37 protein-coding genes and 7 pseudogenes are annotated in these 47,280 nt (G+C 30.2%); 28 read left to right on the forward strand and 16 right to left on the reverse strand.

From position 1 onward, the window contains the following. Positions 1-124 precede the first annotated feature (124 nt). On the forward strand, positions 125-658 hold the full coding sequence (locus bpuSUM_RS09075) for a hypothetical protein (RefSeq protein WP_247067671.1): 534 nt from the start codon (positions 125-127) through the stop codon (positions 656-658). A gap of 57 nt (positions 659-715) precedes the next feature. On the opposite strand, the gene bpuSUM_RS09080 is transcribed toward bpuSUM_RS09075, so the two are convergent. The 7 genes from bpuSUM_RS09080 to bpuSUM_RS09105 all read right to left on the reverse strand — a co-directional run bounded on the left by bpuSUM_RS09080 (position 716) and on the right by bpuSUM_RS09105 (position 10,081). Beyond that, on the reverse strand, positions 716-1,783 hold the full coding sequence (locus bpuSUM_RS09080) for a glycoside hydrolase family 3 N-terminal domain-containing protein (RefSeq protein ID WP_430644666.1): 1,068 nt from the start codon (positions 1,781-1,783) through the stop codon (positions 716-718). Next, entirely contained in the window at positions 1,746-3,200 is a 1,455-nt protein-coding gene (locus bpuSUM_RS09085; protein ID WP_247068138.1) for a UTP--glucose-1-phosphate uridylyltransferase, read from the reverse strand. Before bpuSUM_RS09085 ends, bpuSUM_RS09080 begins: the two co-directional genes overlap by 38 nt. Before the next feature lie 228 nt (positions 3,201-3,428). Further along, on the reverse strand, positions 3,429-3,557 hold the full coding sequence (locus bpuSUM_RS09930; protein ID WP_283848873.1) for a hypothetical protein: 129 nt from the start codon (positions 3,555-3,557) through the stop codon (positions 3,429-3,431). Between the two features lie 13 nt (positions 3,558-3,570). Next, a complete protein-coding gene (locus tag bpuSUM_RS09090; RefSeq protein ID WP_247068139.1) occupies positions 3,571-4,440 on the reverse strand; it encodes a BTA121 domain-containing protein surface lipoprotein in 870 nt (289 codons plus the stop codon). 1,500 nt (positions 4,441-5,940) lie between these two features. Next, positions 5,941-7,398, reverse strand: a complete 1,458-nt coding sequence (gene guaB, locus bpuSUM_RS09095; protein ID WP_247068141.1) for an IMP dehydrogenase — start codon at positions 7,396-7,398, stop codon at positions 5,941-5,943. 19 nt (positions 7,399-7,417) lie between these two features. Further along, a complete protein-coding gene (gene guaA / locus bpuSUM_RS09100; protein WP_247068143.1) occupies positions 7,418-8,956 on the reverse strand; it encodes a glutamine-hydrolyzing GMP synthase in 1,539 nt (512 codons plus the stop codon). 321 nt (positions 8,957-9,277) lie between these two features. Then, positions 9,278-10,081: a 5'-methylthioadenosine/adenosylhomocysteine nucleosidase gene (locus tag bpuSUM_RS09105; protein ID WP_247068145.1), complete on the reverse strand. Its 804-nt coding sequence runs from the start codon at positions 10,079-10,081 to the stop codon at positions 9,278-9,280. Between the two features lie 292 nt (positions 10,082-10,373). Here bpuSUM_RS09105 and ade point away from each other — a divergent pair, with 292 nt between their 5' ends. Continuing rightward, positions 10,374-12,020, forward strand: a complete 1,647-nt coding sequence (ade, locus tag bpuSUM_RS09110) for an adenine deaminase (protein WP_247068147.1) — start codon at positions 10,374-10,376, stop codon at positions 12,018-12,020. 245 nt (positions 12,021-12,265) lie between these two features. Here ade and bpuSUM_RS09115 read toward each other — a convergent pair whose 3' ends face one another. The 4 genes from bpuSUM_RS09115 to bpuSUM_RS09130 form a co-directional block, all read right to left on the reverse strand. After that, entirely contained in the window at positions 12,266-13,093 is an 828-nt protein-coding gene (locus bpuSUM_RS09115) for a virulence associated lipoprotein (RefSeq protein ID WP_247068149.1), read from the reverse strand. A 700-nt stretch (positions 13,094-13,793) separates the two neighbouring features. Further along, positions 13,794-15,149, reverse strand: coding sequence for an NCS2 family permease (locus bpuSUM_RS09120; protein ID WP_247068151.1), 1,356 nt, complete (start codon positions 15,147-15,149; stop codon positions 13,794-13,796). A gap of 193 nt (positions 15,150-15,342) precedes the next feature. After that, positions 15,343-15,744, reverse strand: coding sequence for a hypothetical protein (locus tag bpuSUM_RS09125; RefSeq protein WP_247068153.1), 402 nt, complete (start codon positions 15,742-15,744; stop codon positions 15,343-15,345). Positions 15,745-15,832: 88 nt separating this feature from the next. After that, positions 15,833-16,339: a hypothetical protein gene (locus tag bpuSUM_RS09130; protein WP_247068154.1), complete on the reverse strand. Its 507-nt coding sequence runs from the start codon at positions 16,337-16,339 to the stop codon at positions 15,833-15,835. A 46-nt stretch (positions 16,340-16,385) separates the two neighbouring features. Between bpuSUM_RS09130 and bpuSUM_RS09135 the strand changes: the two genes are divergently transcribed. Beyond that, complete coding sequence (locus bpuSUM_RS09135) at positions 16,386-17,078, forward strand: ImmA/IrrE family metallo-endopeptidase (RefSeq protein WP_247068182.1); 693 nt, start codon at positions 16,386-16,388, stop codon at positions 17,076-17,078. A 5-nt stretch (positions 17,079-17,083) separates the two neighbouring features. Here the strand turns inward: bpuSUM_RS09135 and bpuSUM_RS09140 are convergent, their stop codons facing one another. After that, on the reverse strand, positions 17,084-17,578 hold the full coding sequence (locus tag bpuSUM_RS09140) for a hypothetical protein (protein ID WP_247068184.1): 495 nt from the start codon (positions 17,576-17,578) through the stop codon (positions 17,084-17,086). Between the two features lie 195 nt (positions 17,579-17,773). On the opposite strand from bpuSUM_RS09140, the gene bpuSUM_RS09145 reads away from it, so the two are divergent. From bpuSUM_RS09145 to bpuSUM_RS09160, 4 genes are all read left to right on the forward strand, one after another. After that, positions 17,774-18,991, forward strand: coding sequence for an ankyrin repeat domain-containing protein (locus bpuSUM_RS09145; protein WP_247068185.1), 1,218 nt, complete (start codon positions 17,774-17,776; stop codon positions 18,989-18,991). 130 nt (positions 18,992-19,121) lie between these two features. Further along, positions 19,122-20,774: a PTS transporter subunit EIIC gene (locus bpuSUM_RS09150; protein ID WP_247068194.1), complete on the forward strand. Its 1,653-nt coding sequence runs from the start codon at positions 19,122-19,124 to the stop codon at positions 20,772-20,774. A 156-nt stretch (positions 20,775-20,930) separates the two neighbouring features. Continuing rightward, positions 20,931-22,559: a PTS transporter subunit EIIC gene (locus bpuSUM_RS09155; protein WP_247068196.1), complete on the forward strand. Its 1,629-nt coding sequence runs from the start codon at positions 20,931-20,933 to the stop codon at positions 22,557-22,559. Between the two features lie 85 nt (positions 22,560-22,644). Next, positions 22,645-22,926 (forward strand): acylphosphatase, encoded by a 282-nt coding sequence (locus tag bpuSUM_RS09160; RefSeq protein ID WP_247068204.1) that lies wholly within the window; start codon positions 22,645-22,647, stop codon positions 22,924-22,926. On the opposite strand, the gene bpuSUM_RS09165 is transcribed toward bpuSUM_RS09160, so the two are convergent. From bpuSUM_RS09165 to bpuSUM_RS09175, 3 genes are all read right to left on the reverse strand, one after another. Beyond that, the gene (locus bpuSUM_RS09165) at positions 22,901-23,248 is read right to left on the reverse strand and encodes a hypothetical protein (protein WP_247068205.1); all 348 of its coding nucleotides are present in this window, start codon (positions 23,246-23,248) and stop codon (positions 22,901-22,903) included. The genes bpuSUM_RS09160 and bpuSUM_RS09165 overlap by 26 nt on opposite strands. A 207-nt stretch (positions 23,249-23,455) precedes the next feature. Next, complete coding sequence (locus bpuSUM_RS09170) at positions 23,456-24,805, reverse strand: protelomerase family protein (RefSeq protein ID WP_247068207.1); 1,350 nt, start codon at positions 24,803-24,805, stop codon at positions 23,456-23,458. Positions 24,806-24,944: 139 nt separating this feature from the next. Continuing rightward, the gene (locus tag bpuSUM_RS09175) at positions 24,945-25,472 is read right to left on the reverse strand and encodes a hypothetical protein (RefSeq protein ID WP_247068209.1); all 528 of its coding nucleotides are present in this window, start codon (positions 25,470-25,472) and stop codon (positions 24,945-24,947) included. A 364-nt stretch (positions 25,473-25,836) separates the two neighbouring features. On the opposite strand from bpuSUM_RS09175, the gene bpuSUM_RS09180 reads away from it, so the two are divergent. The 4 genes from bpuSUM_RS09180 to bpuSUM_RS09195 are packed head-to-tail and all read left to right on the forward strand — an operon-like array spanning position 25,837 to position 28,710. Then, the gene (locus bpuSUM_RS09180; RefSeq protein WP_247068211.1) at positions 25,837-26,778 is read left to right on the forward strand and encodes a plasmid maintenance protein; all 942 of its coding nucleotides are present in this window, start codon (positions 25,837-25,839) and stop codon (positions 26,776-26,778) included. A gap of 6 nt (positions 26,779-26,784) precedes the next feature. Then, on the forward strand, positions 26,785-27,360 hold the full coding sequence (locus bpuSUM_RS09185; protein ID WP_247068213.1) for a DUF226 domain-containing protein: 576 nt from the start codon (positions 26,785-26,787) through the stop codon (positions 27,358-27,360). Further along, a complete protein-coding gene (locus tag bpuSUM_RS09190) occupies positions 27,336-28,097 on the forward strand; it encodes a ParA family protein (RefSeq protein ID WP_247068216.1) in 762 nt (253 codons plus the stop codon). The genes bpuSUM_RS09185 and bpuSUM_RS09190 overlap by 25 nt, the downstream gene beginning before the upstream one ends. Before the next feature lie 58 nt (positions 28,098-28,155). After that, a complete protein-coding gene (locus tag bpuSUM_RS09195) occupies positions 28,156-28,710 on the forward strand; it encodes a chromosome replication/partitioning protein (protein ID WP_247068218.1) in 555 nt (184 codons plus the stop codon). Positions 28,711-29,206: 496 nt separating this feature from the next. On the opposite strand, the gene bpuSUM_RS09200 is transcribed toward bpuSUM_RS09195, so the two are convergent. After that, complete coding sequence (locus bpuSUM_RS09200; protein WP_247068221.1) at positions 29,207-29,734, reverse strand: oligopeptide permease-like protein; 528 nt, start codon at positions 29,732-29,734, stop codon at positions 29,207-29,209. A gap of 419 nt (positions 29,735-30,153) precedes the next feature. Between bpuSUM_RS09200 and bpuSUM_RS09205 the strand changes: the two genes are divergently transcribed. The 17 genes and pseudogenes from bpuSUM_RS09205 (at position 30,154) to bpuSUM_RS10020 (ending at position 47,215) form a co-directional block, all read left to right on the forward strand. Next, positions 30,154-30,771, forward strand: coding sequence for a Vsp/OspC family lipoprotein (locus bpuSUM_RS09205; protein ID WP_347343316.1), 618 nt, complete (start codon positions 30,154-30,156; stop codon positions 30,769-30,771). A 170-nt stretch (positions 30,772-30,941) separates the two neighbouring features. Next, positions 30,942-31,994, forward strand: a pseudogene (locus bpuSUM_RS09210) (variable large family protein); the annotation flags it as partial. 98 nt (positions 31,995-32,092) lie between these two features. Then, positions 32,093-33,097 (forward strand): annotated as a pseudogene (locus bpuSUM_RS09215) (variable large family protein); the annotation flags it as partial. Between the two features lie 120 nt (positions 33,098-33,217). Continuing rightward, positions 33,218-33,843, forward strand: a pseudogene (locus tag bpuSUM_RS09220) (Vsp/OspC family lipoprotein). A 124-nt stretch (positions 33,844-33,967) separates the two neighbouring features. After that, positions 33,968-35,020: pseudogene (locus tag bpuSUM_RS09225) on the forward strand (variable large family protein). 125 nt (positions 35,021-35,145) lie between these two features. Then, positions 35,146-36,189, forward strand: coding sequence for a variable large family protein (locus tag bpuSUM_RS09230; protein ID WP_430644686.1), 1,044 nt, complete (start codon positions 35,146-35,148; stop codon positions 36,187-36,189). 152 nt (positions 36,190-36,341) lie between these two features. Next, positions 36,342-36,943 (forward strand): annotated as a pseudogene (locus bpuSUM_RS09235) (Vsp/OspC family lipoprotein). Between the two features lie 187 nt (positions 36,944-37,130). Beyond that, positions 37,131-38,228, forward strand: coding sequence for a variable large family protein (locus bpuSUM_RS09240; protein WP_430644691.1), 1,098 nt, complete (start codon positions 37,131-37,133; stop codon positions 38,226-38,228). A gap of 122 nt (positions 38,229-38,350) precedes the next feature. Continuing rightward, entirely contained in the window at positions 38,351-39,409 is a 1,059-nt protein-coding gene (locus bpuSUM_RS09245; protein WP_430644685.1) for a variable large family protein, read from the forward strand. A gap of 124 nt (positions 39,410-39,533) precedes the next feature. Beyond that, on the forward strand, positions 39,534-40,169 hold the full coding sequence (locus bpuSUM_RS09250) for a Vsp/OspC family lipoprotein (RefSeq protein WP_430644684.1): 636 nt from the start codon (positions 39,534-39,536) through the stop codon (positions 40,167-40,169). Between the two features lie 130 nt (positions 40,170-40,299). Beyond that, positions 40,300-41,337 carry a variable large family protein gene (locus bpuSUM_RS09255; protein WP_247068111.1) on the forward strand — a complete coding sequence of 346 codons (1,038 nt, stop codon included), beginning with the start codon at positions 40,300-40,302 and terminating at the stop codon, positions 41,335-41,337. Between the two features lie 129 nt (positions 41,338-41,466). Continuing rightward, entirely contained in the window at positions 41,467-42,522 is a 1,056-nt protein-coding gene (locus bpuSUM_RS09260) for a variable large family protein (RefSeq protein WP_247067998.1), read from the forward strand. Between the two features lie 124 nt (positions 42,523-42,646). After that, positions 42,647-43,715: pseudogene (locus bpuSUM_RS09265) on the forward strand (variable large family protein). 1,010 nt (positions 43,716-44,725) lie between these two features. Then, positions 44,726-45,552: pseudogene (locus bpuSUM_RS09270) on the forward strand (P12 family lipoprotein). A gap of 160 nt (positions 45,553-45,712) precedes the next feature. Continuing rightward, complete coding sequence (gene thyX, locus bpuSUM_RS09275; RefSeq protein ID WP_247068007.1) at positions 45,713-46,537, forward strand: FAD-dependent thymidylate synthase; 825 nt, start codon at positions 45,713-45,715, stop codon at positions 46,535-46,537. A gap of 88 nt (positions 46,538-46,625) precedes the next feature. Further along, positions 46,626-46,832, forward strand: a complete 207-nt coding sequence (locus bpuSUM_RS10015; RefSeq protein WP_247068078.1) for a hypothetical protein — start codon at positions 46,626-46,628, stop codon at positions 46,830-46,832. Positions 46,833-47,089: 257 nt separating this feature from the next. Then, complete coding sequence (locus tag bpuSUM_RS10020; RefSeq protein ID WP_347343318.1) at positions 47,090-47,215, forward strand: hypothetical protein; 126 nt, start codon at positions 47,090-47,092, stop codon at positions 47,213-47,215. Positions 47,216-47,280 lie beyond the last annotated feature (65 nt).

Genomic DNA, 47,280 nt, shown 5'->3' on the forward strand with positions numbered 1-47,280 from the left:
ATTTAATTTTTATTAGTATAACATATATTGTTATTATTACCTCCTTCCCCCATCTCATACAATACAAACAAGTAAAAACCATTTTTTATTCCTTAAGAACATGTTACAATTTCTTACACACACAATGAAAAATTCAATTCTTATATCACTACACTTATTAATAATATATACCCATGCATGGAGTGAAAAATTTAATAATGAAAATATAAAACCACTACAAATAGGTATCGTTCAACACAATTATATAAATTTAACTCCTTATAATCAACATCACAAATATTACGCTTTCATTGGAATAACCATGACTTACAATGAATGGATTGATTTCAATATCATCCCCATTCACTTTTATCCCCACGATCCAACTTTATTCTCAAGTGTCTATTTTACTCTATCTATTTCTCTTTATATACTGAAATATCAAATACACATATATTCTTTTATTATCAATATCTTAGTAGGTACTCAATTACCTATAGCTCTTAGAGCTTCCATTATTACTGGTAACAATATTTCTGCTTTCCTTTTCCCTGCATTGCCTTTTGTCTCTATTAAACTTAGCATTCCAATTACTAATTTATTCTCTATCCTCTCTATATTTTCTTCTTCTCTACGTGAGTATTTTTTAGTCGATATAGCTATTACATTTCCTATCTAATTATAACAATACTGACCATTTTTAATAAGCATTTCCTTTTAACAAAACTAAGAATATTCATTCTTCTAAATTAAGTTTCTTAAACCCTTCTGGAATAAGCACAACATCAATACCTGAATTTAATGATTTCTTAATCGCATGCCTCAAACTAAAATTATTTACAATTGCCCCCATATCATACGCATCTGTCATGATAATACTAAAGATATTCAGATTATGTCTTATAATATCTACAATATCTTTTGACATACTACTTACATCTCCAGAAATCTTAGGAACAAGTACATGCCCAAGCATAATAAATTTTGCTTCCTTTCCAAAAAGAAATGGTATAAAATTATTTACCATTAAAAAATTTTTACTATAAGGTAATAAGGCCAAATCTTTATGGGTATCTACTTTTGTGCCTCCAAGTCCAGGAAAGTGTTTAACTACAGCAAAAACACCTTCCCTTTGTATCCCATCAATAAATGCCTCTACCATAAGACCAATATTATAAGATAAATACCCAAAAGTTCTGCTACCTAAGGGGCTATTTGGAGCAAATTTAGCATCTGCTACAGGTGCCATATTTACATTGATACCAAGTCGTCTAAGCTGTTTACCAAGAATTTCTCCAATCTTATATGCAAGCTGAGAATCTCCAGTCTTCCCAACAGATTCCATAGCAGGAAAATTATAAACTCCCAATTTTTTATTCTCACTAGCTCTACTAACCAGTCCTCCTTCTTCATCAACAGCAATCAATATATCAGAACCAAGATGTCTCTGTATCTCTTTAATCAACTCTTTGGTTTGTTGTGCATCCTTAAAATTCTCTCTAAATAAAATAATTCCTACTGGATTTATCTCTCTTATTTTATCAAGTTCTTCTTTACTTAGTGCTTGCACAGCACTAGGATTAGCAACATTCCTAATGCCAATAAAAAAACAACGTTCCCTCAAAAAGTTCTTAACATTAACTCTTCCTAAAAATTCATCAATATCTACAAGATCAAATTTATCATTTTCAAAATAATCATAATCTATATCAGGAATGGACCCTAGTAAAATCAAACTAGACAATAAAAGGCCAAATAACACAAATTTAAACATCCCACTTACCTCTCCTAAATACCAAATCATATTTATTCTTCAATGAATTATTAAGAGCATTATTTAAATATCTAGCAATATCAGAAATATTGCCCATAAATTTATCATTCATGTAATTACTCATAATAAGAGTATCAATAAATAATTTTGCGGGCAAAAACCTCTCTTCTCTATTGACCTCAAAAATTAATGGGTTATTTACTATTCTTATAGCTTCCCAAGTTATTTGCTCAATTGCAGTATATCTACCAAACTCTTTATCCTGTTCAATAATTCTCATAGGCATATCTGATATTATTCTATCTATATTTTCTATCAAATATTCTAAATTAAAAAGACCTGTAGCACAATTAAACAAAATCCTATCACCTCTACATTCAGCTTCAAAGACAGCTTCTTTAGAAATAACACTACCAATATCAACACAAGTTAAATGATTATCATCATCCAAGACTAAAACCCCACCTTTTGTATCTAGTGGTGTTTTAACACTAAATTCAAAACCAGAAGAACTATTAGTGATAGCCATTATTGCAAGAGTACATAAATTAACAGTAAAACCAATATTATCAACATTACCAATATACACAAATTTTTTTCCAAAATTATAAAGTTTAAAATAAATATCTCTTAAAACTTTAAAATTTTGTCCATGACCAGCGGGTAAAGCCAAAAAAGTTCTCTTGCCATTAGTACAATAGCTAAAATATTCATATTGACCATCATCTAATTTATTATAACAATACACCAAAGGCTGAATCGCTGTCAAAATATCTGAACTTTGCAAACCACAAGAATTTAAATCTTTAATCAAATTATCATCAAAAATATTATCTAAAAAATTAAAAATCGGTTTATAAGTCCTAAAACTTGTCATCTGAAAAATCGAAGGCTTAATACTCTCACCATAAAGCTCACAATATCTCTTAGAAAGAACTAAAAGATGTCGCATTTTTAATGCTAAAAATGAAAATCCATAACTACCATCACTATTAACATATGCAGGTGTTATTCCCTTTGGCAAATGCCCAAACAACCTCCTAGCTTCAAATATTTTATCTGCATATAAAGAATACAATTCCTCATTAAAATCGTTATTTTTCAGTATATCAAAATAACTAGTCGCAGAACCACCATTTAAAATACCAAATGAGAGATAAGGATAAAGCAATAATCCTAGTCTCTCCAGATCATCACCAGTAAAAACATAAAAATTATTTTCTGATGATCCTGAAAATTTTGTAAAATCATCAATATATTTTTTCAAATTATGTTCAACAAGTTCCTTCTTAAACTTTAATTTAACAGAATTATTAGAAATACTTAAAATACTACCATGACTCTCATCGGGAAAATTATTAACAGATATGCTTAAAGTTTTAAGTTTGCCCATATTAAGCATATCAAGCATTTTTTTAGAAAAAACTTCATCGATTACTTCACACATAACAAAACCTCATTTAAGACAAGGTAAACAACAATTAACATATTATAAGAAGAGCAATAAATAATGTCTATTGTAATAGAATATGTTACTATAATCATAGTACTACAAATAAAGACAAATATTAAATAAAATATACTAATGAAAATGATTAATATTTTACATGTCTAAATTAAAATTAAATAAATTAAAAACCAAAGCCTTAGATTTTAACCTAAGGCTTACCTATTATTAAGGATTTGCAGGAACAGTTGCCTCATTTTTAATAAGATTAAACTCAGCATCGTAATTAACATTTACAATAGCTGCTCTATAAATATTATCAAGAGAAGACTTACTAAACGCCTCTTTAATATGCAATGAGTAAGCAGCATTAAAAGTATCGAATTTTTTTTTGTACCTGCTGTTTTAAATGTTTATATCTAATAACATCTATAGCATCTATAGCATCTAAAGCTTCTGATTGTGCCTTAACAGAATTTAAATGAACTCCTGCAATTTGTTTAAGCTTATCAAAACCTAACTTACCTAACAAGAGAAAAATTTCCTCAGGACTCTCATAAGTCTTGTAACCTTCTCTCTTACCAATCACAGGATTCGTCACTGCAGCTGATATATACCGCATTACTGACGATTCATCCATAGGAACACCTTCTTTATCTGCTAAAAACTTTGCAATCTCTTTAAGGGATTTAGCATCATCTATAACCTCAATAAACTTAGTAACATAATCATCACCTATAACATTAACATACACATCATTATGAATTAACTCATTAAATAACCCTTTTAAATGCACCTGATAGTCTTTTTTGTAATTATCTAACCTCACTAGAAGATTCCCTGAAAATGGATCCACATGAATATCCTTGACAGATACCACAGCCTCTTCTTGCTTTTTTTGAATCTCTAAATAAACTGTTATCATTTCCTCAACCTTAGCAATACCTAAATTATTTAACAAACTAGAAAACTCAGAATCAGTATACGTCCTGTAATTTTTACCACTACCAATATTAGGATTAGTGACTATACTTCGTATAGTCCGCACTGCTGCTTGTTCTTTACTCAATATTCCAGATGGATTTAGCAATTCATCAAGACTATGCCTTGGTTTTATTCCAAAACCATTACCATGGATAGTTCCATGTAAATCCCCCTGGGGTTTGTCTAAAGATTTCAAACCACAACTTACAACTAGCAATAAAATTAATAAAACATTATGACATACTTCCTTAATCATTAAATATCTCCTTTTTAAGCTTAAATGAAATTATTACCATATAAAACCTAATATAATTATATTATATTAATACTATCTAATCTCCAAACGTTCACCACAAACTTACCTTAAAGATTAATTCTTAAATATTAATTTTTAACATTTTTTACCTACATAAATTAAAACAAGAAGCCCTAGAATTAACATCTAAGGCTTAATTACTCTTCTTAAGTATTAGTTTACTTAATCTGATAAAAGGATCTTAGCATCTTCTTGCACCGTCAATCTATCTCTCAATATTTGAAATTGCCTTTCTGAAATCTTTTCTACAGTAATTCAAGCATAATTTAGTACTTAAATATTTTTGCATGGAAAGTCTATAATCTTTCTAAGTTTCTCACCAAACAATTTACTGAAAAAAGTTACAACTTTTTAATAGAATACGTCTTGTAACCTTCATCAAAACCAATCAATAGTTATATAATAAATATATATTGTAAAACAATTATTGTACCATAATAGAACCTCACACCTACACACATTAAAACTTAATTAAAAAGCAATCCTTCTATCAATGCTATCTTCATTACACCGGATACTGCAATAAATTCTATGATGAATTCGATCATTGTTCCCGGAACCGTTTCCTCATCAGTTACTATCATCCCATCTCAAGCCATAAATCTATAATAAATATTGCTATATCATATTTTAGTTTTCTCTCATATCTGTAATAGGTTATGTCCAACCAATAAAAAGCCCTAATTTTTTAAGATCACAAAAAGAGATAAAAATTACCTAAAATCAAGAATGATACTTAAAAAAAATATGACTTCAATCTATACTCTTAAGACTTATCCCAAATTAAAGTAAATGTAAATCTTCATACATATAAAACGGTTATTCAATTAATTAATGTTATTGCTTATTAATTTTGATTAACATGTATACCCAAAATTAATAAATAAACTTTACACATATTTATCTAAATTAAAGGCAATATCAAAATGTTATATCAAATAATTACACAAAAACTATATTTCTTAAAAGAAATCAAACATATTAAATATCTATTTAACAAATCATATAAGTTCATCAATACTGCTAAAGATAAAAATGCAAACCAAACAGCATATCTAACACTTAAAAATCTTGTATTTCTTATTTAAGGAGAAAAACAATTTATATCAACACTAAGTATCATAGCTCGTTTAAATACTTTCAATATGATATTTACATATGCTTAACAATTGAATAAGTACTAATAATTAAACTTAAATATCATTCCAATTGCTAAACCTTAAAATCTTACATACTTACTAAAAATAGCAATTTATCATCCCAGTCAATAGCTATAAAAAATCTAATCCCATATCACAAAAAATTATTACAAAAATTGCAGCAGCTATAGGAATAAAATATCAAAATAAAGATGAACTTGAAAAACACTATCCTCTTCCTCTTAATACCAGAAATACCATAAAACTTTAGCATTCTTAACTTAAATATAATTAAACTATATTATTTGTTATTTTCAAAAACATCATGTGTATGAGATTCTCTTAAAGAAGCAGAGCTTATTTTTACAAATTTAGCGTTTGTCTTTAATTCTAATATTGTTCCTACTCCCAAGTAACCCATCCCAGACATTAAACCTCCCTTTAATTGAAATATAATGTCTTTTAATTTCCCAACATAAGGAACCATTCCTTCAATGCCTTCAGGAATCAATTTTCCAGGGGATTCTTTATTTTCAAATTGGAAATATCTTGATTTGGAGCCTCTAGCCATAGCAGAAAGAGATCCCATACCGACATAAACTTTAAATTTTTTTCCATTATAAATTATTTCCTCTGAAGGAGATTCATGAGCACCAGCAAAGAGATTTCCCATCATCACACTATCAGCTCCAGCTGCAATTGCTTTAACTATATCTCCTGAAAATCTAATTCCACCATCTGCTATAATACAAGTATTTGTATGTTTACAAGCCTCAAAAACATCATGAATTGCAGTTACCTGCGGTACTCCAACTCCTGCAACTATTCTTGTTGTACATATGCTTCCTGGACCTATTCCAACCTTCAAACAGTCTGCTCCTACATCAAGTAAATCAAGGGCTGCTTCCTTAGTTACTATATTACCTGCAATAACATCCAAATTTGGATACTTATTTTTAATTTTCCTTACAAGCTCAATTACTCTTGTAGAATGTCCATGTGCAGAATCAATAGCAATTACATCAACATCCGCTTTGACTAATTCTTCAACACGCTCTAAAGTATCAACATCAATAGAAACAGCTGCTCCTACTCTTAGCCTATTTTTCACATCTTTGCATGCATTAGGAAAATACTCTTGATGCTCCACATGATCTATGTCTTTACAGGTTATTAATCCCCTTAAATTGTTTGCCTCATCAACAATAAGTAGCTTTTCTATCTTATGTCTAAATAATATTTCTTTAGCTTCTGTTAACGTTATATCTTCTTTTGCTGTAATTAATTTTTTTGTCATTGCATTTATTACAGGAACATTATTATCTGTAATATATTTTATGTCCCTATTAGTTACTAGACCTAATATTTTACCTGTTTTATCTGTAACAGGCAATGCAGAGATCTTATGATTTGCAATCAATATCTTAGCTTCCTGTACATTTGCATTCTCATCAATAGTGATAGGATTTTTTATAATTCCGGTCCGGTGATAAACCTTTACTATTTCTACTTCTTTTCTTTGAGCTTCAATGGTGAGATTTTTATGTATAATTCCTATTCCACCCTCTTTAGCCATAGCTATTGCCATTCGGCTTTCTGTAACCGTATCCATGGCTGAGCTTAAAAAAGGTATATTTAAAGATATATTCTTTGTTAACTTTGTTTTTAAATCAACATCACTGGGTAATACAGATGATTTTCTAGGAATTAAAGAAACATCATCAAAAGTCAAAGCTTCTTTTACTATTTTCTCTATCAATCACTTCTCCTTATTTTTATTATTCCCACTCTATTGTCGCTGGGGGCTTAGAAGAAATGTCATAACAAACTCTATTTATACCTCTGACTTCATTAATTATTCTTGAAGAAACTTTTCTTAAAAAATCATAAGGTAATTCAACCCAATTAGCAGTCATAAAGTCTAAAGTATTAACACATCGAATAACAGCTGTATATTCATATGTTCTGTTATCCCCCATCACTCCAACAGATTTTACAGGCAACAAAACTACAAATGCTTGCCTTATCTTATAATATAAATTATTTGCCAAAAGCTCCTCTATTAAAATACTATCAGCTCCCTGAAGAATATTAATTTTTTCTTGAGAGATTTCACCAAGTATTCTTATTGCCAATCCTGGACCTGGAAATGGATGCCTATAAAGAGCATTCTCTTTAATCCCTAATTGAATTCCTAATTGGATTACTTCATCTTTAAAAAGCTCTCTTAACGGTTCTAAAAGTTTTAATCCAATTTTTTCTGGAAGTCCCCCTACATTATGATGTGATTTGATATGTGATGAAAAAACATTATTCCCCGATTCAGACTCAATTACATCTGAATAAATCGTTCCTTGTGCCAAAAATTCTACATCTTTGGCTTCTAAGGCTACCTTTTCAAAAATTTCTACAAATGTCTTTCCTATGATTTTTCTTTTCTCTTCAGGTTCATCTATATTTTCTAAATTTTTCAAAAATATTGAAGAAGAATCAACATATTTTATGTTTAAATTGTACTGTCTACCAAGTTCTAATATATCCCTAACTTCATTTTTGCGTAACAAACCAGTATCGATAAAAACACAGATTAAATTATTTTTTATTGCATTATTAATAAGTAATGCACATACTAAAGAATCTGTTCCACCAGAAAGTCCCAAAATTACTTTCTTATCATCTACTTGAAGTCTTATTTTTTTCACAAAATCATCTATGCTATTACTTAAATTCCAGTTCACCTGAGCTTGACAAATTTTAAAAACAAAATTTTTAAGTATTTGATTACCAACCTCTGAACAAGTTACCTCTGGATGAAATTGTAACCCATAAATTTTTTGCTCTTCATTAAATACAGAAGCAATACAAGTTTCAGTATAAGCTATTTGTTTAAAATTGCTTGGAACCTTTTCAATATTGTCTCCATGACTCATCATTACTTTTAACTTATTGGAAAGACCAAAAAATAAATTAGATTGATCATCTTCGACAAATAGTTCGGTATTACCAAATTCTTGCTTATCGCATTTGGCAATTACGCCCCCAAACAATTTAATGATTAGCTGCATTCCATAACATATTCCTAAAATTGGTACACCCAAGTTAAAAATATTAATGTCCACAGTAGGAGCTTCGTCAAGATAAACAGAAGCAGGTCCTCCGCTTAAAATTATCCCCACAGGATACATATCCTTAATCTCTTCTGCAGAAATAGAATATGCAATGATTATTGTATAAACACCCATCTCTCTAATTTTTCTTGCAATCAATTGACTATACTGAGAGCCAAAATCTAATACAATCACCGCATTATTATTCACTATAAATTCCTTAAAAATTTAGTTTTACTAATAAACTTAAAAAAAGATAATCTCATCAACTTTAACAATCAAACCAACTAACTATGCAATGTATTAACAAGACAAGACAAAATTTATATCTATAATTCTATAATCCTTAAACAAGGATAGCCAAGAACTCACTTGCCTTATCAATCTATTCCAAATATACAAGCCAATAAGCTCATTAACTATTAATTAGTATAAGATATCTTATACTAACATCCTGTTATAAACAACTCTATGTTAACTAACTTAGAAAGTTAAACTACTACTATTCATAACCATCAAATGACCTAATAATTAGAGTAATTTTAAGAGCTCCTGTACCATTTTAGCTGCATTCACTGTTGCCAACTTAAGAAATTCGTTGTATTCAACTTCATTGCCCTCATTGTTTACAATATCAGATATAGACCTAATAACTATAAAAGGAACATTAAAGACATGAGCAACATGTCCCAATGCGGCACCCTCCATCTCTACAGCTACAACATCCTCAAAGTTTGCCACAATCTTTGTCAAATAAACTGGATCAATAAATTGATCTCCTGTTAATATTAATCCTGAATATCCATTAACACCTTTAAGATTTGTTTTAATAGCTTTTAAAGCTTTCTCAAGCAAATTTCTATCACTACTAAATTTCTGAGGTAATTCTGGCACCTGTCCAACTCTATGTCCAAATTTAACCAAATCAAAATCATGATAAGCCACCTCTGAAGATACTACTATGTCTCCCACCTTAAGATTACTTACCTTAGGGTTAACAACACCACCAGCAACCCCACAATTAATTACATGAGTTATATTATATTTTGAGAAAAGATAACTGGTCCATAAACTTGTATTTACCTTTCCAATACCCACAACAGCAGAAATAACATTTCGATTAGATATCTTGCCTTTAACAATTTTTTTATTAAGCCCATAATCCTTCAATACTATCTCTTCTCTACGAGACATAAACTTATTTAGTTCAACAGCTTCAGCATCCATAGCAAACACTACTAAAATATTGCTATTTTTATTAGAAATAGCATATCCATTGAAACAAACTAATAAAAAAATTAATAATTTTAATACCAAATATTTATAATTACACATAAATGAAAAAATCCTCCATTACTATTACTTTACAAAAATCGCTGATAACTGTAATATTTAACACTATTTCTTAATTTTTCAATCAAAATTTTACCTTTTTTTTCAAAAATTGTCTTTAAAATAAGAATTACATTAAATACAATGCAAATCAATAAAGAAACTACAAACCTTATACTCTAGAAAGATATAAACTAAATATATCGGTATTAAAATTTTTTGAATTTAAATATATTATATATAGAGAATATTGCAGTAACATATTATAAAAAATAACTATCTTAAAGGACAAATAATGAATTTATTACTAATTAAAGCAAATTATATCGATATTTTAAATAAAGAAATTTACCCTTCTCATATAACAATAAAAAATGGCACCATTTTCAACATAGAAAGAACCAATGAATCTTTAAAAGACTATGTATTACCAGGATTTATTGATTCTCACATACATATAGAAAGTTCATTACTTATTCCATCACATTTTGCTCATTTAGTAGTTCAACATGGCACCGTATCTACGATAAGCGATCCCCATGAAATAGCAAATGTCAATGGTATTGATGGTATTAATTTCATGATAAACAACTCCAATAAAATTGATTTCAAAATTTTTTTTGGTGCACCCTCTTGTGTTCCAGCCTTGCCCTTAGAAATTGAAACCTCCGGTCACGTCTTGGATGATCAAGATGTAGATAAGCTACTGGAACTAGATAATATCTATTATCTAGCTGAAGTGATGAATTGCCCTGGTGTACTCAATAGAGACCTTAAAGTAATGAACAAAATTCACTCTGCTTTGAAGCGTAAAAAAGTTGTCGACGGACACGCACCCGGTTTATCACAGGAATCAGTTTTAAAGTACGCATCTGCAGGAATTAGTACCGATCATGAATGTTCAACAATAGAAGATGCACGATATAAGTTATCTTTAGGCATGAAAATCTTAATTAGAGAAGGCAGCGCTGCTAAAAATTTTGAAGCTTTACACCCTCTAATTAGTGAAGGTTCAGGAAAATACCTAGATCATTTAATGTTTTGTTATGATGACGCACATCCTGATATCCTGCTTAACGGGCATATAAACTTAATGGTTGCACGTGCCATAGAATATGGTCATGATTTTTTCGATGTTTTGAAAATAGCTTGTATTAACCCTGTTATGCACTATAAAATTCCAGTTGGATTACTACGAATTGGGGATCCTGCTGATTTTATTATCACTAAAGATCTAAAAACATTTAAAGTAGACAAAACTTATATAAATGGTAAATTAGTATTTAGTGATGATAAATCATATATCCCACTACTAAATGAAAACCCTATCAATAATTTCAACTGTAGCAAAAAGTCAATTGGAGACTTTAAATTTTTTACACAAAATAAAACTATACCAACAATTAATTGCATTAATAATCAAATTATCACTAATAAAACCATGACTGATAGTAATCTATTAGCACCAAACTTTGAATCAAACATCAGCAAAGACATTTTAAAAATAGCAGTAATAAATCGATACAATAATCACAACAAAATATCGACAGGTTTTATAAAAAATTTTGGACTCAAAAATGGAGCTATTGGAAGCACAGTCGCTCACGACTCTCACAATATCATAATTCTTGGTACTAGTGATGAATATTTATGCAAAGCAGCAAATCTTATTATTGAGAACAAAGGGGGTTTATGTGCTTTAAATAATCAAGATACCTTAATATTAAAACTGCCAATTGCGGGTTTGATGAGCATGAGCCCACCCAAGGAAGTTGCTTTAAAATATATTCAATTAAATAATTTTTGTAGGAATATTTTAGGTTCTAACTTAGATTTTCCGTTAATGACATTATCTTTCATGTCATTAACGGTAATTCCTCACTTAAAAATAAATGACAAAGGACTGTTTGATGTTGACTCTTTTTCATTTTTAAAATTCTAGACTAACCAAACAAAAAAACAATACTATAAAACAAGGAAAAGACTGTCATGAGAGCTAATAATCTCTACTCCTATAATATTAAGTTACCTAAATTGACAACTAAATCTCCCATTTATGGTTAAATTATCGAATAAACAATGTTTACAGCATCACTACAAACATTAGTAAATAATAAAGAATCAAAAACAACAACAAAAAAAACAAGTGAGGCATGCAATTTCTACATCAATCCTTGAAAAATAATTTTATAAATTCAACAAAAATCTATTATAATCAATCTCAACAGACATCAATTCCAAAAGCTCAGCAACCAACATTCTAACTTTTTCCATTTGTTCTATTAAAAACTTAAATTGTTGATTCATGAAATGATTAAACTCTTTTAACATAAACTCTGTTCCTTCAAAATGCCTATTAAAAAAATCAATAATTTCAAATACTCCAGCATTCCACATCTTCTTTAGAGACAAAATCCATTCAAGATTTGATTTAATATAATCTAAATCTCTAATAGACATAGACAGCAATATATCTCTTTTAAGATTTATATTTTCAATTAAATATTCAAGCTTTAATTGATATTCACAAGATACCACACTAAAAATGCAGTTTAAGAGATCAACAATTCCACTAAGATTTATTTTAGCAAAACATGCACCTAATTCTTCAAACTTACGCTCATCATAATCAAGTGATGCATAAAATCTTCTTCTATACATTCTGGTGCATTCCGAATCAGAACATACCAAAACAAATTCATCTTCCCTACAGATAATGTAACTAAAAGGTAAACCATAAAAATCATGAGGTTCACTCATGATTTTTAATTCAGAAAATTTGATCTTGTCAATTTCTCTAGACATCAAATCAAGTATTTCTAATCGCAAATTAAAGATTGTTTCATCTGAAGAAGTCTTTTTCTTCACTTTTACCTTAACAGTATTTTTAACAAGATTACTACTTCTAGTTTTTTTAACTCCAACGCTCTTTGAAACATACTTCCCATGTCCCTTAACATTACAAGCTATAAGTACAAAACCTACAATTGACAAGACAAACAAATATTCCTTCATAAAAATTCCCCTTGTCATTAAAGTGATAATATTACACCAAATACAAATTAATATTAATTAATAAATTATACAATATATCAAATTAGATTTAAATATAGAATAAAAACCTTCAAAATTGTTATAATAAAAAAGATCTAATAAATTAAAAAGAAAAACTTATAACCAGCTTTAAACAGTGACATTAACTTAATATACTATGCAAATCAAAAATTAACAAAATATATTTACTTATATACAAGTCAAAAAGACAACAAATATTCGGTCTATTGCAAATAATTTAATTTTTTATTCTAGTAATAATTTTTTATGCTCCTACTCAGAATAAATTAACGTTTTAATGTTAATTTGAAAAAATGTATCTATCAATGATAATAATCAAATCAATGAGATTATAAACCAGTAAACCTAAGAGAAAAGTAATAAAACTATAAACCATTGATATACCTATAAAATTATTAAATTCGACTCCATAAATCATGAGCTAGAAATAAAAGATAACAGATAAACACACTAAGAAATATTTGATCTCAGATATAATTAAGTTCTTTGAAAAATAGGAACACAATAATTTATAAATACAGTAAAATAAAAAACTCAATAAAGTAGCTAATACATATTCAATAATAGTCAATACAAATTGAAACCTATCTGAATAATAAACAAATTACCTTATTGGATTATAACAATAGGGGCAAACAATTTAATGAGAAAATACTAACTTTAAAATAAAAATACAAAATAATAAAAGTATGGTGGGAGCAATTTTTACACTTTCTTTGGTAAATAAACTATGCAATACATTTATAATAACATAAAAAATTATACCAATTCCTATTCCTGAAGCTATACTATAAGTCAAAGGAATCAAAAACAATATCAAAAAACTGGGAATAGCTTCTCTCATATTTGAAAAATCTATATTCTTTATTTCTTTACACATAAAAAATCCCACATATATTAAAGCAGCCGAAGTTGCACTAGAAGGAACAGCAATAAATAAAGGTGCAAAAAATACTGCCAATAAAAATAAAATACCTGTCACAACTGATGTCAAACCTGTTTTTCCACCCTCAGCTATACCTGTAGCACTCTCGACATAAGTAGTTACAGGAGAGACACCCATAACTGCTCCAAAAGTGGTCGAAATAGCATCAACTAGTAATATTTTACTAGCATTACGTATCTTACCAGTATTGTCAGTCAAATCTCCCTTTGAAGCAACACCTACCAAGGTTCCAACAGTATCAAATAGATCATTAAATAACAAAATAAATACTATAAAAACAAAATTCCAAAAATTTTCACCTAGAATATAAGAAAAGTTTAATTTATTAAATATAGGCGAAATTGATTCATATCTTAAAACACCATCCGGCAATCTAATTCCTATACTCACAGCAGCTTCTCTATCAAAAAGCGCATAACACCATGCCATTAAAGTAGTTATACAAATTGATAATAACATACTGCCCCTAATCATTTTAAGTTCAAAAATAACTATGGCAATAATACCTAACAAGGTAAATAAAACCTTTAAATTTATAAGATTTCCAAGACCAATTAATGTAGCTTCGTTCCTAACAATTATTTCACTATTTACAAAACCAATAAAGGCAATAAATAATCCTATCCCAACAGTGATAGCAGATCTTAAATTCACCGGCATAGCATTTACAATGCTCTCACGTGCCCTAGACAAAGATAAAATAATAAAAATAACACCTTCAACAAAAACCGCTCCCAAAGCTACTTCCCAAGGTATATTCATACCTTTAACAACAGAAAATGCAAAAAATGCATTAATGCCCATTCCAGAAGCCAATGCCAAAGGAGTATTAGTAAAAACCCCCATAAAAATAGTAGCAAACCCAGCCGTTAAACATGTCGCTGTTACTAATGCTCCCAAAGGCATACCTGCACTAGAAAGTATATAAGGATTAACAACTATTATATACGCCATGCTTAAAAATGTTGTAAGCCCAGCTATAAACTCTGTCTTATAATCAAGACTATTATTTTTAATCTGTGATATTAATGTCTCTCTACCTTTACTCAAAAAATAATACCTCCTTCCAGACAATTTTCATTGTATAAAAAACCCAAAATTAATACTATTATCACTAATAATTAGCACTAATATCATAAAAAACAAACGAAAATGACATCAAAAAAAAATATGCACAGATTTAAAATCTAAACTAACTAAATGAAATTACATTCCCTTAGAACTCGTATCCTCGTATCATACATTATGAGCTAATCTTATTATTTTGAAGTAAAATATCTTCACTATCTGGCCAATGTGAAAAAACAATGGTCTTAAGAACTTTACCAGAACTGTTTACGATAAAAAATTTTCCTGTTTTAATAAGCTCTAAGTACACTTTTAAAGAAACATCCTTACCAACACTAAAGAAAGTTTGAATATATTCATCTCCAATTCTTTTATAACGCCCAAGTAGAAACGAAGCCACTATGTCATTACCACATTGCAAAAACAGTGGTTCCTTATATCTTAAATTAAATTTGTCAGAAATAGTAAAATAATGCCTTAAAGAAACCTTATTTCCATCAAAAATTAATCTAACATATTTCGAATTTCTACCTAACCCATGAATGTCCTTAAACTCAATAGTTGTACAAGAAAACATTAAAAAAACAAAACAGTAAAATATAATATACCTATTAGAAAATTTTGTCATAAACCTACTATAAATTTTTACACAAGAACATAATTTACTACAAAATATTATTCTCAAGAGCATATCTTAGAGTATCTCGGGTACTCTCAAAGTCAACATCAATAAATTTAGCATCATATTCAAAAGTCCCTCTAGTCCACACTTGATAAGAATTATCATCTAAAACAAAAGATAAGCTTTTATAAGGCTTAAGAGCCCTTAAGATAAGATCAGCATTACTTTTATCAATATCAACATATAAGAACCTGAAATTCCCAATGCCAACCACCTTAGAAATATTAACATCACCAATATAGTTATCATCTTGAATTAATTTTAAATAACCACTATCAAAGTTTAACTTCGAATCCAAAACAACATTCAAAAACACAGAAAAATCATTAGTTAATTTATCCCTTTTTATATAGATTTGACTATTTGGATAAAAATAAAGGAAGTAATCAGCTCTCTCAATTTTGTCAAATTTTTCATCTAAAAAATCATGTACATTTAAGGTTTTACATGAAAAAAAAAACAAAACAAATAAGAAAAAACTATATCTCATAATTGAATTATATTATACAATATTAGAAGGAGAATGTTTATATTGAATGAAATCTAATAATTTTAGCTCGTATATTAAAGCCCCTTATGTTTATTCTGATTATATAATTTCAAAATATGCTGTATTACTAATCCCAGTACCAATCATAAAGATTGCCATAGGAGAAGGACTTAAAGTCTTTGAAATTTCATTTAAAGACAAATACAAAAATTTTGCCGGATACATTAAACCAAACAAAAAAACTATATATATAAACGAAACAATGAATCTACAAAATAAAAGATTTGCAATAGCACAACAACTCGGTCATTATTTAATGCATAAATATCAAGTTTTTAATCCATCAAAGAGAACAGATACAATTAATACTCAAAATAACCAAATGACAATAGAAGCCAACATATTTGCAGCAAACTTATTAATCCCAACTACTACTTTAAAACTAAAAGTATTTCAATACAAATCTATAAAATCTCCGCAAAAAGTAATGGCAAAAGAATTTCAAGTATCTGAAAATATAATACACTTTAAATTAAGCATGCTTAACGAGATTCACAGACTTGAGAAAGAAAACAAAATACAAAAGAAACTAAAAGTTAAGCAAATAGATAGAGCAAGGGCTAAAGAGCTTTTACTGCAAAATGTAGATAAGCTAAAAGAATCAATAGCTATAGATTTAGAAAAAAGAGAAAACACAAGAAAAGAAAGCATAAAAAAAATCTTCGAAGAACTAGAGTAAATAACTTATTGCTTGGAAAAGCTTTTAAGTATGTTTTCCAGCTTTCGTCTAGCAGAAATTAAAGCATTCTTATCTTGAATAAGTATATCTAAAAAATCTTTTCTAAGCACAATCCAAGATCTATTATCAATATCTATTTTATGATAAGGAAAATTTATTCTTAAAGGAAATTTTTCTTGAATATTATGATCATCTAAATACATCAAAACCTCGGATTTAAAAGATAAACCTTGAACCACACTATAAGCTAAGATAACTTTATATAATCTTTTATTATACAAATAAAGACTCTTAATATATGCAATATTATTATTATAACTAGACTCAGAAATATAAACTGAATCCTTTTGTTCACCTTTCAAAATATCAAAACTACACTTAGAATCATTAAAATTTGTATACCTACTTAGATCAGATTTTGAAATTCTAAGTTCAGGATACATCATCAAAGCTTTTAAAGTTAATAAATCTAAATTATCTCCCTCTCCAGATTCATCCATTAAAATTGTGGAACAACTTAGTAAAAATATAAAAATATAAAATACAAAAAAATTTAAAAATATACGCATATAATCAATCTGATTATACTTTTTCGCAAAAACAAAGTAAATAAAATAGATCTGTTTTGATATAATAATATAAAAAATTAACCTAAAGGAAATCAAATGAGTTACTATGCATTAAGCAAAATATTTATGTATCTTGGATATATTATTATAGGAATTACATCCTTTACCATCTTTAACAAAAATTTAAGAGTAAAGATAAAGAGTAAGATAAAAAAGTTTAATTCCCTATATTACTTAACGCTATTTATCCTTTTTATAACCTCTTCTAACTTGTCTCATTATTTCTCAGAAAAACAATTACTAGAAAATTTCCAAACATTTAAAGAAGATTTCCTTGCGGTACACAAAATTAATGCAACATTTTTACAAAAATATCTCTCAAAATTACAAGAACCAATAAAAATGGAATTAATGTCAAAACTAACACCAATAAACACCATATTTAATGCTAGTTTTGAAAAATATTCAAAAAATATAAACAAACCAACAGATGATATCATAAAAAATTATAATGCCTATATTAAAGCAATGAACACAGAAATTAAAGACAAGATTGCAAAATTAGAGGAAGAAACTCTGCCAATGTATAACAAATACAAACTGCCTAGTTTAGATAACAAAATATCAGACATAGGTGTTGATAAAGATGGAAATATTATTCCCGTAATTAAAGACTCAAAAGGTCAAATAACGGATTTATTATTTTACGATCAAAACTACAATTTAATTCCATTTAAAGAATATCAAAAACATAGGGTTAAATTCGAGATCATTAAAGATGATAACAATTACTTCAAAGAACTACTCAATGTCTACTATCTTGATTCAAATAATACTCAAATTATCATTGATTATTATAAAAATAATATTGATACAATTCCCTACTATATAGATTTAAAAGAGAATAAAGATAATTTTCTGAAGAGTATTAAACTTAAAAACGAATATAAAAAATACATCGAAGAAAAACGTAAACTCAAAGTATTAGTAAGTAATGATAATTTAGACGAATTTAAAGTCTTTTTAGAACAAAATCCAAACGCTTTTTCATTAAACACAATATTCTCCGATGGAACTCCTGTATTAATTCACGCAGTAAAATCAAAATCCAAGAATATAATAAATTATGCAATGTCAAAAAATTGCAATATCAACCTAACAGATCAGGAATCAAAAACCACCCTTCACAATGCCATAATTAACGGATACAACATAAATTTCATCAAATCTCTTATAGAAAAAGGAGCAAATCCCCATATAAGAGACTTAAATAAAAAGTTAGCATCAGATTATGCTTCCAAGAACGGAGAAATATATAAATATTTAAACAATATTACACAATAAATAACATTGTCAACTTGCCAAATATAATAAAAATAATTAATTATTAATTATTATAACTTTAAATATAGTATATTTTAATTAAATTAATTAAAATATACTATATTTAAAGTTAGCACGAGGAGAATTTATTATGATTACCACTTCAAACAAATTTGCTATTTTGCAAAAAATCGGTAAAGCTTTCATGTTACCAATAGCCCTTTTACCAGCAGCCGGACTTTTACTAGGAATTGGTGGTGCATTTACCAATGAAACAATGATTCAAGCTTATAGCCTTGAAAATACTTTGGGACAAGGAACCCTTTTAAACATTATTCTATCAGTCATGAGAGATACTGGTGGCGTGGTATTTGAAAATTTACCACTAATATTCTCATTAGGCATTGCAATTGGTCTTGCAAACGTAGAAAAAGGTTCCGCAGGCCTTGCTGGAGGAATTGGATTTTTAATTATGCACAAAGCTATAAACAGTACCCTTTCAATACAAGGAATAACTACCGAAACTGTTAATTCTGCATATTTAATAACAACAGGACTTAATGAAGCACAAGCTGTTGCAAAATCATTTGAATATACAAATGTACTTGGCATGCACACTCTTCAGATAGGAGTACTTGGGGGCATGATCTCAGGGTTCATTGCTGCATATCTTCACAACAAGTACTACGACATTAAACTACCTCAATTTTTAGCATTTTTTGGGGGAACAAGATTTGTCCCAATAGTTACAACCGGAACAATGTTAATTATTGGTATAATACTTGTATTTATTTGGCCTCCCATACAAAGCGTAATTGCCATGACAGGCAAAATTGTAGAACAATCTGGTTACTTTGGTTCATTTCTATTTGGCATAATTGAAAGAGCACTAGTTCCAACAGGCCTTCACCACATATTTTATATGCCATTCTGGCAAACACCATTAGGAGGAACAATGGAAATTAATGGAGAACTAGTCTCAGGTGCACAAAAAATATTTTTCGCACAACTTGCAGATCCAAACTTCTCGGGACACTTTGAAGTTACAAAAGGAACAAGGTTTTGGGTTGGAAAATGGCCAGGACACGCATTTGGACTTCCTGGAGCAGCACTTGCAATGTGGTGGGTAGCAAAACCTGAACGCAAAAAAGAAATGGCAGCATTCTTAGGTTCTGTAGCATTCACATCATTCTTAACAGGAATAACAGAACCCATTGAATTTACATTCCTTTTTGCAGCCCCCATTCTATTCTTTGGATTTAACGTCTTTATGTACGGCATGGGGTTTGTATTGATGCATCTTTTAAATGTTGGAGTAGGAGTAACATTTGCAGATGGATTTATTGATTACCTACTTTACGGAATACTTCAAGGAAATGAAAGAACAAGTTGGATAAACATACTCTACGTCGGAATACCTTATTTCTTTATATATTTCTTTGTCTTTAAATGGACTATAGTCAGATTTGACTTTAAAACTCCAGGCAGAGAAGACGACGGAGTAACTGCTACAAGGGCAAGCTCAAAAGAAATACTTGATAATCTAAGAGAAGTTACAACTAAAACCATCAAAGGCCTTGGGGGAATTGCTAACATTAAATACAACAGTGCCTGCATTACAAAACTCAGAATTGAAGTATATGACATCAATCTTGTTAAAGATAATGCTTACTTTAAATCACTTGGTGCTAAAGGAATTATAAGACAAGATAAAGGATTACAAATTATATTTGGTGTTGTATCAGATAATGTTAACACAGAAATAGAAAAAATTATTAAAGAACTACAAACATCTCAACAATGACAACTTAAAAGGAATGAATACCACTCATTCCTTAACAATAATTTTGTCCTTAACTTTATTTACAAGATTGACAAATATTGCTAATATTAATTATATAATATAATTAAAAATGTTAATTATATTAAATTTTAACAACAATTTAAGGGAGGGGATGTTATGTCAATATCACCAGGATCTATATTTACAACATTACAAAAGGTAGGAAAAGCTTTTATGTTACCAATAGCTCTCTTACCAATAGCTGGTCTTTTACTAGGAATTGGTGGGGCACTTACCAACAAAACAATGATTCAAACTTATGGAATTGAGGACATACTTGGAGAGGGAACTTTAACAAGTTCAATACTATCTTTAATGAAATATACAGGTGAAGTAATTTTCGCAAACTTACCTTTAATGTTTGCAGTGGCAATTCCAATTGGATTGGCAAAAGCTGAAAAAGGAACAGCTGCTCTTGCTGGAGTTGTAGGATTTTTAGTGATGCATCAAACTATAAATGGAATTTTATCTCTTCAAGGCATTAATGCTTCAACTGTAAATGTAGAAGCATTAATAGCAATTGGAACACCTGAAGCAGAGGCAATCGCAAAAAGCCAAGAATACACAAATGTACTTGGAATCTTTTCTCTTCAAATGAGCGTAATGGGAGGCATGATAGCGGGATTTATTGCAGTAATGCTTCATAACAGACTGCATAATATCCAGTTACCAGTATTTCTAGCATTTTTTGGAGGATCAAGATTCATTCCCATTATCACCACACTTGTAATGTTCATAGTAGGAATAATTTTAACATGCATTTGGCCAGTCATTCAAGGAATGATGATCTCATTTGGAAATATTATAGAACAATCTGGTTATTTTGGTTCATTCGCATATGGAGCAATAAAAAGGTCCTTAATACCTTTTGGTCTCCATCACATATTTTATATGCCATTCTGGCAAACATCTTTGGGTGGAACAATGGAAATTAATGGAGAACTGGTCTCAGGAGCACAAAATATCTTCTTCAAACAACTCTCAGATCCTAATACTGTACATTTTGAAGTTACAAGAGGAACACGATTTTTTAGTGGTGAATTTATAATAATGATCTTTGGATTACCTGGTGCTGCTCTTGCAATGTATCATACCGCAAAAAATGAGAACAAAAAAAACACAGCTTCTCTATTATTATCAGCTGGTTTCACATCCATGCTAACAGGAATAACAGAACCTCTTGAATTTGCATTCCTTTTTGCAGCTCCTGCCCTTTACTATCTTGTATATGTTCCTTTATTTGGATTGGCTCATCTATTAGCACATGTTTTCAATATTGGAGTTGGACTAACATTCTCTGGAGGATTTATCGACATGTTCCTATTTGGAATACTACAAGGCAATAGCAAAACAACTTGGATAATGATTCCTATTATTGGAATATTTTACTTCATTGGATTCTATTACATTTTCAAACTTGCAATAATAAAATTCAATCTAAAAACACCAGGCCGTGAAGAAGTAGAAGAAGTTACAACAACAAGTCCACAAAAAACAGCAATATCAGAAATTGCCAGAAAAGTACTAGAAGGACTTGGGGGTAGAGACAACATCACATATCTTGACGCATGTGCATCAAGACTAAGAATAAATGTCAATAAAATAGAACTAGTTAAATCCGTCACTTATTTTAAATCCATTGGAGCAAGCGGAATGCTTCAAAAAGGAAATGGCCTCCAAATTATATTTGGAGGATTATCTGACAACATAAGAATGGAAATAGATAAAACTTACATCAATTCTTAAGAAAGCTTTAAGAAAATAAACTAACAATAAGAGGGGTTTTATTTTAAAATAGCTCCTCTTATATTTTATAAAAAAGGATAAGAATATGCACAAATACCAATACCTCATTTCTGGAAAAGTACAAGGTGTAGGATTTAGGTTCTTTACAGAACAAATCGCAACTAAAATAGCAATCAAAGGATTTGTTAAGAACCTAGATGATGGAAAAGTTGAAATAGTAGCTTTTTTCGAAAATAAAGAACAAATTGAATTATTTGAAAACACCTTAAAAAAAGGCAACGGTTACTCAAAAATTGAAAACATAGAAAAAAAAATCTTAGATGAAAAATATCCCTTCGATTTTAAGAACTTTTGTTCCTACTACTAACATTTTTATTAATCTTACCCTTAATTACTTTCATTTTACCAATTTTTGCTTTAGTTCCACCCTTATTTGCAAAATTAAGGGACTTTGAACTAGATTGAAAGAAACGCTCAACCCTGAACTTCAAAAAGTCTAATGACTTTTTATCCTTACAAAAAATATTTAGATTACCATCCGAAAATTTAATGTCAAGCCCATAGTTAGTTTCTGTTCTTAAAAAATCACAAGAAATAAATTCTCCATTTAATTTATTTCTTTTAAAAAGGAAAAAATATTTCTTACCTCTCTTAGAGTCTCTAAAATCAATTTTCAACCAATCTTGCATCGGTTGAATTGAAACCAAACTATCATAAAGATAGGAAATATAAATCATTCTATTACCATCGACACTTAATGTCTTCTTAAAAAAATAAAGAAATCCTGTATCCATACAATTAACAAATATATTACAAATCAAAGTATTTTAAAAAAACTATAAATTAGTCAAAATAAATATTAAAAATCAAAATAAAATTGACTTTTTACAATACACCTAAACACCATATTCAAAAATCAAGGCTAAATACTCACCAAGTTTTGCATAATTATAATTATAACCATATTTTTGCTTAAAAGACTTACGAAGTTTAACATTAAGACCCCTTAGCATTTCCAATTTCTCTAAACCATCTTCGATCATCAGCTCTTTAATTACATGCAAAGTCTTGACATAATTTTCATCCATAACATGACACTCTTCCATCAAAACATCCAATCTTTGCATAGTAATAACAGAATATGTAGTCTTTCGCCTAACATACGTGTATATCCGTCTTTTAATCAATTTAAGCAAATCAATATCAGCATTATTATCTAAGTTCTCCAAGATATAACGATTGTAATGAAAAGCCGTTATTATATCATCATGCTCATGTCCTAAAACAGTGGTTATCCACAAATTGAGCTCCATATTTTTTGGAGCAAATGCAAGGTAAGAAAACCTACTATAAAGCCTTCGACAAAAATAAACCGACTCTTCAGGTTCAAATATATTTTCAAAGATCTTACGAAATAATCTATTATAACTATAAGCAAGATTTGAAGATATAATTTCTTTTGAAAGTTTTTCTGTCCTCTCCATATATCTTATCTCTTCTATTGAATCAATAATCAATTTAGAATCAGCAAAAGTGGGAAAAACAATTTCATGAATTAAATTATGCTCTTTTTTCTTTGCAATATGCTTCATGAAAATATGTTCACTATCTTCAACATAAAATTTAGATATTTTCATTATTTCAACAGGACGCCGTCCGGTTGCCATTAATACTCCATAAAACTTTAATCTGATATCTCTCTTTTGAGTCAATAAAATATTTATTATCTCAATATAAGTTTTTAAGTTTATCTTAACCGATATTTGCTCTCTTCTATAACTATTAATTTTTGAAATCTTATAATGATGGGAATAACTATTCAACCATTCAGGACTTTGAAACAAACTTAGGAAAGATTCAAAATAAACCTTCTTACCTAAAATATTATTAGAAACCATCAACTCCTCAATTTTACATAAATCTTTTATATCGATATTAGATAGTGCCTTTACTTTTTTAGGAATCCAAAAAAATAAAAGTTTATTTTTTTGTCTTATCTCCTCAATCACTGAAAGATTGATATATTCCTTTATTATTTTACGGGTTTTAGAAAGATTCAATATAATTGAAAGATTAGTAAACTTATCTTTCCTTAAGAGAATACTTCTATGTTTCTCAGCAAGCGTACTAAGACTCTTATTTAATTTAGAATATGAAATCTCACATTTCAAATACTTAACATATATTGCTTCCAAGTTTTTTCTAAAAAACTCAAGCTCTTTTTTTATATTAACTTTTAAAGACATACTAAACAAATTATAGCAAGAAAAAATAATAAGAACATCTATTTAAACTACTATCAACTTATAAAACAAAAACAATTTATTAAACATATAATTAAATAAAAGCTATAATAACAAAAAATTACCAATAAAGCTTCTATTATCACATAAATATCTCAATAGTCTTAAAAACATAGTAATAGAGAACAATATATGCCTCTCTTAAAGTAGAATATTTGGAACTTCCCACAAAATACATAAGTTCACTTGTACTTGAATTAATATCATCTTCATGATTTCTAATTTCAAATTCACAGTTAATCTTTTTTATATGCTCTAAACTAAAAGTATAAGTAGAAAATTGGCTATCATTAGCTATATCAAGCCCACTATTTAACACAATTTCTCTCTTAAATATTTTTTTAACTTGAAACTCAAATGAATTGGGAGGAATAGCATTAAAAAAATCAAACTTAAATCCAAAGTCAAAAATAAAACCAAATTTATAATCCAATAAACACGCAACTTTTGAATACAAAATTATCTGCATCTCAATATTTTTCATATCTTTATCCAATATAAAGTAATAAAAGTAACCATTAATATCCTTAACAGAATCAAAATACTCTTTAGAATGAACTCGTGTTTTAAATTTATTACCACCTAAATATTCATAACCGGCAATTTCCAATTTTATTGATTCTTCTAAAGGAAGGAAAAACCTTGATGCAGTATCAAAATTGCAAGAACAAAAGATGAAAATGAAAAGTAAAAAAATCTTATAAACTATTTTCAAAAAACCCTCATGATAAAAACTATCTATTATTAAAAAAGAATATCTGAATATCTGAATATCTGAATATCTGAATATCTACTTAATAATATATCAAACAATTCATAAATAAGAACAACATAATTTTACTATTATTAAAATAAAACAATATAAAACAAATTTAAGGTATGAATGTATTATCTAAAGACTTTACTTTTCTCCAACATTTAATTAAAATATCACTAACATTTTAAATATAAAGATCAAACGATAGGAGTTTAAAATGAGACAAGAAAAGATCAGCAAGATGCCATTTAACAAAGTAGTAGATCGAAGATTAAAGGTGTTTTGGGTAATTCAAAAATTGCAACATAATTATTTCACAAATAAGAGAAGGTATTCTTTAAGAAATGTTGTAATGATGGTAAATTCAATTTTAGAAAAAAAAGGATCTAAAACAGTAACAAAAAGGACTATACAAAGCGATATTAAAAACTTTGAAGAAATTGGTCTATTAAAAATCGACTTTAACCCACTTGGAAAAAACAATGGTAGTTTCACTTACTATATAATCAACAAAACTCTTGAAAAAATAGCTAATAAAGCAATAAGCAAAGCTTATTTCATTCAAAGGAAAAAAAACATAGATCACGCAAGAGATAATGCTATTAAAAAAGACAAACTGAAAGAACAAAACCAAAAATTCAAAGTTTCACATCAGATATTTTCACATCTTTTAAGTTATGTTAAAAGTAAATATAATAGATATAAGAATTCTAATTTGAAAGACATCGAAACCAAAGAGAAAAAATTAGAGAAAATAATACTACAAAAGTTTGTAAGAATAAACAATGCAGACCTAAGTGAAATGAAAAACATAGTAAAAACACAGATAAGCTATAAAAACACACTATGGAACCTAAAAGACTTCATGGAAGAATTAAGAGAATATAATGAAGATGATGCCGTAAGTTTCTTTAAAACCATACTCAGAAAAAAGAGAGATAAAATATGGTTTATGTCAAAAAGAAATATAAAGACGGATTTTAACATTATGATAGGAGAATTTAAAGACAAAAATAAAACCAAGTCACAAAAGTTGCATCAAGATCAAGAAAAAGCAAGAAAATCAAAGATGAACTATATAGACAATCCGAATGAAATAGTAAAGGCTAGCGAATTGATAACGGAAATTACGAAAACAGGATTACTGGTTTCTAATTAGGAAAATATGAAAAAAGTGGAAAAGGCAACACATGAGTTAAAAGCGAGATTGATGGCAAGAAAGTCAGAACTGGATCAGAAGTGTAATAATTTTTTCAAGAAAATAGAAGAAAAAAACTATAAAAAAATGTACCACACAAAGATTTTCAGTATGATAAATAATTTTGAAGCAAGACCAAATAAAGGTAAATTTTGGTTATGTTTTAGGAATGTTTTCGATCCTAATAAATATGAAAGTCTTCATTTATTTCATATGAGGCAAGGAGATAAATTTATAGGAATTTACTATGGATTTACAAAGTTACCAAAACCATTTATTATAAAGTACAAAGAAAATGAAGCAAAAAAGACATCCAGAATAATAAAAATTTATTACATTGAATTTAGATTTAAAAAGGGAAGTGTTTTTTGTTATTTGAGAAGTTTACATACATTGTTGAAAGCAAAAAATAAGGAAAGGATGTTTTACAATTCTTTGTTAGATAGAACTTTAAGATTGGAAAGAGAAGTCCACCAATTTTATGGAAAAGAATATCTTGAAGACAAAGGAATATTAGGATGGATAAAAGAAAACCAAAAATAATTACCATAGCCTCAATCAAGGGGGGTGTCGGGAAAAGTACAACCGCTTTGTTTTTGAGTAATATTCTTGCAAGTAAAAAATACAAAACACTATTAATTGATCTAGACCCACAAGCTAGTGGTACGAGTTTTTACATTAATCTTATAAAGAGTCAAAATGTAGATATAAAGAAAGTTAATATATACAGAGTGTTAAAAAAAGAATTGAATATTGAAAATTCAATTGTAAAGATCAATGAAAATCTTGATTTTATAGCAAGTCACTTGACCTTAAGTCAGTTTAATGAAGAGAGTATATCTTTGAAGGAAAGTCTACTTAAAATATTTTTAAGTTATATACAACACAGGTATAACTTTATCATTATGGATACAGCTCCGACTTTAGGAAGTTTACTAAATAATAGTTTAATAATCACTGATTATCTTATCATCCCTTTACCAACCGATCAATGGGCAATTGAGAGTGTAGATTTGATAACTAACAGATTGAGGGATATATTTAGAAGTGAATTACCAACATTTTATTTAGTAACTAATCTGATTGAAAGGCAGACAATAGATAAAGAATTAAAAGAATTTATTGAGAGTGAATATAAGGAAAATTTTTTGGGAAGTGTTCCAAAGAGAGATAATTTGAGAAAAACTATTTTTCACAGAGTTGATTTTAATCCAAACGAAGACTACTACAAAGCTTATAATGAAATATTAGAAACTTTTTTAAGTAGGATTAATAATTAATGATTAGTTCCATTTGGAACTAATCATTCCAAATGGAACAGGTTTGATGAGGTATACGATGAAGAAGAATAGAAAAATAGAGATAGTTAAAAGGATTGATTTAGAAACATTTAATTTTAAAGCTTTAAACAAAACAAGAGAAGAGAGATATTTAGAATTAAAGGATAAGCTTGAGATTTTAATAAAAGAAGAATCCTATAATAAAATAGAAACAGCTAGGATCTTGAAAGAAATTAATGAAAGTAAATACTATGCTCTTGATGGATATAAAAGTTTCACAGCTTTCATCAAGAGCTATAAAATAGCAAAAACTTCCATATATAGATATATTAAGCTAGTTATAGGAATTGATAGTGGTAAAATTGATTATGATTTAATTTTAAATAAAGGTGTAGATTATGCAATTAAAGTCTTGGAAAATAATAATGTCATTAGTGAAAATAATGTCAACCCTTTAAAACCTTTAAGGTTTCAGCTAGATGATGAAGAGAGTTTCTATTTTTATAAATCCAACACAAAATTTGCTAGTTTTTTACTTAAAGAAATATATAAAAATGAGAAAGATTTTTTTAATAAGATGTATGAGAAATATAATAGTTTGAAAGCACAGTAAACCCATTGTGTTTCAATTAGATCTTTATATTGTCTTAGTAAAATATAAAGTTTTTGATAATATTTTTTTTAAATAGCATAAAAACTTTTGAAAAAGACTTTACAAAAAGATAAAATAGTTTATAATTATTTTATAGACTGAGATTTAAAGTCTCACTCTTATTGTTTGATTAGAATAATAGGTTGGCTACAATAGGTAGCCTTTGTCATTTTATCTTAAATATATAGATTTTTTGTATAATTTGTTATTTTGTTTTACCTTGTATGTAAAGTTTTTAATTTTATATACAAGGTGGTTATATATCTTGTATGTTGATTGTTTGATTAACGGAATATTTTTTTTGTAAGAATTTGTTCTTAATTTTACGTTAATCTTACTTTGAAGGTCACTTTTTTTTAAGTCGGTTTTATATAAAATTTTATTAATTGATTATGATAATAAAAGAGCTTTAAAATTAACGATATATCTCTTAACGTTAGTTTTAAAGCTTTGATTATTATTTTTGAGTATTTTCTTTGTCAGGATGTCGTTTTTGGGTATATTGTTTTTCAGTTACGTTTAATTTTAATAGAAAATCTCTAATTTTAGCTTTATTGACTTGTAACGTTTCTAAACCAACTTGGATTTTAATATCTTCTTTGTTATATACATATTCATCTTCATTGAGAACTTTCTCTAGCATAGTCTTGTTTAAGCTGAAAGAGGAGGTGTTGACCCATTTTCCAAATGAAGATTTATTATCATATTCATAGCTTGTTTTACCTTCTATTTTGGTGCCATCCGGTAGTGTTAATGGAGTTTGTTTAATTATGCTATGGTTTCTTAATTTAGTATACAAGAATATTTGTGTTGTGTTGTTTTGATAGTCAACTACACCTTTTAATTCTAAGTTTTTACTTAAATATTGATATATTCTTATTGTTTTACTAATTTTGTCATGTTCGACTTGCAAGGAAGAACACGCTGTAAGTAAAAAAATTAATAAAATTTTTGTTAATTTTAGGTCTTTGAAAGAAAATAACACATTTCCCCCTTTTAGTATTGTATATGGTATATTGTTAGCTATTTACAAAAACTGTAAGTAGCAATTATTTTATATTTTAGTATTTAAATATTATACTTTAATAAATTTGAAAAACAAGGTAGTTAATTTTAAATTAAAACTTAATGAAACTTTTGTAAAGTTGTGACTTTGTTTAATTTGTGAAATAATTTTTTTTGTTTGAAAGCATGAAATTATCTGTACTTTTTTCTTGGAGAAAAGGTAAAATTCTAATTTTTTTAGCATTTAGCAAGCAATGAAGAGAGAACTTTTGTGTAGATATTAATGTTGGTCTTTGTTTTATTTTAAATTATTTAGGTATTTATAATATTTTTTTTAAAAAAAATTGAAAAATCAAATTTTTGAAATAAAATTTTAGGTTAATAAGGAGGCACGTGATAATGAAAAGAATTACTTTATGTGCGTTATTTTTGACTTTATTTTTGCTTATTTCTTGTAATACTTCAGGAAAGAATCTTACAGATGATGAAGTGGCTAAATCTGATGGCACTGTTATTGATTTAGCTAAAATAACTAAGAACATCAAAGACTCTGTTGCTTTTGCTAAGAGTGTTAAAGAAATTCATACTTTAGTTAAGTCCATTGATGAACTTGCTAAAGCTATTGACCAAAAAGTTGATAACGCAACTCATCAACTTGTGGATGGTGCTGGTGAAAAAAATCATAATGGATCTTTAATTGCGGGAGCATTTCAAGTAATATCAACCGTAAAAGTTGCATTAATAGCATTAGAAACAGAAGTTGGAATCCCTGATACACTTAAGAAAAAGCTTGGTGAAGCTAAGGCTAAAAGTAATGAATTTTTAAATAAGTTAGAGGAGTCAAAAGATCAGGCTGATGCAGCAAAAGCTATAGATATAATTAAGGGTGATGGCAGTAAAGGTGGTAATGAACTTAAGGCTCTCAACCAATTAGTTGGCGAGTTGTTAAAGACCGCTGAGGATGCAGTAGAATCTGCAATTAAGGAGCTTACAACTTCTGTTAAACCCTCTAACTAAAGATAAATTATTATTATAAGATTAGTTTTAATTAATGATAATTTTCTTATAAAATAAAGTCTATAAATAATAAGCTAAGAGTTTTCTTCTCTTAGCTTTTTTTGTTTCTTTTATTCTTCCTTTACTTCCTTTAGCATTGATTTTATCTTGTTTTATCATTTAGTGATAATTTATATTGCTTATTTTTACTTCTTAGCTGTGGCAGTGGACAACAATCTGTTGATGCTGCTAATGGTGGCGGGGCAGCTACAGGAGGGAGAACTTTAAGTTCAGTTCTAATGGATGTAGGACGAAGTGCTGAGAATGCTTTTTATTCATTTTTAGAATTACTCTCTGGTACATTAGGTTTAAGAGTAACTAAGGATACAACTAAGCAACAGGTAGGAAATTATTTTAACAGTCTAGGTGATAAGCTTGGACAAGCATCAGACGAATTAGAAGAGGTAGCAAAAAAATCAAAAACAGAGCTTGATAAAGGTGATCTAAACAAGGTAATTAAGGAAGCTGTTGATGAGGCTAAGACTACTTTAAACACATTGAAAACACATCTAGAGTCTTTAGGTCAAGTAGGCAATGAAGATGTAGTAGGTGAGGTACCAAGTGCTAACAAACAGGGAGCCTCAGTGAGTATAAATGAATTAAAAGCAGCATATAAAGCGTTAAAAGGAATAGTGGACACAGCAGATAAAGTAGGTGTTGGAGAGCTAAAAGAGGGTAATGTTCAAATGAATGCAGGAATAATAGGAGTAGATAATCCAGAACACGGAGCTAAGGTCTTAACAACAGGTGCTGCCGGAGCAGCTGTGGGAGATAAAGCAGCATTAATAGTAGCAGCAGTAAGTGGTGAGGAAATATTAGCATCAATAGTTAAGTCACAGGAAGGAGATGCGGATAAAACAATAGGAAATAATGCAGATGTCAACACAAGTGCATTAGAATTTGCAAAAGGAGGAAATAATTCAGCTCATTTGGCCCAAGGTGCAGTAAAGCCGAGTGCAGTGAGTGGAGGAATCGCATTACGTTCATTAGTTAAAGGTGGTAAATTAGCTTCACATAATGCAAATAATGACGAAAAAGCAGTACAAGCGGTAGGAGTTACTGCTGCAAATAAACTATTAGTAGCAGTAGAGGATATAATTAAGAAAACGGTAAGGAATGTTCTTGAGAAAGCAAAAACAAAAATAGATGAGGCAAGAGCTCCAAAAGAAGCAGCTCAGCAATAAAATAGATAATTAAATTATTAAGTAATTAGAGTAGAAGGCAATCTTAGAGATAACTTTAGGATGCCTTCTATATTATTTGTAATTAAACTTAAGAATTTAAATTGGCTGCTGAAAGTAAGAATACTTTCTTAGATTCATTAGTTAAGATAGGTCAAGGATTTCAAGAGATTTTTGGTATTTTTGGTAATACTATTGGGGATGCTTTGGGACTTACAGCAGTTAAATCAGGTGACAAGAAAAGTATAGTTGGTGAACACTTTAAGATTATAGGTGATGGACTTACAACTACTAAGAATAAGTTAAAAGAGTTATCAGGTGAAATATCTGGAGCAAAAAATGCTAATAGCAGCACAATTGAATTTGTTAAGAGTGTAATTAACAGTGCTAGTGATGTCTTTGAGCAACTAATTGCTGCTCTAACTAAACTTGCTGATACTGCTAAAGAGGCTGGTAATACTGATATTGGTGATACTGCTAATAATGCTACTGTAGTTGCTGCTGATAAACCTAGCGTTGAAGCTATTATTGCAGGGGTTAAAGATATTATTGGAGCAGCAGAGAAATCTGGAATAGAAATTAAATCTGGAAACGCTGGTAATGCAGTAAATGCTGATGCTAATACTGACGCACCTGCTGCGATTGCTGCCAATGCTGGTGCTGGTCAAGGAGCAATTGCAAAACTAGCAGCTGAAGTATCAAAAGCAGATCCGTGGGCAATTATTGATAAAATTAAGAATGCTAAAGCTGATAATGCTCAACTTAATGCTGCTACCAATTATGGTGCTGGGGAATTGGCAACTGGTACTCCTAATCAAGCTAATGGTTCTAAAGCAGCTACTAATGCTGACCTAGCATCTGCTGTTGTTCTTAAAGCTATAACTAAGGCTGGCAAATTTAGTGCTGCTGCTAATGAAGATGGAGCAGTTAAAGCTGCTGCTGTAACTGCTGTAAATAAGGTATTAGGAATACTTGACTTGATAATTAGGAAAACAGTATTAAGCAATCTAGATAAGATAAGAGAAGCTGTTAAGGGAATACAGTACTCTGAGATTACTACTGAATCCACTGAAACTAGTTCGATTCAACCTACTGTTGCTAAATAAATTATCTATTAAATAATCTAAATAAAGTCATTTGAGGAAAACTATTTCTCTATTCATGAGATTCGTTTTCCTTTTATCTATATATAAAACCTCCCTTAGTAAAAAATGAGGCACGTGATAATGAAAAGAATTACTTTATGTGCGTTATTTTTGACTTTATTTTTGCTTATTTCTTGTAATACTTCAGGAAAGAATCTTACAGATGATGAAGTGGCTAAATCTGATGGCACTGTTATTGATTTAGCTAAAATAACTAAGAACATCAAAGACTCTGTTGCTTTTGCTAAGAGTGTTAAAGAAATAGAAACCTTAGTTAAATCCATTGATGAACTTGCTAATGCTATTGGGAAAAAAATTAAAGACTCTGATACTGAACTTGCTGATAATAAAGACAAAAACACTTCATTGATAGCAGGAGCATTTAATATTGTGTTACATGTGAAGATTAAATTGACACAATTGGAGAAAAAGGAAGGAATCTCTGATGAGCTGAAAACAAAAGTTACTGCAGTTAAGACCGCAAGTACTGATTTATTAAATAAATTTAAAGACAAAATGCTGATCTTGGTAAGGCAGATGGTGCTGCTACTGATGCTCATGCAAAAGAAGCTATAGATAGAACCGATGCTTCTGCTACTGACCTTAAAAAATTAAATACAGCAATTGATGAGTTGTTAAAAGCCGCTAATGATGCAGTAACATCTGCAATTAATGAGCTTACAACTTCTGTTAAACCCTCTAACTAAAGATAAATTATTATTATAAGATTAGTTTTTAATCAATCGTTATTTTCTTATAAAATAAAGTCTATAAATAATAAGCTAAGAGTTTGCTTCTCTTAGCTTTTTTTGTTTCTTTAATTCTTTCTTTATTTGCTTTATTACTTTATTTTTACTTCTTAGCTGTAGTAGTGGGAGTACTAGTGCTGGGGATACTCAGAGTAGATTCTTAAAATCGGTTATTAGTTTAGGTAATGACTTTTTAAATGTTTTTACTTCCCTTTCTGATATGGTTGGAGGGGTTTTAGGTTTTAATACTACTACTAAAAAATCTGATGTTGGGAACTATTTTAAGACTATAGAAAAAAGCTTAACAACAACTAAGACATCCCTTGAGAAAATTATTGCTGATATGAAGACTGAGAATAATCCTAATGCTGCTACAGCTGAGACCGCTGTACAATCTCTAATTACTAATACTCTTGATAAAATAATTGAGGGTGCTAAGACCGCTAGTGAGGCCATTGGTACTACAGGTGATGAGCTGCTTGGTAATATTTCTGATAAGGGTGCTGGTGATAATACTTCTCATGGTGCTGGTGCGAGGTCTGATAGTGTTGAAAATTTAATTAGGGGAGTCAAATCAATTGTAAACGTGGTACTGGGAGATAAAGGAAATCCTGATGCTGGTACTGATAAAAAAGCTGAAGATGGCGGGCAAAGGTCTGAGGGCAATGCGGGTGATGGTTAAGCAACTAAATTATTTGTTGGTGCTGGTAATGCTGGGGATGCCGGTCAAACTAAGAAATCAGTAGCTGATGCCTCTAAGGCTGTTGGAGCAGTAACTGGTGCTGACATCTTGAAAGCCATGGTTAAGGATAATGTTGCTGCTGCTAAATTAGCTAAAAATAATGTTGCAGCTGTTAACGCTACTGGTAGACCTAAAGATGCAATCATTGCAGGAGGTATAGTACTGCGGGCAATGGCTAAGGATGGTAAATTTGCTAATGCTAGTGCTGATGATCAAGGGGCAGTTGCTTCTGAAATTAAAGGAACAGCATCAAGTGCAGTAACTAAAGCATTGGGTACTCTAACTATAGCAATAAGAAATACTATTGACAGGGGGCTTAAGACTGTTAAAGATGCTATGAAATTTAATCCTGATTCTACTACACCTGCAGACTCAACAGCTAGTGGACAATAATAAATAATTAATAACAAATACATAACTAAATAAAGTCATTTGAGGAAAACTTTTATCTCTTCATGAGATTCGTTTTCCTTTTAGTTATATCTTGCCTTCCTGAGGTAAAAAGGAGGCACGTGATAATGAAAAGAATTACTTTATGTGCGTTATTAATGACTTTATTTTTACTTCTTAGTTGTGGCAGTGGTAGTGCTAGTGCTGAGGATCCTAAAACCACATTCTTAAACTCTATTGCTAATTTAGGTAAAGGGTTCTTAGATATTTTTACTTCTCTTTCTGATATGATTACTGGGGCTTTGGGTATTAAGGCTGATACTAAAAAGAGCGATATAGGGAAATACTTTTCTGATATTGAAAAAACTATGACATCTGTTAAAGAGAAGTTACAAGATGAAGTTGAAAAAAATGGGAATTACGTAAAGCTTAAATCGGTTGTTGAGCACTTTATCACTAACACATTAGACAAGATCGCTGAAGGGGCTAGAGAAGCTGCTAAAGGGGCTGAAGGTAATGACCCAATTGCTAATGTTGCTGATCAAAATGCAGGTGCTGCTGGTGAAGAAGCTTCGGTTAAGTCTCTTAGTGAAGGAATTGGAAAGATTATAGGTGTAGTGCTTAGAGACAAAGGTAATCCTGAGGCTGGGACTGATAAAAAATCCGATGGTCTTACCGTAAGAACCGCTGCTGCTGGAGATGGTGAAGCAGGTAAATTATTTGCTGCTAATGCTGGCACTGCTGAGAATGCAAAGAAATCAGCGGCTGATGTAGCTAAGGCTGTTGGGGCTGTAACTGGTGCTGACATCTTACAAGCTATGATTAAGAATGATGGTGTTGCTGCTAAGTTAGCTAAGGGTAATGATGGTAATGCTGGAGCTGCTCCTAAAGATGGAACTATAGCAGGTGCTGTAGCTTTAAGGTCTGTGGCTAAGGGTGGTAAATTTGCTGGTCCTAGTGATAATGCTAATGCTGATGCGAAGAAAACAGTAGAGGATGCGGCTTTAAGCGCAGTAACTAAGGCATTGGGTACTTTAACTATAGCAATAAGAAATACTGTTGATAGTGGTTTAAAGACAATTAGTGAAGCACTAGCAGCAGTTAAACAAGAAGATAAATCTGTAGATTCTACTACACCTGTAGAAGCAGCAACTGGTGGACAGCAACAGTAAAGAATTAATAACAAATACATAACTAAATAAAGTCATTTGAGGAAAACTTTTCTCTCTTCATGAGATTCGTTTTCCTTTTAGTTGTATCTTGCCTTCCTGAGGTAAAAATGAAGCACGTAATAATGAAAAGAATTACTTTGTGTGCGTTATTAATGACTTTATTTTTACTTATTTCTTGTAATACTTCAGGGTCTGCTACTAAAGATGGGCAGGCTGCTAAATCTGATGGCACTCTTATTGATTTAAAATCAGCAAGTTCGAAAATAAAATCAGCGAATGATCTTGCAGTAAGTATTAAGGAAATAGAGGGATTAGTTAAGTCCATTGATGAGCTTGCTAAGGGTATTGGAAAGAAGGTTAAAAATACTGGAGAACTTGAAGATAATGCAACACATAAGGATAAGAATAGTGCGGTAGTTGCAGGAGCATATAGTATAATGTTACATATAAGCACTAAATTGACAGCATTGAAGTCAAAATTTGATTATGATGAACTGAAGGCCAAAATTGGTGCTGCTGAAAATTTAAGTACAGCATTTTTAGAAAAAGTAAAAAGGACAATGATCTTTGTAAAGATGACGCTACTGCAGAGCATACACAACAAACCATACTTAAAAATCATGGAACTAAAACTAAAGGAGCACAAGAGATTGATGATTTAAACACAGCAATTACTGATTTATCAAAGGCCGCTAAAGAGATTGTAGAATCTGCAATTAATGAGCTTACAAGTCCTGTTAAATCCTCTAACTAAAGATATATTATTATTATAAGATTAGTTTTTAATTAATAGTAATTTTCTTATAAAATAAAGTCTATAAATAATAAGCTAAGAGTTTGCTTCTCTTAGCTTTTTTTGTTATTTTATTTCTTTCTTTATTTCCTTTACTACTTTGTTATACTTCTTATGATACCTTTGATTACTTTTGTCTTTTAGACTTATATTTATATCTTGTTTTTATCTTGTTTTATCATTTAATGATAATTTAGATTGCTTATTTTTACTTCTTAGTTGTGGCAGTGGTACTACTAAGATGGAGGATCCTAAAGCCACATTTTTAACTTCTATTGCTAATTTGGGTAAAGGGTTCTTAGATGTTTTTACTTCCCTTTCTGATATGATTACTGGAGCTTTGGGTATTAAGGCTGAGACTAAGAAATCTGATATTGGTAAGTATTTTACTTCTATTGAAAAAACTATGACATCTGTTAAAAAGAAATTAAACATTGTAGTGGCAGAGAATGGTAACTATCCAAAATTAAAAGAAGTTGTTGATACTTTTATTACAGGCACATTAGACAAGATCGCTGAAGGAGCTAAGACAGCTGCTACTGGGGCTGCAGGTAATGCTATTAGTGAGGTTGTCAAATCTAATGCTGCTGGTGATGGTCCTGATGCAGAAAGTGTAAAGAACCTTGTTAAAGGGATTAAACAAATTGTTGATTTGGTAATAAAAGAAGGTAATGGACAAGCAGATAAAACTACCCCAGCTGATGATGATAAAAAGAATATTGGTAAGTTATTTGGAGCTGAAACTGCCGATGATAAGGGTGCTGAAGAGAAACATGTAGCGGCTGCTAGTGCATCAATAGGGGCGGTAACTGGGGCTGACATATTACAAGCTATTGCTGCTGCTAATGCTGATGCTACGAAGGGTGGTAAAGTTAAGGAAGTGAAAGATGCAGCAGGTTTGGCTTTAGCTAAGGGTACTTCTACTGCTAATGATGATCAACTTACTACTGCAGAATCCAAAAAAGATGCAGTGATTGCAGCAGGAATAGCATTAAGAGCTATGGCTAAAGATGGTAAATTTATTGTTAAGGATACTGCTGAAAAGAAGACTGAAGCTGAGTCTGCTAAAGGAGTTGCTGCTAGTGCTGTAGGCAAAGCATTAAGTACTCTTATTATTGCTATTAGGAATACTGTTGATACTGGTTTAAAGTCAATTAGTGATGCTCTAGCAGCTGTTAAACAAGGAGATAAGTCTGCAGATTTTACTACACCTGCAGAAGCAGCAACTACTGGACAACAACAATAAAGGATTAATAACAATATACATAACTAAATAAAGTCATTTGAGGAAAACTTTTATCTTTGTGAGAATTGTTTTCCTTTTGTTTGTATTTTTGCCCTTGTGATGTAATAAGGAGGCACGTGATAATGAAAAGAATTACTTTATGTGCGTTATTTTTGACTTTATTTTTACTTCTCAGTTGTGGTAGTGGCAGTACTAGTGCTGAGGATCCTAAAATCACATTCTTAAACTCTATTGCTAATTTGGGTAAAGGGTTCTTAGATGTTTTTACTTCTCTTTCTGATATGGTTACTGGGGCTTTTGGCATTAATGCTGAGACTAAGAAATCTGACATTGGTAACTATTTCACTTCTATTGAAACAACTATGACATCTGTTAAAAAGAAGTTACAAGATCAAGTTGCTAAGAATGGGAATTACTCAAAACTTAAAACAGTTGTTGATACCTTTATCACTAACACATTAGACAAGATCGCAGCAGGAGCAAAGGAAGCTGCTAAAGGGGCTACTGGTGATGTTATTGGTAATGCTACTGCAACTGGACATGGGGCTACTCCTGCTAGTAAGGATTCAGTTGTTTCTCTTGTTAAAGGGATTAAGACTATTGTTGAAGTGGTTCTAAAAAAGGATGAGGGGGATGCAGGAGCTAATAAAACAGGGGATGATAAAAAGGACGTTGGTAATCTTTTTATTAATGATGCTGGTAAAGATGGTTCAAAAGAAGAAAATATTGCAAAGGCATCAGCTAGCATTGGAGCTGTAACTGGTGCTGATATTTTACAAGCTATTGCTAACTCTAAAGAAGATCCTCAAGTTGATAATGCTAATGGAATTGAAAAAGCCAAAGATGCAGCTGAGATCGCTATTGTTCCTGCTGTTAACAAGACGGAAATTAAAGAAGATTCAGCAAAGAAAGACGCTGTTATTGCTGCAGGTATTGCACTGAGAGCTATGGCTAAGGATGGTAAATTTGCTGCTAAGAATGAAGAGAAATCTGCCAATGCAGTCAATGGAATAGCAGCTAATGCTGTTGGTAAGACTTTAAGGACTCTAATAATAGCAATAAGAAATACTGTTGATAGTGGTTTAAAGACAATTAGTGATGCTCTTGCTACAGTTACACAAGAAGATAAATCTTTAGATTCTACTACACCTGCAGACTCAGCAACCGGTAGCCAGCAATAATAAATAATTATTAAAATATACATAACTAAATAAAGTCATTTGAGGAAAACTTTTATCTTTGTGAGAATTGTTTTCCTTTTGTTTGTATTTTTGCCCTTGTGATGTAATAAGGAGGCACGTGATAATGAAAAGAATTACTTTATGTGCGTTATTAATGACTTTATTTTTACTCTTATCTTGTAATAATTCAGGAAAAAATCTTAAAGATGATGAAGTGGCTAAATCTGATGGTTCTGTTATTGACCTAGCTAAAATAACTAAGAACATTACAGATTCTGTTGCTTTTGCTAAAGATGTTAAAGAAGTTCATTCTTTAGTTAAGTCTATTGATGACCTTGCTAAAGCTATTGGAGCGAAAATTAAAGATTCTTATGAGCTTGATACTACCAATTCTGGTCATAATGGAGCGTTACTTGCTGGGGTGTTTCAAGTAATATTGACTGTAGAAACCAAGTTGAAATCATTAAAGCAGTCAGCTAAACTCCCTGAGTCACTTAAGGCAAAGGTTACTGCTGCTGAGCAATCAAGTAAAAAATTCTTAGACAAATTGAAAGGTGAGAATGCAGCTCTTGGTAAAGAAGATGCTTCTGATGCTGATGCAAAAAAAGCTATAGATAAAAATGATAATACTGGAGGTAAAGGTAAGGAAGAGCTCGGTGAACTAAACACAGCAATTGATGCATTGTTAACAGCTGCAGACGCTGCAGTAACAGCTTCAATTAATGAGCTTACAACTTCTTCTAAACCCGCTAACACCTAAGGGATAAACAAGTTAATTAACTATTATAATGATTACTTTTTAATCAATCGTTATTTTCTTATAAAATAAAGTCTATAAATAATAAGCTAGGAGTTTGCTTCTCTTAGCTTTTTTTGTTCCTTTATTCTCTATTTACTTCTTTTACTTCTTTATTATACTTCTTAGTTGTGGCAGTGGTACTACTAGTGCTGAGGATCCTAAAACCACATTCTTAAACTCTATTGCTAATTTAGGTAAAGGGTTCTTAGATGTTTTTACTTCTCTTTCTGATATGATTACTGGGGCTTTTGGTATTAAGGCTGAGACTAAGAAATCTGATATTGGTAACTATTTCACTTCTATTGAAAAAGCTATGAACACAGTTAAAGAGAAATTACAAGATCAAGTTGAAAAGAATGGTAACTATCTAAAGATAAAGGAAGTTGTTGATAACTTTATCACTAACACATTAGACAAGATCGCTGATGGGGCTAAGACTGCTGCTACTGGGGCTACTGGTAACGATGCTATTGGTAATGCTACTTCGGCTGGACATGGGGCTACTCCTGCTGACAAAGACTCTGTTATCTCCTTAGTTAAAGGAATTAAAACTATTGTTGATTTGGTTTTAAAAGATAAGGGTGATGCAGGTGCTACTAAAACAGGAGAGGATGATAAAAAGGATGTTGGTAATCTATTTGCTGATGCGAATGGTAAAGATGATGCTAAAGAAGAAAATATTGCAAAGGCATCAGCTAGTATTGGTTCAGTGACCGGGGCTGACATTTTGCAAGCTATTGCTAAATCCACAGAAAATCCTACTGCAAATAGTACTGATGGAATTGAAAAAGCTACAGATGCTGCTGAGATTGCTATTGCTCCGGCTGTTAACGGCAAAAAAGAAATTAAAGATGCTGCAAAGAAAGACGCTGTTATTGCTGCTGGTATTGCACTTCGGGCAATGGCTAAAGATGGTAAGTTTGCTGCTAAGAATGAAGCAAAATCTGCTCATGCAGTTAATGGGGCAACTGCTAGTGCTGTTGGTAAGACTTTAAGTACTCTAATAATAGCAATAAGAAATACTGTTGATAGTGGTTTAAAGACAATTAGTGATGCTCTTGCTACAGTTACACAAGAAGATAAATCTGTAGATTCTACTACACCCGCAGAAACAGCAATTGGTAGGTAATAATAAATAATTATCAATAAAACATACATAACTAAATAAAGTCATTTGAGGAAAACTCTTCTTTTTATAAGAATTGTTTTCCTTTTATTTATATCTTGACTTCCTGAGGTAATAAGGAGGCACGTGATAATGAAAAGAATTACTTTATGTGCGTTATTTTTGACTTTATTTTTACTTCTTGGCTGTGGCAGTGGTACTACTAAGATGGAAGATCCTCAGAGTAGGTTCTTAAAGTCTGTGATTAGTTTAGGTAATGATTTCTTAAATGTTTTTACTTCCCTTTCTGATATGGTTGGAGGGGTTTTAGGTTTTAATACTACTACTAAAAAATCTGATGTTGGGAACTATTTTAAGACTATGCATGATACTCTTTCATCTACTAAGACATCTCTTGAGAAAATTGTTGCTGACATGAAATCTGATAATAATCCTAATGCAGAGGCTACTGATACCGCTGTAAAATCTCTAATTACTAATACTCTTGATCAAATAATCCAGGGTGCTAAGACTGCTAGTGAGGCTATTGGTACTGATAGTAATGACCTGCTTGGTAATGTTGCTGCTCAGAATAACGGTGGTGCTGCTGGTAGTGAAGTCGATAAACTAGTAAAGGGTATTAAATCAATTGTAGATGTGGTACTTGGTGAAAAAAAAGGAAATTCCGATGCTGGGGATGATAAAAAGGCTAGTGATGGTTCTACTGCAAGAACCGCTGCTGCTGGGGATGGTGAATCAGGTAAATTATTTGCTACTGGTGCGGGAGCTGTTGGTGATGTTAACAATTCAAAAAAGGTTGCAGCTGATGCTGCTAAAGCTGTTGGGGCTGTAACTGGCGCTGACATTTTACAAGCTATGATTAAGGATGATGGTGATGCTGTTAAATTAGCTACTTCTCAGAATGCTGGAGCTGCCCCTAAAGATGCTACTATTGCAGGAGGTATAGCACTGCGAGCGATGGCTAAGAATGGTAAATTTGCTGGTCCTAGTGCTGCTGCTGATGATGCTGTTACTGCAGTTAAAGGTGCAGCAATAAGTGCAGTTACTAAAGCATTAGATACTTTAACAATAGCAATAAGAAATACTATTGACTCAGGCCTTAAAACTATTAAAGATGCTATGAATATTAATCCTACTGATACTACTTTAACTAATGATAATCAGGCTTCTGAAGCTAAGAAAAACTAGTTAGAATTTAATAACAATATACATAACTAAATAAAGTCATTTGAGGAAAACTTTTCTTTTCATAAGAATTGTTTTCCTTTTGTGTTTATATAGTCTTTCTGAGGTAAAAAGGAGGCACGTGATAATGAAAAGAATTACTTTATGTGCGTTATTTTTGACTTTATTTTTACTTCTTAGTTGTGGCAGTGGACAACAGTCGGTTGATTCGGCTAATGGTGGCGGGGCAGCTACAGGAGGGAGCAGTTTAAGTTCTGTTCTCATGGATGTAGGTAGAAGTGCTAAGAATGCTTTTTATGCATTTTTAGAGCTACTTTCTGGTACATTAGGTTTTACTGCTAAATCAACTACAAAGAAAGAGGATGTAGGAGGGTATTTTAACAGCTTAGGTGCTAAGCTTGGAGACGCATCAACAGAATTAGAAAAGATAGCAAAAAAGTCAGAGACAGAGCTTGATAAAGGTGAGCTAAACAAGATAATTAGAAGTGCAGTTGATTCTGCTAAGTCTATTTTAAACACATTAAAAACTCATTTGGACTCTTTAAAAGATATCGGTGATGCTAAACCAGTAGGTGAGGCTGCAAGTAATGCTCAAGGCACAGCACCAACTGATGTTGAATTAAAGAAAGTATATAATGCATTGAAAGGAATTGTAGAAGAAGCAGGTAAGGTAGGTGTTCCAAAGCCAGAAGCTGGAAATGTAGCAGTAAAAGTAGGTAATGCAGATAATAAAGATGGAGTAAAAGTCTTAGCTGCAGGTGCTAATGCAGGAGCAGCTGTGGGAGATAAAGCCGCAGCAATAGTAGCAGCAGTTAGTGGTGAAGAAATATTAGCTTCAATAGTTAAGTCACAAGAAAGTGATGCTGATGCAGCACTAGCAGTTGATGCAACTGCACAGACAAGTGCACTAAAGTTTGCAAGAGGAGGAAGTGATACAGGTCAGTTAGCAAAAGATGTAGCTAAAGCAGCAGCTGTAGCAGGAGGTATAGCATTACGTTCTTTAGTTAAGGATGGTAAATTAGCTGCGAATAATAATGATGATGACAAAGTAGTACAAGCAGTAGGAGTAAGTGCAGTAAATAAGTTATTGGTATCAATAGAGGATATAATTAAGAAGGCAGTAAAAGAATGTTCTTGAGAAAGCAAAAGAAAAAATAGATAAAGCTAGATCCCCAAAACCAGCAGCTCAGCAGTAAAATAGATAGTTAGATTCATTACTTAAAATTAAGATTAGAAGGCAAACTTATCTCTAAGTCTGCCTTCTATATTAGTTGTAATGAAATTAAAAAGTTGAATAGTTCGGTAGTAATGCAGAGAATCTTCAAACCGTATTTTAACCTCTTATAGTTAATTTAGTTTATTTGTTCCTGTAGCAATCTTGTTTAATGTTAAGAAAGGTTAAGATAAATCTGTTTATGCAGCTAATGGTGTTGTTATTAGTGCTAATTCTAAGACATTTAATCTATCGCAAGAACTGTTTTTAGTGCTTGTAAAGTAATTTCAACAGTATTTTTAATAGCAATTAGAAGATATACTAAACGATTAAATAATAAAATAAATCTTGAAATGCTATTACACCTGCAATTTTAACAGTTAACATAAATAACTAGTACAAAATAAATATATAACTAAATAAAGTCATTTGAGGAAAACTATTCTTTTTATAAGATTCGTTTTCCTCAAATGACTTTATTTATATAGATATTTGTACTAAAGATAAGACAGTAACTTTTATTCAGTTCCATATTAATTAGGTGTAAGTAAGTATTATGAGATTAGTTTTGATTAGTAAGTGAGTAAAATTATTCTGAAAGTAAAGGTAGGAACCAGGTTTCTTAGTTTTTGTTTTTATTGAATGATATGTTTACTTTAGTTAATTGTTTTTTGATTATTTATTTTTTTAAGTTTAAATTGGATGTGATTGATTACAAGTTTTAGATTAAGATTATATTTTTGTTCTTTATTGTATAAATTTACTTATTAAAATAATTTTGAATTACCTTTAATTATTACAGAATAGAATAATTGAGGTTTTATGGAATTTATTTTTGTTATTTAAAATAAAAGGGTGTACATTTGTCAGTAATTATTGTATTTCAATATCGAGATTCAATAATTAAATAATCTAATATCCCAGGAGGGAGATATGAAGAGAAATATTTTATCAGTATGTATGTTAGCATTATTATGTTTGTTATCATGTGATATGAATGCCCTTAATGATTTATTAAATGAAGTAAGGGAAAAGGTTTTAGATGAAAGCAAAGATAATAAATATTTAAACCATGAACAAGGAAATCAGGAACAAAAAGAAGTTGTTATAGATTCTCTTGAAGAAGGAGTAGAAATACAACAAGACATGGAAGTAAAACCTGTTAATGCGGGATTTGAGGTGTTTAGGCAAGAGTATCCATACTATCCTCAAGAAGAAGTAATAAAAATAGAAGAAAAAGATTTAGTTCCAAGTACTGAATCCGAAAAAGAAGCACAAGCAGAAATTGAAAAAGTAAAAGGTGCTCTTGGAGATTCTGGATTCCAGCAATTAATTAAGAATGCACTTGAGCTTAAAGATAGATGTGAGCGAGGAAGAGCTGATTTTTATGATATAATGGGAAAAATTCAGAGTGAAAGAATATCACTAACCAAAAAGCGTAAGGAAAATATAGAAAAGATAAGAAAGTTAACTCAATTGCAAAATAAGTTAAATGATGAAAGGTCTAATCTCGAGAGGCTTATGAATGAAGTTGAGGTTGGACTTAATGAAAGAAGTTCTGCAAAATATTTTTTGAAGATTCTGAAAAGATTTTAAAAGAAGCTATTACTGACAGATTAAGAAATAACAAACGTAGAAGTTACTGGTCAAGAAGAGGGAATGGTGATTTTCTAGCTAGAAAGGCACGAAGTAATGCGGAAAGTTCTTTAGAACAACTAGAATCTTCTTCTGTGAAGTTAATTGAAGCAATGGCAAAGATAAAAGAAATAGAAGAACTTATTAGTGAGGCAAAGTCTGCTCTAGGTAATCTTTCAAGATAGAGACTGAAAAATTTAAATATTTTATAATATTAGTATTTTCAAGAAGAGTTCCTTTATAAGGGACCTTCTTTAATTTTATTTAAATAAGTTTCTAAAAACTATATAATGATTTAAATTGAATAACTAGTGAATTATTTTAAGGTGTTGAGGTGTAATTGTTTTGAATACTGATATTGAGAGAGAAGATTTATTAAATAAGGAATATAAGGTTTTAGATAAAGGCTTTATCAAACTTGTTGATTATATGGGTAGTGAGGAGAGAATATTGAATGCAGCAAGGATTTCATATCGAGGTGAGAGAATTAGGAGGACAGATGCTGAACTTATAGATTATTTAGTTAGAAATGAGCACACAAGTCCATTTGAACAAGTGGTTTTTACATTTTATATTAAGGCTCCTATATTTGTTGCAAGGCAATGGATGAGACATAGAACAGCAAGGATTAATGAAGTATCTGGTTCATATAGTTTTCTTAGAGAAGAGTTTTATGTGCCTTTAGAGGAGGATCTAAAAATACAAAATATTGAGAGTAATCAAATTGAAGCTAATTTTGCAAAGAATGTGTTAAGTGATTTAAGAGAGAGTCAAAAAACTTGTTACAAGTTATATCAAGATATGATAAATAGTAATGTTTCAAAAGAAGTTTCTAGAATAGCTTTACCTTTAAGCTTGTATACTGAATGGTATTGGCAGATTGATTTAAATAATCTTTTTCATTTTATCAAATTAAGGTTGGCATTAAATGAATCGAAAGAGGTTAGTGAAAATTCATCAAAAGAGATGAGTGAATATGCCAAAATATTGCTTGATGTTATTGAAAAGCTTGTGCCTATTGCTACTAAAAGTTTTAAGAATCATATCTTAAAAGGGTGTAGGTTGTCTTATGAAGAGATAATAGCTATTTCTGGTGCATTAAATATTAGTAAACTCAAATTGGATGATAAGGCATTAAATAGATTAAAAGATAAGCTTAATATTAAATAATAAAAATAAAGTTTTTCTATTATTCTGTTGAATAACAGTAATAATGAGATATACTTTATAAAAAGTAAGTTGATGTTGGATTTTGTGTGTGAGAGAGAAGATAAATTTTATATATAGAATTGTATTTATATTTTGTATAATTTGTTTTGTAAGTTGTGAATTATTTAAAAATTCTGATAATAAAGGTGATTTATTTCAAAATCTAGGGCATGTTAATTTAAAGTCAGATTGGAGAGATAATCTTAAGCTTAATAAAGAAGAGTTTGATACATTAACTTTTTTGTTAATGCGTTAAAAAATGAATTACCTAAGGGTGGTTCAAGTCATTTTGATATTTATTTACAAGGAGATGTATCTAAAATAGAGGGATATATTAAAAGGTTTTTATTAAAACTGAATGATAAGGGAAAAGTTAAAGAATTACTTAAGCATATTAAATATGGCAAAGATAATCCACTTAATATAGAGGGTAGAGATGAAAAGCTTAATATAGATGCAAAAGATTATTATAAAATAGAGAAAAGACTCACTGATGTTTTTGATAATTATTTTATGTTTTTAAATCCTCCTAGTTCTCCTTCAGGACCACCTCCTCTTATTGAAAACGATCCTGAAGAGAAAGTATTTGAATCAATTAAAAAAGTGTGTTATGAGCATAGACATAGAAATAAAAACTAAATCGTACAGAATGAGATTTTTAAGATTAGCTTAACTAGTATTTTATACTATTAAAAACTAAACTA

The organism is Borrelia puertoricensis (genome assembly GCF_023035875.1).
Lineage (GTDB): Bacteria > Spirochaetota > Spirochaetia > Borreliales > Borreliaceae > Borrelia > Borrelia puertoricensis.

What these genes read in the sequence shown, in the direction of transcription:
- bpuSUM_RS09260 (WP_247067998.1), top strand. Translation starts at nt 41,467, where the DNA reads ATGAAAAGAATTACTTTATGTGCGTTATTTTTGACTTTATTTTTACTT.
- ade (WP_247068147.1), top strand. Translation starts at nt 10,374, where the DNA reads ATGAATTTATTACTAATTAAAGCAAATTATATCGATATTTTAAATAAA.
- bpuSUM_RS09085 (WP_247068138.1), bottom strand. Translation starts at nt 3,200, where the DNA reads ATGTGTGAAGTAATCGATGAAGTTTTTTCTAAAAAAATGCTTGATATG.
- bpuSUM_RS09135 (WP_247068182.1), top strand. Translation starts at nt 16,386, where the DNA reads ATGAAATCTAATAATTTTAGCTCGTATATTAAAGCCCCTTATGTTTAT.
- bpuSUM_RS09080 (WP_430644666.1), bottom strand. Translation starts at nt 1,783, where the DNA reads ATGATTTGGTATTTAGGAGAGGTAAGTGGGATGTTTAAATTTGTGTTA.
- bpuSUM_RS09245 (WP_430644685.1), top strand. Translation starts at nt 38,351, where the DNA reads ATGAAAAGAATTACTTTATGTGCGTTATTTTTGACTTTATTTTTACTT.
- bpuSUM_RS09105 (WP_247068145.1), bottom strand. Translation starts at nt 10,081, where the DNA reads ATGTGTAATTATAAATATTTGGTATTAAAATTATTAATTTTTTTATTA.
- bpuSUM_RS10020 (WP_347343318.1), top strand. Translation starts at nt 47,090, where the DNA reads ATGTTTTTAAATCCTCCTAGTTCTCCTTCAGGACCACCTCCTCTTATT.
- bpuSUM_RS09130 (WP_247068154.1), bottom strand. Translation starts at nt 16,339, where the DNA reads ATGAGATATAGTTTTTTCTTATTTGTTTTGTTTTTTTTTTCATGTAAA.
- bpuSUM_RS09140 (WP_247068184.1), bottom strand. Translation starts at nt 17,578, where the DNA reads ATGGATGAATCTGGAGAGGGAGATAATTTAGATTTATTAACTTTAAAA.
- bpuSUM_RS09190 (WP_247068216.1), top strand. Translation starts at nt 27,336, where the DNA reads ATGGATAAAAGAAAACCAAAAATAATTACCATAGCCTCAATCAAGGGG.
- bpuSUM_RS09170 (WP_247068207.1), bottom strand. Translation starts at nt 24,805, where the DNA reads ATGTCTTTAAAAGTTAATATAAAAAAAGAGCTTGAGTTTTTTAGAAAA.
- bpuSUM_RS09205 (WP_347343316.1), top strand. Translation starts at nt 30,154, where the DNA reads ATGAAAAGAATTACTTTATGTGCGTTATTTTTGACTTTATTTTTGCTT.
- bpuSUM_RS09195 (WP_247068218.1), top strand. Translation starts at nt 28,156, where the DNA reads ATGAAGAAGAATAGAAAAATAGAGATAGTTAAAAGGATTGATTTAGAA.
- bpuSUM_RS09160 (WP_247068204.1), top strand. Translation starts at nt 22,645, where the DNA reads ATGCACAAATACCAATACCTCATTTCTGGAAAAGTACAAGGTGTAGGA.
- bpuSUM_RS09230 (WP_430644686.1), top strand. Translation starts at nt 35,146, where the DNA reads ATGAAAAGAATTACTTTATGTGCGTTATTAATGACTTTATTTTTACTT.
- bpuSUM_RS09075 (WP_247067671.1), top strand. Translation starts at nt 125, where the DNA reads ATGAAAAATTCAATTCTTATATCACTACACTTATTAATAATATATACC.
- bpuSUM_RS09165 (WP_247068205.1), bottom strand. Translation starts at nt 23,248, where the DNA reads ATGCAAGATTGGTTGAAAATTGATTTTAGAGACTCTAAGAGAGGTAAG.
- bpuSUM_RS09180 (WP_247068211.1), top strand. Translation starts at nt 25,837, where the DNA reads ATGAGACAAGAAAAGATCAGCAAGATGCCATTTAACAAAGTAGTAGAT.
- bpuSUM_RS09145 (WP_247068185.1), top strand. Translation starts at nt 17,774, where the DNA reads ATGTATCTTGGATATATTATTATAGGAATTACATCCTTTACCATCTTT.
- bpuSUM_RS09090 (WP_247068139.1), bottom strand. Translation starts at nt 4,440, where the DNA reads ATGATTAAGGAAGTATGTCATAATGTTTTATTAATTTTATTGCTAGTT.
- bpuSUM_RS09150 (WP_247068194.1), top strand. Translation starts at nt 19,122, where the DNA reads ATGATTACCACTTCAAACAAATTTGCTATTTTGCAAAAAATCGGTAAA.
- bpuSUM_RS09250 (WP_430644684.1), top strand. Translation starts at nt 39,534, where the DNA reads ATGAAAAGAATTACTTTATGTGCGTTATTAATGACTTTATTTTTACTC.
- bpuSUM_RS09115 (WP_247068149.1), bottom strand. Translation starts at nt 13,093, where the DNA reads ATGAAGGAATATTTGTTTGTCTTGTCAATTGTAGGTTTTGTACTTATA.
- bpuSUM_RS09185 (WP_247068213.1), top strand. Translation starts at nt 26,785, where the DNA reads ATGAAAAAAGTGGAAAAGGCAACACATGAGTTAAAAGCGAGATTGATG.
- bpuSUM_RS09125 (WP_247068153.1), bottom strand. Translation starts at nt 15,744, where the DNA reads ATGTTTTCTTGTACAACTATTGAGTTTAAGGACATTCATGGGTTAGGT.
- bpuSUM_RS09155 (WP_247068196.1), top strand. Translation starts at nt 20,931, where the DNA reads ATGTCAATATCACCAGGATCTATATTTACAACATTACAAAAGGTAGGA.